Below are 57671 nucleotides of genomic sequence, written 5' to 3'. Positions count from 1 at the left end.
TTCCCCCTACCCATTCATACACAATCGGCTCCTTTTTTATATAAACAGTCAGCTTTTCTCTTTCTGATTTTGCCAGATAATCAGGAGTGGTATAGGCAATACTTAAAACTGCACTGTCCGGTGAGAGTGTAGCTTTCAGAAGTTCCATATCAGCCTTCTCACGCAACAAAAGAAAATCTTCCTTCAAAGAATCAACAGGAAGATAAAATGCTTCAACCGATGGCAGCTTCATATAATCCTGCTTAGGGAGTTCCTGCCACTGAGTGGAAAAGAAGCGTATCTCACTATCACAAGCGGATGCACACACTGTATTCACCATACATACGATTTTCACCGAATCATTCAATGGTAGCAATTTCATTTCCATACTGCTTTTTGAAGTCGTTTGCAGGTACAGATAATCATCTGTCAGCTTCTTCAGTTCTGTCGGCTGACCGAACCGGTTTTTTACTTCCGCTTTCATGTTACTGGCAAGAAAATCAATACAATCTTCCCGGTTCACCTTTGTGAGCAATGGTGCAATAGAATCCGGCATCGACACAAACAACGCCTTCATATCCTGTGCCTGCACACCAACCACACTTGCTATACCAATCAATATACTTATCAGTTTTTTCATATTATCATCTTTCATTAAGCGCCCAAAGATACATATTTTCTCTCCTATTTGTCAACCATATAAGATTTTTTTCTACTTTTGTGCAATTGATAACCAACTAAACATGAAAGATACTATGTATTTACATCCGGAAATGGAGACGTTGACACGTCCCGAAATCGAGAAGCTGCAACTGGAACGCCTACAAAAAACCGTCCGTCATTGCATGAACTCTCCTTTTTATAAAAAACGTTTTGAAGATAACCACCTGAAACCCGAAGATATCCGCTCATTAAATGATTTACGCAAAATCCCTTTTACCACCAAACAAGACTTACGCGATACTTATCCCTTCGGAATGGCTGCCGTTCCTTTGGAGAAGGCAGTCCGTTTGCATTCATCCAGTGGCACAACCGGTAATCCGACTGTGATTCTTCACACACAGAAAGACCTTGACGAATGGGCCAACGCCGTTGCACGATGCCTCTACATGGTAGGCTTGCGCCCCGGTGATATCTTCCAAAACTCTTCCGGCTACGGAATGTTTACCGGCGGACTCGGTTTTCAATACGGAGCGGAACGCATGGGAATGCTTACCGTTCCCGCTGCTGCCGGAAACACCAAAAGACAATTGAAGTTCATCACCGATTTCGGAACCACCGCCTTGCATGCCATCCCCAGTTATGCTGCCCGCCTCTATGAAGTAATGGAAGAAATGGGCATTGATCCTCGTCGGGACACTAAGCTCAAAACATTAATCATCGGAGCAGAGCCTCATTCGGAAGAACAACGCCGCCGCATCGAAGATATGTTGGGAGTCAAAGCATATAATTCCTTCGGAATGTCTGAAATGTGTGGTCCCGGCGTAGCTTTTGAATGCCGGGAGCAAAATGGCCTGCACATTTGGGAAGATTACTATATCGTTGAAATCATCAATCCCGACACGCTGGAGCCTGTGCCCGACGGCGAAGTAGGCGAACTGGTGCTGACCACCATCAACCGCGAAGCGATGCCGATGTTGAGATACCGCACCCGCGACCTCACCCGCATTCTTCCGGGGGAATGTCCGTGCGGACGCCATCATAAACGCCTGGACAGAATGAAAGGCCGCAGTGATGACATGATTATCCTGAAAGGGGTAAATATCTTCCCGATACAAATCGAAACTGTATTGTTGCAGTTTAAAGAGTTGGGCAGCGACTACCTGATTACACTCGAAACAATGGAGTCGAACGATGAGATGACCATCGAAGTGGAACTCAGCCAATTATTTACCGATGACTATGCCCGCCTGCAAGCCCTTACCCGCGAGATTACACGACAGCTGAAAGACGAGATACTGGTTACTCCGCGAGTAAAACTTGTTCCAAAAGGCTCTTTACCCAAGTCGGAAGGCAAGGCTGTGAGAGTGAAAGACTTACGTAAAACTTTTTAAAAGATAAAATTATGACCGTCCAACAATTATCTGTCTTCATTGAAAACAAAGCGGGGACATTACTTAAAGTTCTGGAGTTATTGAAAGAAGCCAAGATTCAACTGATAGCTTCGACTATTGCAGATACGGTAGAATATGGAATTTATCGTATTATTTGTTCCGAACCGATGCGAGCTTATAACACGCTAAAAGAAGCCAATATATCGGTTGCCCTTTCGGATGTATTTGCCCTGACACTGGACAACCAGGTAGGCCGTGCTGCGGATGCAATTAAGATTTTCAGTGATGCCAAAATCGGTATTACCTATATGTATTCTTTCTTGTTGGGAGATAAAGGCATCCTGATTTTCCGAACAGATAATCCCGACCGCGCCAGAGAAGTAATTATCCTGAATAACCTCTCTTTCGTGGCAGACAAGGATTTATCGTCGCTGATTTAACAAGAGCTCGCGCAAGAAACGTGACAATCCTCTCATTTTGTCATCACCGGTGAAGAATCTGAATACATCTGCTTTGTGTTATCAGATTCTTCACTGATGTTCAGAATGGCAACGGTCCGGAATAAACAATGGCCCGGAGTAATGAAAAGCTTATCCTCTGCGCTTTAAAAAATCGGTAGGACTTTCACCAAAATATTCCTTATAACATTTTGTAAAATAGGAAGGCGAAGTAAAACCAACCTCATACGTTATTTCTGAAATAGTTTTTTCCGAAGAAGCAAGTAAAGAAGCAGCCTTCTTTAAACGGGCGATGCGCAACAGCTCCACCGGAGAATAATTAGTCAACGCTTTTATCTTGCGATAGAGTTGCACGCGGCTCATACCCATTTTGCTGCCCAACTCCTCCACGCTCAACTCCGAATCCGACATATTCTCTTCAATCAACCGACGGAAACGGTCTGCAAATCCTTTATCAATCTCACTGACCGGTTCTTTTGACAGAGTCGTTTTATCGCCAAAGAACTGCTGTAAACGATGGTGGTTTGCTATCAGATTACGGAGACGTGCCAATAACAACTTGGAATTGAACGGCTTGGCAATATATGAATCCGCCCCACATTCAAATCCGGCTATCCGCTGCTCGTCCAAAGAACAAGCCGTAAGTAACATCACCGGAATATGGGAAGTCTGCAATTCCGACTTCAATTGTCTGCAACACTCCAGTCCATCCATCACCGGCATCATCACATCACAGATAATAACATCCGGTACATACTTCATGGCCATTTTTACTCCCGTATGACCGTCCGGAGCCTCTATCACTACGTACTCATCTCTAAGCAACGACTTCACATAACTACGCACATCGGCATTGTCGTCAATCACCAAGACACACGCCTTGCTTTCATCCGGTTTCACCTCTTCCGTTTCTGCCTCCGACAGTTCTTCCACTACCGACCGGGACGGAATACCAATGCCTTCCGACTCTTTTCTTTCTATCTCTGTGGCAGACCACCTGTTGACAGGGATATCTATTGTAAACACCGTTCCCTTTCCCTCCATGCTATCCACGGCAATCGTTCCTCCGTGCAATTCCACAAAAGCCTTTGTCAACGCCAGTCCGATGCCCGAGCCGGCATGATTCACATCAATCTGATAGAACCGGTCAAAGATATGCCGGATATGTTGGACTGAGATACCCGAACCACTGTCACTGACCACCAGCCGCGCATACTCTTTTCCATCGGCTTGAGCAATAGCAGACAATGTCACCACAATGCTCCCATTTTCGGGAGTAAATTTAAAGGCATTGGAAAGCACATTAAAATAAATACGTTCCATCTTCTCGGCATCAAGCGCCATCTTATAATCCGCCTGTCCATTTTCCACATCCAATATAAAATGAATATGCTTCTTGAGCGCCAACGCACGAAATGCCCCACTCCACTCCTGCAACTGAGCACGCAAATCAATATTGGATAGAACCAATTCCAATTTTCCATTCTCATACTTGCGGAAATCCAATATCTGATTGACCAGCCTCAACAATATAGTCACATTTTTATGCACCATCTGCAACAAAGACCGTTGCCGGGATGTCAGCGCTTCATCTTCCAATAACTGTTCCACCGGAGCAGCAACCAATGTAAGCGGGGTGCGAAAATCATGAGATACATTCGTAAAGAACACCAATTTGGCATGAGTAGCTTCTTCCAATTGTTTAGAAAGGCTGATGAGTTGGTCACGCTGCTCTTCCAACTTTTTCTTTTGGGAAGAAAGCTCAGCATTCATCCGGTTCTTCATCCAATAAGCACGTACAATAATGCCCAACAATGCCGCAAACAGAATCAGAATAACCAGACAAGCATACAAAAACATAGTCTGCGCCGAATAACGCGACCAGAATTCATCAATCTGCCCGTTCAGTTTCTCTATCTTGCCGTCTTGTTCCAAAATATGGTCGGTCTGCAACTGCATCACGCGGGCATTGGTTTTATCCACCAATGCCGTAGAAAGTATATTTTCTTTTTCAAAAGGTCTTTTCTCCAAAATGTTCATCGCAATCTGCATCACCTTATCGCCACCGGTAGGATAAATAAAAGTAGCATCCAACACACCGCTTATCACCTGCTCCAGTCCATAATCTTTTCCGGGCAGTGCATCCACTCCCACAAAAAGCATTTCTTTTTCTCTTCCCTGCTGTCTGGCAGCCAGATAAGCACCGATAGCCATACGGTCATTCTGTGCAAACAGCAAATCAATATCTTTGTGAACACGTAAAACAGAATCCACCTTTTCGCCGGCCTGACTCTGTAACCAGCCGCCATCCACACTTCCAACTCTCTTTATATTCGGAATCCCGGCCAATGCATCCATCAATCCCCTATGCCTCTCCATGGCAGGTGTAGAGCCTTGCAGTCCTGTCACCTCAAAAATATTCCCCTTTCCATTCAAACGGCTGACAATGTAATGTCCCACATCACTGCCGATCTTATAATTATCCGCCCCGACAAAAGCCGTATAGTTGTCCGATAATATCTTACGGTCTACCACTACTACCGGAATTCCTTTCTTTATCGCCTTTTCGACCGATGGAGTAATAGCCGCCGCCTCATTGGGAGCGACGATTAACAAATCAACCTTCCGGTCAATAAAATAATTGATATCATTTATCTGATATTGGTTATTGTCTTTTGCCGTACGAAATTCCACCTGCACACCGTCGTAGAAAAGTGCTTCACGCTGCATTTCTTTATTCATCTTATGCCGCCATTCATCATCGCTGCATTGGGACACGCCGATGTGATAACGTGTATTCGTTCCGTCACACGAGGAAACAAGCGCTGCCAGGCAAAGCAGGAAATAGAGAAGACCGTTTTTCATATTCACAGATGTATTATGGAAACAAAGATAAAAGGAGAAGAGAAATAATACAAGAATTTGGAAAGAAAAGAAAAAGAGAATGTGTCAAAACCCAAATGACCTATCACTTCGTTCAGAATGATAGCATTATCTACGTTTTGACACATTTACATTTGCAATACCCAACAGCAGCTTTGGCCCTCGGGCAACTGCCGGCAAATAGTCGGGCAAGTGTATTTTTACATCAGCCGTTCCTTCAGGCGGACAGGCAATTCCGGCATAGCCCCATTCTGCGTACACACGTATGCAGAAACCTCTACCGCCAACTTATGTGCTTCCGCCACCGGCTTGCCTTTCAAGATAGCAGCCACAAAGGTAGCAGTGAACGAGTCTCCCGCACCCACCGTGTCTGCCACCTCCACCTTGGGTGTCTCCACAAAGGAAATCTCACCCGGAGTAAACACATAACTTCCATTCACCCCACAAGTCAGAATCAACATCTTCAAGTTGTACTTGGCGAGCAAAATCCAGCACTTGTCCTGCAAGTCGATGCCTGGATAACCAAACATACGGCTCACTGTCACCAGCTCTTCATCGTTAATTTTCAATATATTGCATCTTTTCATCGAATTGCAAAGAATTTCCTTCGTATAAAAGCCCTGACGCAGGTTCACATCAAAAATCTTGCACTGTCCCTCCCCGTCGGGCATAGCGTTCAGAAAGCTATTGATAGTCTCACGAGAAACCACACTGCGCTGTGCCAGCGAACCGAAACATACCGAACGGGTCTTCTTTGCCAGTTCCTCCAATGCAGAAGTGAAAGGAATATTGTCCCATGCCACGTTCTCCTTTATATCATACATCGGCACGCCGTTCGGGTCCAATTCCACTTGTACTGTCCCTGTAGGATAAGGTACTTTCTCAATCAGATAATTCAATTTCTTTGCATCAAAGTTCTTCAGTATCTCATTACCCAACTTGTCCTCTCCTACCGCACTGACTACGCGGCTGTCGAAACCGAATTGCGATACATGGTAAGCAAAGTTTGCCGGAGCACCTCCTATTTTCTTTCCTTCGGGCAGCACATCCCATAGTGCCTCGCCCATTCCTACGATAATATCATTCATGGTTATTTCTTTATTTTTAAGGTATATATTAACAAATAAATCACGCCTACGGTCATTACCGCTACAGCTCCCGTCTGTCCCACCGCATCAGCGGCAACTCCCATTGCCAATGGGAATACCGTGCCGCCGAACAAGCCCATTATCATCAGACCGGACACTTCATTCTTCTTGTCGGGGGCGGCAAACAGGGCCTGCGAGAAGATAATGGAAAACACATTGGAGTTTCCAAAACCAATCATGGCGATGCAAATATAAATAATTGTTTCGGTATGGAACATAAACAATCCCGCCATAGCCAACAACATTAACACCACGCTGAAGGCAAAAAACAGTTTGGCAGAAGCTTTCCTCAAGATAAAAGCACCCAAGAAACAGCCAATCGTGCGGAATATAAAGTATAGGCTGGTGGCAAAGCCCGCCTCGGCAAGTGTCATGCCCAAACGCTCTATCAATATCTTCGGGGCAGTGGTATTGGTACCGACATCGATACCCACATGGCACATGATACCGATAAAAGAGAGCAAAATGAACGGTTTTCCCAGCAAAGCCAGACAAGCCTTGAAACCGGAAGCCTTGTCAGGCTGTTCCTCCTCAATGGGAGTAGAGCCCAATAAAACGATGGCAAGCACTGCAATCACCATATACATAGGAAACAACACTCTCCAACCCAGTCCGAAAGTGGGAATAGTCTGGGTGGCTCCCCACATGGCAATATAAGGAGCCAGAAAAGAAGCGATTGCTTTGACAAATTGACCGAAAGTAAGGGTACTTGCCAATTTATCCCCCGTTATAATATTGCTCAACAAAGGATTCAGAGAGGTCTGCATCAGTGCATTGCCAATGCCCAGCAAAGAGAAAGACAACAGCATGATGACATAACCATCGCCGAACACGGGAATCAGCAAAGAGGCAAAAGTCACAGCAAGGCTCAGAAGCACTGTCTTCTTACGGCCTATCTTATTCATCAATATTCCTGTGGGAACCGAGAAGATAAGGAACCAAAAGAAAACCAGCGACGGAAAGATATTGGCCTGCGCATCCGTCAGGTTCAAGTCGACCTTGACATAATTGGAAGCAATACCCACCAAGTCTACAAACCCCATGGCGAAGAAACAGAGCATCACCGGGATTAATTTGGCATATAGATTTTTATTGTTGTTCATGGTTTTATTATCTATTGTTTTTTCTGTACGTTGTTCTTATTCATTCACCGTAGGGGAAGATACATGGGTCCGCCCCTACGGGAACACCCGACCTAAAATCACAAGCCTAACTTATACACTGTGAAATCCGAAACTTTCATTTCCCCTCCTTCACTATAAAAACGAAGCGTGTCATAAGGTTCATTCGGAAAGACCAAATTAGTCATGGCTATGCGTCCGCCATCCACAAATATCTCGATAGAGCATTTATCCACAAAGACATTCAGATGATAAGTTTTGCCTTCGCACAAAGAGAGTGGAGCCCAAGTGCCCAGGGCAAAATCATTCTTATAGTTCACTGAAAGTTTCATGCGATGATTATCTGTCTCCTTCTCGTGCACATTAAATTTACTCGGTTCACCCAAGTCAGTAATTCCACTCTCTGTACGGTCCATCACCAGCCTGTTTTCTTTCATATCCAGATAAATATTCACTTTCTCACCCTTGCCGTTCAGCAACTCGAAGCCTGCCAACTGCGATGCCCCCGGAGTAATATCCATCGAAAGTTCATACGCTCCATCTGTGTTGGGAACCAATTCCTCCAACCGGCTCTCCCCATTCACAACCAGACTGCCCACCTCATGCTCATCTTTGCGCAAAGCCTCCGTTTCTTTCACCGCATCGGCAGCCATGTATATCTCTCCGTCCTTTGTATAAAGGCTCAATTCGCGAGGCAACGAATTGGCGCTGCGATATTGTTTGGTGGGAAGGATATTGGCATACTGCCAATTGCTCATCCAGGGCACGGCAATCGTGCGCTCTCCCGTATTCGAGAAGCAAACGGTAGCATAATGGTCCTTGCCATAGTCCAGCCATTTAGTCACTTCGGGTTTTGTGTCACATTTAAATTCCTTTCCGTCAAAGTCACCGATAAAATACTGTGTAGCGCTACCGCCAAACATGCATCCCGGATTGATATTGACAATCAATGCCCACTTCATGCGGTTCTTATCACCGTCCACAGGCAACTGAATAAAATCGGGACACTCAAATTGGCTGGGCTGTACTCCGTAACCTTCACCGAAACCGCTCATAAACTCCCAGTCTTTCAAGTTCCGAGAAGAATAGAAACGCATCTCTTTGTCGGCAGATACCACCATCACCCATTTTTGGTCGGGTTCATACCAAAAGACCTTCGGGTCACGGAAGTCTTTCAATCCGTCAAAAGGAGTCAGAATGGGATTGTTCTCGTATTTGGTATAGGTACGTCCATTGTCGGTGCTGTATGCCATGCACTGAATCTGACCATTCTTGTCACTGGCCGAAGTATAGAAAGCAACCATTGTATTTTCACCGTAGCCTGCGCTGTTCTTTGTATCCACCACTGCACTCCCCGAGAAGATATGTCCCAGAGTATCCCTTGCAATGGCAGGGTCAAGATGCTCCCAATGCACCAAGTCCTTGCTCACGGAATGTCCCCAATGCATATTCCCCCATACCGATCCGTAAGGATTATACTGGAAATAAAGGTGATATTCACCGTCTTTATAAACCAGCCCGTTGGCGTCATTCATCCAGCCATAAAGCGGAGTGTGATGATAAACGGGACGGAATTTGTCTCTGTTGGTTGTATCAAAGGTATCTGCAACCTTAATGCTGTCCCAACAAAGGGCATCGGCTGCCACATTCTTCACAACAACGACAGCTTCAGCGGCTCCCTGCGGTAAAGCAAACGGAACATAATATTCAACACTGTCTGTAGCCAGACGAACATCCATATAAGTATCCGCCGGACTGCCGGTATCCAGTTTTACCTGTCCTTCATTGCTGCTTTCCTGAACGGGAAGCAACAGATACTTGGCGGGAGAAGCAATGCGTACAACGGTCATTGTATCTCCTTGATGCTCGAACACCGGATTATTTTTCTGTGACTGACAAGAAACCGTGCCTGCTGTAAAGGCTAAACCCAATGCAAGGTTCACTAAATTTGTTTTCATGGAATATATGGTATTAAAAGTTTTATTATTAAAATCAGAATGTAATTTTTGCTGCAAACTCTACGGTAAACGGACGGATGTAGCTTCCTGCCATCCATGCCCCGTTATAAGCGGCAGCATTTTCCTTATCCACCAGTTCCGCACCCGAGATGCTTCCTTTTGCCCCCGTCTGGTTGAGGAAGTTAATGACAGTTCCGCTGAGTGACAAGTGTTTGTTCACGTTCCAGTTGACACCGCCAAAGGTTTCCCAACGTCCGTTAAAGTAATAAGCGTTCTTAATATTGGCATACGTCTTGCTAAAATAACGAAAACTGGCCCATACCTTCAAATCTTTTGTAATATTATAACTCGGATCGAGTTCAATCAGCACCTTGGGTATTTCGGTCACAATATTGCCTGTAGCATTGATGCCCGAGGTGGTTCCGTCACCAAAAGTCACCTCCGTTTCATATTTCTTGTACTTCGGACTTTGGTAAGTAAACAGAAAATGAAAATCAAACCCTTTGAAAGGTTTTACTACCGCATCCGTTGTCCATCCGATGGTTTCAATATCATAGCTCAATGCTGCGGCTTTGATATCCTTATCGTTATGGGGGTTTATCAGATTCAGCGTAGAGTTGTTATTCGTTTTGGCAATATAAGTAAACAAAGAAGTCAGGCTAATCCAATCGTTATTAAAATAAATACCCGCACGTCCCAACGGAATGGTTATCTTATCTACATTCGGCATCTCGGCAGGCGCAAAATTCGACATGTTCGGGCGCTGGGTATTGTAAGTGAAATCGGCAGTAAAACCAAACTGTTGTGTCATCTTATAGGTAGCCGCCGCCGTGAAAGCCATATTGAGCCAATCATAACCATAGCCGCGAGGAGCAATCTTAGTGCCGTCGGCTGCCACTGCCCCGATGTGGTAATTGGCAAAACGGCCTACCGCTTTTCCGTCTGCATTGTAAACAGCCAGATTCTTTCCCGTCAAACGCTGGTATTCAAAACGGGCGCCATAATACACATTCCATTTATCAGTAATATCCCAATCGTGAGTAGCATAAAGAGCCAGCTTGTTTTCATGACCTTTATAGTATTCCGAAGCATTCTGGTTCAGGTTATAATAAGGAGTATCACCATAATGATGAATGTCTTTGGTATCGGCGCTGTAAAGAATCTGAGGATATTCTTCCACCGTATGGTCGTACATCGTAGTGTTTGAAGCATAGTCTACATCGTAATACCATTCGTTCAAGCCCACACGCCAAGTCATGTTGTCATACTTCCGTGACAGTTCGGTGGTAAAGAAGAACTCGTCGATACTGCCGCGATTGAAACATGACATACGGCTCTGCACATATCCTTCGTAAGGGGTCAATGTCCCGTCCGATACTTTCCGGCTATAGCCGTCCGCCAAGGTTTTCTTTTCCATCGACATGGGAGTCTGGTAGAGATAAGAACCCAATGCGTGGTCATACTTCATATTCACAGTCCACTCCAACCCGTTATCCCATTTGTAACGGTTCAACAATGTGAATTGATTACCTTTGCTGGCAGTGGCGTCATAAAGACTTGTCTTTTTCATCTCGCCCGTACGTATATCCATATAGACAATGTCAGAAACATCGGGAAGATAAGACGAAGTACCGAGACTGAATCCGGGAATTTCTTTCACACTGCCGTCGCCCACATAAATAAACGGTGCGCCGGTAGTGGCATTTGACAACCAGTGACTATTGCTGTAATGGTAGATAGCCGACAATTGTCCGCGACCTTCATGGTAGAACTTTGTCAAAGCAAACTTATAGATTTGTGTGCGGTCCTGATATTGGGCGAAACGGAGTTTGAACGAACCCGGGTCAAAGTTCTGATAAACGCTTCCGCTGTAGAACCAGTCCTTGCCGATGCTTCCGTTTAAATTGAAATCAAACTGCTGTTTGCCGAAGTGATTGGTATTATAATTCAGCACACCATTAAACCGCTTCTCTTTATTCAGGCCCAATTCGGTGAAAGAGTTCACAGCATAACCGATGTTTCCGGTAGTAATGGCCGTTTCGGATATTTTAAGCAGTCCGGTATGTCCCAAACTGCTGTCTCCGCGCCAATGAGTATTTACATTATGAGGATTTGAGTTATAGACCACGGGCAAACCGTTTTCGAGTACATTGACATCGCCGCCGGGCAATCCGATGGAAATTTCACGGGGACCATTGGCACTGGCTGCATTCAGCATGACATTTCGATTACCTTCTTCCTTAGAATTAGAAAGGACTTTGGCTGAGTCTTGTTGTGCGTGGCTGTTCAAGCAAGCGGCTGCCCATATCATAAGGAGCACGCCCATTCTGTTCATTCGCTGATTCTTGTTCATAGCATTAAATATTTTTAGAAGTTTTTCTGAGGCAAAGGTATGGGTTGTCTCACAACACTTCTAAAACATTTGTTGCATGAGATAGCTCTTTTGTTTCATCGTAACAAAAGTGCTCAATTATGTAACATTCTCAGCATACAGAAGTAATTCCGAAAGTCCTTTCACACCTCACGCATCCAAAAACCGCCATTCCATCGAAGAAAATTGTGAAAGGACTATCATTATGGTAATAATTTGTAATTTCATACTGCTACTATTTTGGTCTTCTCATATTTCAAGTGTTTTTCTAATTTATTTGACTTCAATATTCTTAATAAAACGAACCGGATTACCTGCTGCTACAGCCACAGGCGGCACATCTTTGGTTACAACTCATTCCACCAAAAGATGTCCGAATAACGTAATGTATTGATTCTGCCCGTCATTTCTTTATTTAATTATAACTACTATTTCTTTTACAAAGAGAATTCTTTTCTAAAGAAATCATTTTGCTGTATCGCTCAAAATTATATCTTGCCCCTAAACTCTTTTTTCCGGCAGATTAATAGGTTTTTACGGTATGATTAAGTACTTTTGTACTGAATACTAAGACAGACTCCGCCAACAGACTGTACAGTCCGTTACAGTAGACCGTACAGTCCATTACCGCAGACTATACAATCCATTGCAGCAGATTATAAAAGCCCATAGGAAGAAAGCCCTTAGCCTTCAGGAAGAAATGACTTAATTCTCTTATCAAAAAGCATTAACATGACAGCAAAGTATGATTTCAAAACGTCACCCGACATACAGGGGGACAAGGAGCAGGCTACTCTGTATCCGCAACTTGTAGTATCGGGCACAAAAGACCTGACAGATTTGGCTAAGGAGATAGCCCGACGTTCCACCATCAAGGAAGGAACGGTTATGGGACTGTTCTGTGACCTGGAAAACATTATCGCCAATTATCTGGCAGACGGTTATAACGTAAAATTGGGAGAGCTGGGCACTTTGTCCGCCACCCTGACCTGTCGCAAGGTGGCGGACAAACGCGAGATACGCGCCGCATCGGTACACTTTGACAACGTGAAATTCAAACCTACCCGGCAATTCCGCAAGGAGATACGTGCCAAAGGTGAATTGGAACGCGCAGAATATGGCTTCCGGGTTTCTTCCTCCCAATATTCGGAAGAAGAACGCTTTGCATTACTGACGGTCTATCTGAAGGAACATTCCGTCATTAACTGCAAAGAGTATTGCAAACTTACGGGACTGCTGAAGACAAAAGCGGGCATGGAACTGCGCCGGTGGGACAACGAAAAAAAGATAGTAAGAGAGGGACGGACCCCTCACGTGATATACAGGGCGGTGCCGGAGGCTTAATTCAATGCTTGTTCGCATTCCGCCGGAAAGAGTGCAAGTTATCATGAGTTTCTCTTTCCGCACGTTTGATTCTTATGAAAACAAGAGGCTGCTCCCAAAGATATATTGCGTTATCTTTTTGAACAGCCTCTTGCAAGAAGGTTATTCGCCCCTCTTATTTGGTTGGCTTTTTATACCATTCTTGATGTGAATTTCTATCTTCACCCCACGCACCAAAACCTTCATATTTCTCATTAATCATCTGGCGTTCTGCCGGATATGCCCAATCTGTAGGAATACATAAAGCAAAAGGTACACCGCCCAGTTGAAACTCAGGGTCGTCTTGTGAGATATAAACTCTTAGATTCGGGTTATTCTTTTCATGAATATAAAAGGCTATGTCTCCAAGACTTGTTATATTTTTGATAGTTTGCTTGGGCATATCTGCCAGCGTAGAAGGACCGGGATTTACTATGGTACCGGCCGATACACCTAAAGCTTCGTGCACACTGCTCCATAAAATATTGTCCCGACCGTTAACCTTATAGCCGGCAGATAGTTCTTTGGTTGCTCCGGCAGCTGCCAATGCGATTGTGACCTGTCCATTGTTTACAGCCGTCACTTTCAACACGACATCATTAAAATCATAGTCACCGGTCGTAGTAGTAATATCCTCAAAGACATAAGTAAAGATAGCCAAAGGCGGAGTTGTCGAAGGTTCCTCTTTATCATAATCGGGATTACAACCCTGCGCATGGTCTCCAATGGTTACATTCACCAATAATACATGACCGGAGACAGCCCAAGAGTCAAAAAAGTCATTTCCACATGTCACATAAGTAACTCCGCTCATTGTAAGTTCTCCTTTATCATCATCATACAAGGCTTTGTTAACACACAGCAGCAAAGGCTTATCCTTATCCTGTACGCCTGCATCACTGTTCAGCCGAACACTCTTCTCAAATTCCAGACTTTGGGTCTTAAAGATACTTTTACCGGCCATATTTAAAATTGCATTTTCCAATTCAGCCTTTCCCCCACAATGAATGAATCCGCTATTATTAAAGATTACATCCTTACCATCAGAGCCATCTAATTTAAAATCTTCACCAAGATGTAAATTGCAATTATTCTGTAACCGGTAGCCCGAACTTACTTTAAATCCATCACAAGCATAATAACCATCATTTACCCAGGTAGCACTTGATTTGTTCTCATTGGCACCATCAGTGCTGTTACTATCTATCGATGTTTCATAAGATACACACTGTCCACTTTCTCCATTATAGAATTCCCCTGCACTCAACTCAAAATCAGCTTCTATATATATTATTCCATAATTAACAAGTTCGGCTTCTTTATTCTGCATGTAAAAATCATCTCCATTAATAGTAACTGTTCCTTCATTGTAAATAGAACCTTTCAAAGTAAAATCTTTATCGTCCTTTCCGGTTCCGTTAATACGTAACGTCCCCCCTTTACATACAACGATTGTTCCTTTGTCAATCTTATCAACATTGAGAGTCAAGGTAATACCGGACTTAATGTACAGTTTAGTATCTTCCGAAAGATTTATCTTATCAGCTTTTAGGTTCTTTGAAATGTAGTAAGCCCCATTCCTCACATTTCCGGTAATGTCTTTCTCGGCCAATTCTTCAGCATCACTCGGACAAACAAAACCGGGAGCCGGCAAATTATCAATCGTAATATTAGCAGCCCGTTCAGAAACCGCACGCTGAGTTGCAGAACGTCCGAAAGCAGCAACAAACTTATCATCTTTAAGGGCAGCAACAGTCACTTCGCAATCCTTAGTTCCCACTTGGCGCATCACGTATGCATATTCCATGGCCGACGGTGCATCAAACTTCAAGGTGGCAGTAGTTCCATCTTTCACATCTGCCACAGCAAGCACATGCGCATCATTCTCTACCTTAAAAGGATTGTCTGTCAATACTTTGACAGTATAAACAGCCCCGGTTCCCGCATTTATCGTTATATCCAGAGTACGTACAGCCATCATATTCCAATCCTGATCAGGGTCAATATCCTTTATCGGAAAATTTTCTTTTGCTTCTTCTTTCACTCGCCCTGAATCGAACAAATCTTTACGGTCTGTGCACGAAGCAAATGCAACTAGTACCATCCATAGAATTAATAGTTTCTTCATATCATAATAAGTGTTAGCGTAAACAAAAGTAAATCTCTACCAAGGGTTTGACAACCTCTTTTCTCCGATGAAACCGGTAACTTATGATAAATTACTTATCAGCATAAGGGTATTCACCATTGGCTGTATCCCATTTTTCTTTAAACTCAGGCATGTGTTCTTCATACCACCTTGTATAAATTGTATGGTTCTGTGCCCAGTTTGCAAAGTAACGATAAAGAGCGGTTATCTGATTACGCTCTCTCGGAAATACCCAATCTCCGGGAATGCAAAGTCCATAAGGAGGATAAGTAGAAGCGGGAGTTACTTGGGACGCAACATGTATTGTTATATTGTTCGCATTATCGGCCTCATATATATAAAAGTCTCCATTGTCTTTCAATGTACCGGTTATAGTGATTTCCTTTTCTACAGAAGTACCGTTAGGACCACTACCGGTATTTATCAACGTACCGGGATCACAGTTCATAGCCGCATGAACCTCTCCAAATAAATCTGATTGAGAATTTGCCCCGTTCGATGTATCCGTAAATCCCACCTTCAAATTCTTAGCAGCACCGGCGGCAAACAAAGTCACAGTTGCCTTTCCGGATTCATCGGGGACTGTAACTTTTAACACCACATCATTAAAGTCAAAGTCACCGGCTTCACGGGTCATGTCTTCAAAAACGTATGTATACACTTGAGGAATATCTGTAGCATCCGAGTTCGTTCCGCCACCGTTCGTCGTATAATTATAGCCACATCCGACCGGTTCTCCTAATCGTACTTGTTCTACTTTTACAAGCTGTGCACCATCCGAAAAATTTGTATTACCGGTATACCCTTTCAATGCGACCTCTAACTCACCGGAATAAGTAATACTCTCATCGGGAGTTTTAATACAAACCCCACTTACCCAAAACAGAGCCTTTTCATCTGAACCGACTCCGGTCACATCAACCTTTCCATTCTGGTATTCCACGTTGTCTTTTACATGGAATACACTCTTGGAACCTAACCTCAAAGGTATATTCCCATTTGTTTTCAGCGTATTTGTTTCAAAAGAAGAGCCACCATCTTGTTCAAATGCAAAGCCCTCCCCATTTTGGAAATAAGTAGAACTAAGGATTTCCATCCTGCACCGGTTATAAATATAAGAACTACGGGTATCTAAAGAATTAGCTTTGACAGTTCCTTCTTCATTTATTAATTCAGAACCTCCGGTCATGGTCACATCCTGCAATGAAGCAGATTGAAGATTTACAAAAGTTGCCTTTCCGGACATGGCGAATGTTGTCTTCCCGGTTATTTCAAAACTACCGTCATTATATATATATCCACCCGAAGAGTTAGATGCCCCCGCAACAGTAATTTTCCCCTTATTGTATAAAGAACAATTAATGCTTATTCTATTAAGCTTCATCGTTGAATTTTGCGCGATATAGAAAACCGTATTAGGGTTAAATGTTTCAGCAGCAGTGGCATCCAAAGTGCTACCCTCCAATAAGTAAACCACTAATCCGTCAGGATAAGCACCTGTTATTGTAACATTTCCTTTAATATATAGCGTATAGTTGCCATAACGTAGTTCATAAGAGCCGTCATTCATATAATATCCACCACGCATTTCAGCCCATTGTATCGGATACTGTTTAGCATCTGCAGGCACCTCTTTCAAGAAATTCTTCTCATCAGGCACCTTGTAATCCCAACTGCTTCTTGCCATAGCGCTTCTCTTTCCTGCCTCACTTCCTTGCTCTTCCCAAGAAACCGAAGGACGACCGACCTTCATATCTGCCACCTTTACCCAGCCATTGTACATTTTATCTTCAAAAAGTACATAAACAGATTCAATGGCTTTGGGTACATCAAAAGTAAATAATACTGTTTCTCCGTCTCTTACCCCCGTTTTCTTAGCCAACAACCGAGCATTGCCTTCAGAGTTCAAAGGATTATCCGTATATACTTTCACAGTATAAACCTCGCCTGTCTTTTGATTGATAGAAACAGACAACGTTCCTACCGCAGCCATATTCCAATCCTGACTCGGGTCAATGTCTTTCACCGGAAAATTCTCTTTTGCTTCTTCATCGATATGATGGGGGTCAAAGAAGTCTTCTTTCTTCGTACAAGAGAACAAGACAGAGATACACAATAATAAAAAGATGCTTTTCTTCATAATAAGCTTGTTTCAAGTTAATCACATTTTATACAAAGATATGAAATATAAAAATGATTAAGCAAAGAAAAAGCCTTCAAATTAGTTCATAAGCATCTAGTTTTCAAATATTTATTCTCGCTTGAATAATATACCTATACTTTTGATTAATTTACCGATATCTATACTTTGGCCGTTTTACTTTTATAGATAAGATATCCTCCCAATAATATCAAAGGTACACTCAACCATTGTCCGATATTCAGGGTCATATTCGTTTCTTCCACCACTTGCGGATTCTTCATAAACTCCAATGCGAAACGCGAGCCAAAGAAAATGAGCAGGCTCACTCCGGTAATTAATCCCACACGATTCTGCAAATGGTATTTATGATACATCACCCATGCAGTTACGCCCGCCACCAAACAATAGAGCATTTCATAAATCTGGGTAGGGTGACAAGGTAAACCTTCATATAACTGATGCCATTCACGCGAACGCACAAACTCAAAGCCCCACGGTAAGGTAGTGGGATAACCATAAATCTCGGAATTCATCAAGTTGCCGAAACGGATACAGAAGCACACCACCGCAACTGCCGGAATCATTCGGTCAAACAACCACCAGACACTCTTCTTCGTCACTTTCTTAGAATACCAGACAAGGGCGAGAATAATGGCAAAGACTCCTCCGTGACTTGCCAGTCCGCCTTTCCAAATCTTTAATATCTCAGCCGGATGCACCGAATAATAATCCCATTCATAGAATAAGCAATGTCCCAACCGGGCCCCTATCACCGTACTGACAATGCAATAAACAAAAAGCTTGTCTACCCAGTCTTCAGGATATTTTTCTTTTTTGAAAAGGCGACCGACCATCTCATAAGCCAAGATAAATCCCAGTCCCCACATCAAACCATACCAACGCACTTCCCAACTGCCAACCTTAAACCATACGGGATCTACATCCCACAGAATACTAGCTATCATTGTTTTATTTCTTTGTTTATTTATATAAGCACAAAGGAAATAAAAAAATCCCTTCCCCGAAATAAATCAGAGAAGAGATTTCCCTATTCCTTATATATTATGATATTTTACACCAAATGTGCAATCAATTCCTCGCGGTCTCCATACATCAAATCGATAACCGGAACTTCAATCATTGTATAGCATCCCGGTTGCTGTTTCATTGTAGCGCGTGCTACACATACCAACACCTGAGCTGTCAGAGCCGGATTATTAATCTTCATATCAAACTCAAACAACTGATTGTGAGTCTTGCCCGACACTCCTTTACGAACCAGATTAACACCATGTCCCACATCATTCAAGTCGTCTACACAAGGCACCTGAATAACATGTGTCTCATCATTGACAAAATAAGGATCGTTCTTAACAGCCGCTTCAACAGTCTTGAAATCCGCTCCTTCTTCCAGTTCCACATAAACCATACGACGGTGAATACCTGTACCTACAGGAATAGTCATAGACAGAGCATCTTTCACCCCTGCAATAGCACGAACGGCTACAGAGTGTCCCATACTGCGACCCGGACCAAAATTGGTATAAGTAATGCCTTTCGGAGCAATTGCTTCCAAGAGGGTACGTACTACCGAGTCACTTCCCGGATCCCATCCTGCCGAAATAATGGCAACAGCATTGCCTGCTTTGGCCGATTCGTCCAGCGAACGGCGCAGTGCGGTAATCTGTGTATGGATATCAAAACTATCTACCGTATTGATGCCCATAGCCAGAATTTCTTTCGCATATTTTTCTACACTGCGAGTCGGAGTAGCCAAAATAGCAACATCTACATCTTTCAGTTCCTTTATATCTTTAACAACAGCGTATGGTTCCAGTTCTGCCGGTTTGTTTTCGGCTCCATTACGGCGAACAATACCTGCGATTTCAAAATCGGGAGCTGCTTCCAGAGCTTCCACTACATACTTACCAATGTTACCGTATCCAACGACGGCTGCTCTAATTTTATTCATCTTTATTGGTTTTAGTTTACTATTATCTTTTATTTAGCTGCAAAAATAAACATTTTGCCTCATTCTTTTGTTCTTCCAAACCTAATATTTTAAAAATATTCTTGCCTAACTTATAATTTGAAAGATAGATATCCTATTTTTGCAAAGAACTGTAAATTACAAACTAGAAGAATCATGATAGAATATATTAAAGGAGACATTGCAGAGATTACTCCGGCAATGGCGGTGATAGATTGCAACGGAGTGGGCTATGGAATCAATATCTCGCTGAATACTTACTCGGCCATTCAAAATCAAACACGTACCAAACTCTATATTTATGAAGCCATCCGTGAAGACGCATACGTGCTCTACGGATTCTCTACCAAGCAGGAAAGAGAACTGTTTTTACTGTTAATCTCGGTATCGGGTATTGGAGGAAATACCGCAAGAATGATTTTATCGGCCCTTTCTCCTTCCGAATTATGCGGGGTAATCAGTTCGGGAAACGACAAACTGCTGAAAACAGTTAAGGGTATCGGACTGAAAACAGCCCAACGCATCATTGTCGATTTAAAAGACAAGATAGCCTCTTCCGGCATGGAAACGGTCAACAGTGAAATGTTTGCAAGCGCTGCCAACTCGGAAATTCACGATGAAGCTGTAGCTGCACTGACTATGCTGGGATTTGCACAGGCTGCTTCACAAAAGGTAGTGGCAGCCATATTGAAAGAAGAACCAAGCGCCCCTGTTGAAAAAGTCATTAAGCTGGCTCTGAAAAGATTATAAAAAGAGAAGTGTGGCAAAGCATTTTGTTGTAGTGGCATTCCACGTGTTGGCTGCTACAACAAAATGCTTTAATATCTATTTATCTTCTTCCGGTTTGTCTTCCTGCATCTTACGGGTAACAAATTCTATTTTCAGCATAGCTTCCTTTTTATCTTTCCGAATCTGCTCCATACCCGATAAGATACGCGCCAACCCGGTCAACTCGGCAATTGCTTTACGGTCATTGGGATGCATAACTGTTCTATAAGTTTTATCCCCTATAAATTGAAGTTGGATATTCTTATCTTTATTGGCAACAATGAACCCGATAACGCCACCGTCATCGCCCATTTTATAATCAGCTTTCTCAATGGCACGCCCCAAATCCGTCGTCTCATAACTGTCTTTGGACGCGGGAGTTTCGGCAAAAGTATCGCCCACACTGACTTTCACTGCTGCATGATGAAGCTTCCCACCGGCACAATAAATAGAGGTAATAGACATCTCGCCCTGCTCATTCACTTGTCCGCGAAGAAAAGAACGACCGATATTCTTTTCCACTGTCTGAGTAGGATAGAAATAATTACCTACTTCCTGATAGGCTGTATCTTTTTCCAATACAAAATTGCCTTTGATTGAATCCAACTGAGCCTGCTTCACCTGCATCATACTGTCCAAATAAACCAAACTCTTCTGCTGTTCCTTCAAGTCAACTTGTTGCATCAACCTAATTCCCTGCTTCCTGGCCTCAAAAGCCTTTGGATATAAAATACGGATACTATCTATCTGCAACTTGGCTTCATTAAAGTTCTCTTGCTTCAATGCCGTTTCCGCTTTTTGCAAATGCAGTTGAGCCTTCTTTTCGCCGCCATCGTCACAAGCCGCCAGTAATAAGGCAAATAATGCCACTAATCCTATCTTTTTCATGTATTTAAACGTTTTATATGAGGACAAAAATACAATTAAATTGCTTTACTTCCCCTATTCACAAGCAAAAAAACATAAAACCCAGTTATTCTTTAAATATATAAGCGATAACAATGAAGAAAAATAACCTGCACACAAACAAAGGAGTGCTTAAAAAAATATTTATTTCTACAAACATTCGTTTATATATTTGGCTCATACCTCCATTATTAATAACTTAGTTTCCGATATTCCTTTGTCTATACTTATTATTTAAATTTACGGGTATATACCAACAAAAGAATATGATAGGTTCTTTCTGTTTCTATATATCAAACAAACATCTTAATTTAACCATTATGAAAAAAATATTTTTATCGCTTGCTTTTCTTTTTGGTATCGGAATGTCTGTTATGGCCGATAATACTATGCAAATTAAAAATGATACTATTGCCGTTGAAGACGGATTTAAAACAATAGACTTGAAAGAAGTCCCTCAATCCATCAAAGACGCTATAGCTAAAAAAGCCCCTGGTTCCACCCTCAAAAGCGCTTCTCTTTCTCTAAAGCAAGAAGGTGTAAAATCGTACAGAGTAGTGTATGTAACCAAAGAAGGAGTAGAAAATAGTATTCTCATAAATCTGAAAACAGCCCCTAAAAAACAATAGTCTATTCAATGATATCAAAGGAATATTTGTTAATATCAAAAAAGGTCATTGTGCTACACAGTGACCTTTTTTAGTCTCACTAACAGTTCTTCAGCAGTTCATTTTCTCATTGTCATTCCGCTTTTGCCAAGCATGCTCCCTCAACAATCAAACGGTTCTTTTCCAATGTTCCCATACCCCAATACTTATTTTGACATCCTCTTTATCCTTTCAATAGGTATCTATGGAAACGTTTGGTATAGTGCTGCAAAAAATGTAATTTTGCATCTCATTAAGATGAGTATGGAATTGAAAGAACATTTTAATAGCAAAATATTTGCCCTAATTTCCGAGACAGCTGATGAATTGGGATTGGAATGTTATGTGGTAGGTGGCTATGTACGAGATATATTTTTAAATCGCCCTTCTAAAGATATAGATGTAGTAGTGGTGGGCAGTGGCATAGAAATAGCTCAAGCTTTCGGCAAAAAACTGGGACGTGGTGCGCATGTCTCTGTTTTCAAGAATTTCGGAACAGCACAAGTGAAGTTCAAAGACACGGAAGTGGAGTTTGTCGGTGCCAGAAAAGAGTCGTATAGCCACGACAGCCGCAAGCCGATAGTGGAAGACGGAACACTGGAAGACGACCAAAACCGACGTGATTTCACCATCAATGCAATGGCGGTATGCCTCAACAAAAAACGTTTCGGCGAACTGGTAGACCCATTCGGCGGGATGGATGATTTGAAAGAGCGTACAATCCGTACACCACTTGACCCGGACATCACCTTCAGCGATGACCCACTTCGCATGATGAGGTGTATCCGTTTTGCCACCCAACTCAATTTTTATATTGATGACGAAACGTTTGAGGCGCTGTCGCGTAACAAAGAACGTATCCATATCATTTCAAAAGAACGCATTGCTGACGAACTGAACAAGATACTGCTTGCCCCCATCCCCTCTAAAGGTTTCATAGAGCTAGACCGTTGCGGATTATTGCCACTCATATTCCCTGAGTTTTCGGCATTGCAAGGAGTAGATGTCAAAAACGGCCGCGCGCACAAAGACAATTTCTATCATACACTGGAAGTGGTGGATAATATATCCAAACATACCGACAATTTATGGCTGCGCTGGGCTACCCTGCTGCACGATATCGGCAAACCCAAGACCAAGCGATGGGAACCCCGCATCGGATGGACTTTCCATAATCATAACTTCATCGGCGAAAAGATGATTCCTGATATTTTCCGCAAAATGAAATTGCCGATGAACGAGAAGATGAAATATGTACAGAAACTGGTCGGCCTGCACATGCGTCCCATCGTAATTGCCGATGATGTGGTAACCGACTCGGCCGTACGCCGTCTGCTGTTCGAAGCCGGAGATGACATTGATGATCTTATGATGCTCTGCGAAGCGGATATCACCTCAAAAAATGAAGCGCGAAAGCAGAAATTCCTGGATAACTTCAAACTGGTACGTCAGAAACTGAAAGATCTGGAAGAGAAAGACCGCATACGGAATTTTCAGCCACCGGTAGACGGAGAAGAAATCATGCGTGTATTTGATATGAAGCCTTGCCGTGAAATCGGTAGCCTGAAAAGCGCCATCAAAGACGCTATTCTAGACGGGGTAATCCCAAACGAGCACGATGCCGCTTTTGAATACATGCTGAAAAAAGCAAAACAAATGAAATTAACACCCAAAAACCTATAAACAAATTGGCAATACACTACACAAAAGGGGAAGAATGGGCAAACGCCCTGTCACACGGCATTGGTATATTAATAGGTATCATTGGCGGAGGGTATTTGCTACATATTGCCATGAAAAGTGGAGATGTGTGGGCAGTGAGAGGAATGTGGCTCTACCTGTTCGGTATGCTTGCCTCATATATTACTTCCACTTGGTACCATTCCAGCCGGCCGGACACCCGGCACAGGGAAGTATTGCGCAAATTCGACCATGCCGCCATCTATCTGCACATTGCAGGCAGTTATTCTCCCATCATGCTGGTCAGCCTACGCGAAGCGGGTTATTGGGGTTGGGGAATATTCAGTTTTGTATGGCTGTGTGCATTCATCGGAACCACTCTCTGCTTTTGCAGACTGAAAGAACACAGTTATCTGGAAACAATCTGTTACATAGCGATGGGATGCAGCATCTTTGTTGCCTTCAAACCTTTATGCAATCATGTACCTTCCTTATTTATCTATTGGCTCATTGCCGAAGGTGTCTCATACATCACCGGCGCCGTATTTTACTCCTTCCATAAATTACCCTATATGCATTCTGTTTTCCACCTCTTTGTATTAGGTGGGACAATCTGCCACATGATAGCATTGTGGTACATTTTATAACATCCCTATCATCAACAAGTTATCCGTTTTGGAAAACTTATTTTTATTTTTTAATAGAGAAGTTTTCCGAAATGTTATATCTTTGCAGCTGTTCAATGAAGGTGAAGTTAACCGTTCTAAAAAGGGAATGCTGTGAAAATCGGCGACAGTACCCGCTGCTGTAATTCTCGAAGAGCCGAAACAAGATGCCACTGCAAATCATTGTGGGAAGGCGTTTCCGGGGAGAGATAAGTCAGAAAACCTGCCTCATAGAACAAACAAGTTCTTTAACTCAAAACATTTAAATTTTCAAACAATGAATTACGCTGAGATTTGTATCATCAAAAGAGATGGGAAGCGGGAAGACTTCTCTATCAGTAAAATTAAAAATGCAATCGGTAAAGCATTCCATGCAACCGGAATAAACAATGAAGAGAAACTTATTGCTGATATCACCATGCGGGTAATCAGTAATTTCACCTCGTCTACCATCAGTGTTGAAGAGATTCAGGACCTGGTGGAAAATGAGTTGATGAAGGTGCGTCCTGAAGTTGCTAAAAAATATATCATTTACCGTGAGTGGAGAAATACGGAACGTGACCGTAAAACTCAAATGAAACATATAATGGACGGTATTGTAGCTATTGATAAAAACGATGTCAATCTCAGCAATGCCAATATGTCCAGTCATACTCCTGCAGGACAGATGATGACCTTTGCATCGGAAGTAACCAAAGATTATACATATAAGTATTTATTGCCTAAAAAATTTGCCGAAGCGCACCAATTGGGTGACATACACATTCATGATTTGGATTACTATCCGACCAAGACCACCACTTGCATCCAATATGATTTGGACGACTTGTTCGAACGCGGATTCCGCACCAAAAACGGAAGTATTCGCACTCCCCAATCCATTCAAAGCTATGCAACATTAGCCACTATCATATTCCAAACCAACCAAAACGAACAGCATGGAGGACAGGCTATACCGGCTTTCGATTTTTTTATGGCAAAAGGTGTACGTAAGACTCATCTTAAACATCTGCAAACCTTGACGGATTTTTACCGTGAAGTAGAGGGGAAAGAGCCCAACGAAGATGCGCTAAAAAAAATAGAAGAAAAAGCATTGGCCATGACTCGCAAAGATACTCATCAGGCAATGGAAGGTTTTATTCATAACTTGAATACAATGCACTCTCGTGGCGGAAATCAAGTAGTATTCAGTTCTATTAATTATGGAACAGATACTTCGGCAGAAGGGCGCATGGTAATAGAAGAACTGCTGAAAGCTACAATTGAAGGTCTTGGCAGCCGTGGAGAAGTACCGGTATTCCCCATCCAGATTTTTAAGATTAAAGACGGCGTCTCTTATTCGGAGGAAGATTATAAAAAAGCAATGGCTAACTTTGATGATGCCGTGGCCGGCAAAATCCAATTCAAGGCGCCTAACTTCGACTTATTTCTAAAAGCTTGCCGTACTACAGCAAAAGCGCTCTTCCCGAACTTTATGTTTTTGGATGCCCCCTATAATCAGAATGAGAAATGGAATGCCAATGATCCGAAACGCTATCGTTATGAGCTCGCAACCATGGGATGTCGTACACGTGTATATGAAAATGTAGCCGGAGAGAAAACATCTTTGGGGCGTGGCAATCTGTCGTTTACCACTATGAATATGCCCCGGTTGGCTATCGAAGCACGCATTAAAGCAGAAAGCATGGAAGAATCCGGAAAGAAAGAAGCCATCGAACGTACAGCTAAAGAGCTGTTTATACAAAGCGTGCACCAAACGGCCGAGCTTATCGCCGAGCAACTCTACAGCCGTTATCAATACCAGCGTACCGCCTTGGCACGCCAGTTTCCATTCATGATGGGCAACGATGTGTGGAAAGGAGGAGGAAAACTCGCTCCCAACGACCAGGTGGGAGATGTATTACGACAAGGAACATTAGGCATTGGATTTATCGGCGGGCACAATGCTATGATGGCACTTTACGGTGAAAGCCACGGACACAGCCGGAAAGCATGGGACACATTATATGAGGCAGTGTTGGAAATGAACAAAGTAGCCGATGATTATAAAGCAAAATATCAACTGAACTTTTCCGTTCTTGCAACTCCGGCAGAAGGACTTTCCGGTCGCTTTACCCGTATGGACCGACGAAAATATGGTACTATTCCGGGCGTAACAGACAATGATTATTACGTAAACTCTTTCCATGTAGATGTAAAAGAGTCGATTACCATTGTTGATAAAATCAAGCGGGAAGCTCCGTTCCATGCCATCACACGTGGTGGTCATATCACTTATGTAGAATTGGATGGAGAAGCACAGAAAAATATCAAAGCCATTGCCAAGATAGTAAAAGTGATGCATGATGAAGGAATAGGCTACGGTTCGATCAACCATCCGGTGGATACTTGCCATAACTGTGGCTATAAAGGAGTAATTTATGACAAATGCCCGGTTTGCCAAAGTGAAAACATTCTGCGTATGCGCCGCATTACCGGATATCTGACCGGTGATCTCAGCACTTGGAACTCAGCTAAACGCGCCGAAGAACGTGACCGCGTGAAACACGGATAACCCCCGATATGAACTTGTTATTTACTTATCCCGAAACCATAGTTGATGGTGAAGGCATCCGCTACTCTATTTATCTGGCCGGATGCCACCACCATTGTGCCGGTTGCCAGAACCCGGAATCGTGGTCTCCGCAAGCAGGTACTCCACTGACTCAGGAAAAAATAGAAGCAATCATCAGCGAGATTAAAGCCAATCCGTTATTAGACGGTGTTACTTTTTCAGGAGGCGATCCTCTCTATTTCCCAAAAGAGTTTCGTGCTCTGTCTCAACAAATAAAAAAAGCTACCGGATTAAACATTTGGTGCTACACAGGCTACACAATTGAACAAATAAAAGCCTCGCCTTTGTTAAAATCGGCAATAGACTTCATTGATGTTTTGGTAGACGGGCGTTTTGAACAGGATTTATACTCTCCCTATCTGGAATTCAGGGGCAGCAGCAACCAACGTATCATCCGCATACGATAATACAAAAGAAATCTAAATGACCCATTTTCTTGATTTATATCATGAAAACGGGTCATTTCATGTTTTTCAGCATATATACGCTTGCTATTTTCAAGAAAAGCCGTACCTTTGCAATGTGGTTGTGAAACTACTAATTAAGTTAATAATAATTTTTTTAAGGTATTAAGTAATAAGGTAAAATTAGAAAAGGTATTAGATTTAGGTAAATAAAAAAGAGATTGTTTTCAACAAGGACAACAAGCAAGGTATTAGAGATTAATTTAAGGTTTGAAAGAATTGCAAGTTTTCAGGAATTTAGTTTTATAGGTATTAAAAAAGTTGTTTTTTAAGTAGAAGAACAGAGGGATAACAACAACGACGACGAGAAAGATGAAAAGAACCCCATATTTTATGAGGGGGGTTCTTCAAGGCGTGGGCGGGTTCGAAATAAAGAACTATCGCTCTTTTTTTATTTTATCCCCCTTTATTTTATCTGCTTTTCCATATCACTATCCATCATATGAGGTCACTTATTATTCTTGGGGATTTAAATATCATATCACAAACAAAGGAAAGAATAAGCCGTTTCCTAAGGTCGGTCAAGGTCTTTTAAACGGAAGATTATTACAGTCTGCTACAGTGGACCGTACAGTCCACTGTAGCAGACCGTACGGTCCACTGCAACGGATTATACAGTCCGCTGCCGCAGACTGTAGTAATCCGACGGACAGACGGGCATAATCGAAAGGACGAAAACGCTTGGTCCGACTAATGAAACGACGTAGGAAGCCCAAAAACGCATGAGGGGATTGAAGACCGGAGAAGACAACATCAGGGGACAGATGTTTGATTGATATATTAAATTCCCAAGAAATAACCGACCCATCATATGGTCATTACCAGGATAAAAAATTCCCCCGGCTGCCAGGTTAACCCCGGCAACCAGAGGATATATAAAAAAGCCTTTGCCCTATTTAAAACACGAAACGCATTATGTCATTGAAGTTAGCCCAAATAAGTAATGCAAATAACAAGAACATACCTACCATTTGTGCATATTCCATAAACTTATCACTCGGCTTGCGACGTGCTACTATTTCATAAAGCAAGAACAAGACATGCCCACCGTCCAAAGCCGGAATAGGAAGAATGTTCATAAACGCCAGAATGATAGATAAGAAAGCTGTCATTTCCCAAAAACGATGCCAATCCCATACCTTTGGGAAGATACTTCCAATGGTTCCGAAACCACCCACACTCTTCGCTCCTTCTTTAGTGAACACATATTTCATATCGTTCACATAGCCTTTCAACGTATTCACACCCAGTTTAACTCCCGCCGGGAAAGACTCAAAGAAATTAAAATGGCGGGTAGTGACTTTATAATCAAGCATAGAAGTTGCTCTTACCATAAACAAAGAGTCAGTACGAACTGCAACAGTATCGCGCATCCCTTGGTGCGAATAAACCAATGAAAACTCGGCATATTCCGCTCCGTTGGTTTCAGCATCCGAACGGAAGCCTTCCAATTTTTCAGTAAATTCATTCCAGCTACCGACAGGCATATTATTAACAGCTAAAATGCTGTCCCCTTTCTGCACTCCGGCTATCGCCAACGGACCGCCGGCAATCACAGAATCCACCACATTCGGCCGCAAGATATCAAGAAACATCGGTTCTTCTTTAGCGATATCCAAAAGACTGATTTCAGGCATATAGATTTCTGTTTCCTTTCCGTCACGAAGCACAGTAACCGTACGTGCTTCAGCCACATTACGCAGCATATCCATGCCAAAACGTTCCAAAGGCTGTTCATCAGCACGAAGTAGAATATCCCCATCCCGGAAACCGATTTCCTGAGCACGTTCGTTAAACTTCATACCATAAGTCATATCCTGTAATGAGATATAAGAGTCCCCCCAATGGAATAGAATCATAGAATAAATAAAGATAGCCAACAAGAAGTTCATCAACACTCCTCCAATCATAATAAGCAAACGTTGCCATGCCGGTTTGGAACGGAACTCCCACGGCTGTGCCGGTTGCTTCATCTGTTCGGTATCCATGGACTCATCTATCATACCTGAAATTTTCACATAGCCACCCAAAGGCACCCATCCGACCCCATATTCAGTATCACTGTTCTTAGGCTTAAACTTAAACAAAGAGAACCACGGGTCAAAGAATATGTAGAACTTCTCTACTCTTACTTTAAAAAGGCGCGAAAAAAGAAAATGTCCCCCCTCATGGATAATGACCAGTAATGACAAACTCATTATCAGTTGGAGAGCACGAATCAAAAATGTTTCCATCTAGTTATTATTGTTTTATTATTTACTATTTATAATCAGTTCTTCTGCTATGCAGCGTGCCTCTGCATCGGTTGCCACATAGTCCTCATAAGAAGGTTCCTTGATATAAGCCACTCTTCCCATTGTCTTCTCAATGACATCACTCATGCCCAAGAAAGAAATATTATCTTTCAAGAATGCAGCCACCACCACTTCATTTGCCGCATTAACGATGCAAGGCATATTTCCTGCCTGATGCAAAGCTTCATACGCCAAGGCCAAATTGCGGAAACGCTTGGTATCAGGCTGCTCAAAGGTCAAGTCGGTCACTTTGGCAAAGTCCAGACGTTCAAAAGAAGACTTCACACGCTCAGGATATGAAAAGGCATACTGAATGGGCAGGCGCATATCGGGCATACCCAATTGGGCTTTCACCGCGCCGTCTTCAAACTGTACCATAGAGTGAATGACCGACTGTGGATGAACCACTACCTCTATTTGTTCCGGTCTTACCCCAAAGAGCCATTTAGCTTCAATCACTTCAAAACCTTTGTTCATCATCGAAGCTGAATCAATGGTAATTTTCGCCCCCATCTCCCAATTAGGATGCTTCAAAGCCTGTGCCTTAGTCACCTGTTGCAACTGCTCCATCGTATAAGTACGGAATGGCCCTCCGGAAGCAGTCAATATCACTTTTTCTACAGGAGTATTCATTTCCAGACACTGGAAAATGGCCGAATGTTCCGAATCGACAGGAAGAATCGGTGTCCTGTATTGATTGGCCAACGCATTTATCAATTCACCGGCCACTACCAAAGTTTCCTTATTGGCCAAAGCAATGGTCTTTCCCGCTTTAATAGCATTCATGGTAGGACGCAATCCGGCATACCCTACCATCGAGGCTAAAACGATATCAATGGGTTGCGATTCCACTATCTGGCAGAGTGCATCTGCACCGGCATATACCTTAATAGGCAAATCGCTCAATGCCTCTTTCAGTTGGAGATACTTTTCTTCATTGGCTATCACTACCGCCTCAGGCAAAAACTTACGAGCTTGTTCAATAAGCAAATCTACCCGGTTATTGGCTGTCAATGCGTATGCTTCGTATAAATCGGGATGTTCCTCTATCACCTGCAAAGCCTGCGTACCGATAGATCCCGTCGAGCCTAATATAGCTATTTGTTTTTTCATAATTTGTTAAAATACAATGTATTTCGAAGGGTTGATGGCACGCCCTTTATTCCACAATTCGAAATGAAGATGAGAACCGGTTGTTTTTTCGCCCGTATTGCCAACCAACGCAATGGCTTCACCACCTTTCACCGTATCTCCCTCTTTCTTCAGTAACGAACCGCAATGTTTATACACGGATACAAAATCTTGCCCGTGCTGTATCTGTATCACATACCCCGTCTCTGCCGTATAAGTTGAGAGAATCACTGTTCCATCCAATGTAGCAAGTATACTTTCATTAGGATTGGCAGCTATATCTACCCCATAATGTTTGTTATCGGGATCAAAGTTAGAAGACATCATACCGCGCGTGGGACGATAGAATATCAAGCCCGAAGCTGTGGGAGTATTATTGACAGCAGTCAAATTATAACGTTCCGATTCTTCATATTGCTTACGGAATTCTTCTTCCTTACGAGTACGTTCCATCAATGAAGCCGAACGGATAGCCGTCAGTGAATCAATGGACTGCACTGTATCCACCTGTATCTTTCCACTAAAGATATCTTGGATATTCATAATATACAACTTTTGCCGTTCCAACATTTTCTGTAAAGAATCGGCACGCAGGGCATTGCTTACTATTTGGGCACGCACTTCACTGTTCATATATCCGGGCAGATAATTGCGCAGCGGCGTGAAAGCAATAATAATAGCAGCAACCAAAAAAATAACCGTCACGGCAGAAAGCAACCACGACAAACCGTTCAGCTTGGAAACGTGGATACCCACCACTTCCTCCAACGTATTTTCATTGGTAACAGTCAGTTTATACTTAAACTTAATATTATGCCAAAATGCTTTTCTTCTCTTTTTCTTCATTACTGCACGCGCGTACCTTAATATAATATATATTATAAAAGTCCATCGGGTACATCCACCGTCAGGAGTCTTTTCTTCTTATCCAGCTTGCAAATAAATTCTTCGTGGGCAGGAAGCAGAAGTTCTTCTCCGTCCTTCTCTATCGCAAAAAGCACATTCATTGTACTGTCATCCACTGCCACAATCTCACCTAAATCACCATGACGAACATCTTTCACCTTAAACCCTATAAAAAAGTTCCAAGTAGGAATATCTTCTGTCTCATCATCCTGCTCTACATATTTCTTTGGAAAATAAACTTCCACATTCGTAAACATACGAGCTTTTTCTGCCGTATCCACTCCCTCCAGCTTCACCAAAGCAGTAGTGTCGGAACGAAAACGATATTCTTCAATAAAAAACGGAACGAAAATACCATCCAGCAGACATACCAAGTATTCACAATCCACACGATCGAAAATATCATCCGTAAAGGTAAAAGAGACCTCTCCCTTTACTCCGTGAGGCTTATTGAAGATACCTATCTTAAAAATTTCGTCTTTCTTAATCATAACCTTAAATTCTTGTAATCCGTGCTCCCAGGGCATTCAATCGCTGTTCTATATTCTGATACCCCCGGTCTATCTGCTCGATATTGTGAATGCGGCTGATGCCGTCGGCACTCATTGCCGCAATAAGTAACGCGATGCCGGCACGGATATCGGGTGAAGTCATGTTCCCGCCACGCAACTGAAAACTGCGGTCGTGACCGATAACCACTGCACGGTGAGGGTCGCACAATATAATCTGAGCACCCATATCTATCAGTTTATCTACAAAAAACAATCGACTTTCAAACATCTTCTGATGAATAAGCACACTACCTTTGGCCTGCGTAGCCACCACCAGCATCACACTCAACAAGTCAGGCGTCAATCCGGGCCAGGTGGCATCGGCAATGGTCATGATGGAACCATCGATAAACGACTCTATCTGATAATGTTCCTGCTCGGGAATAAATAAATCATCACCACGCTGTACTACCTTAATGCCCAAACGACGGAAACTTTCGGGAATGATACCCAGATTTTCATGAGATACATTCTTGATGGTAAGCTCACTGCCTGTCATGGCCGCCATACCAATAAAACTGCCCACCTCAATCATATCAGGCAATACCGTATGACTGCACCCGTGCAATGATTCCACTCCCTCGATGGTGAGCAAATTAGAAGCAATGCCCGTTATCTTTGCCCCCATGCAGTTCAGCATACGGCAAAGTTGTTGCACATAAGGCTCGCAAGCAGCATTATAGATAGTAGTCTTACCTTTTGCCAAAACCGCTGCCATCACGATATTGGCAGTGCCGGTCACCGAAGCCTCATCCAACAGCATAAATGCCCCTTTCAGTTCTTTAGCTCCGATAGTGAAAATGCTGCGTTCGTCATCATAATCAAAGCAAGCTCCCAACTTCTGAATACCGATAAAGTGAGTGTCCAAACGACGGCGTCCTATCTTATCGCCTCCGGGTTTTGAAATCAGTGCTTTGCCGAAACGCGCCACCAGCGGACCGACCAACATGACCGAGCCACGCAAGCTGGAACACTTTTTCAGGAAGTCATCACTCTCCAGATAGTTCAAGTCAACCGAGTCGGCCTTGAAAGTATAAGAGTCAATTCCTGTTTTCGATACCTTGACCCCCATTTCACGCAATAACTGAATCAAGTTATTCACGTCCAGAATGTCAGGAATATTATTCACTGTTACTTCTTCCGAAGTCAATAAAGTGGCACAAAGAATTTGCAGAGCCTCATTCTTAGCACCTTGCGGATGAATTTCGCCGTGTAACTTATGTCCACCTTCTATTACAAACGAAGCCATGATATCGAAGTTTTTAAGAATTAATATTTTCTTCTCTGATTATTATTCTGTTGCATTCTGCGCTGCCCGTTGTTTTGCTGCGGTCTGCGCTGAACATACGTGCGCTGTCCGCACAGTTGCAAATCTTCGGGAGACAAACTGATAGCCCCCTGGGAATATTCGCGAAGGTCATCCAGTATCTTCTGGTCTTCCACACTGTCTTTATTCCAGTTGATAAAGCATTTTTTCATTTGATTGGCAATCAATGAAATCAGATGTTTTCTGTCTTCTCCTTCAGGATATTCCACCGCCTTCTTCACCATGTTTTCCAATATATGTCCATAGTGACGATAACGAATGCGTTTTTGCGGATAAGCCAATACCTCCGGTTTCACTTCAAGGCTTTCTTTCTTCACTATTTCATAAGGATAATCAATATCCAGTTTAAAATCGGCCATGATAGCCAAATGGTCCCACAGTTTATGTTTAAAGTCGGGCACATCGCGCAGATGCGGAAACATACCGCCCATAATATTAATAATCGTATTGGCACAACGCTGGCGTTCAGCTCTATCTTCAATGGTAAGAGCATGGTCTACCATGTTCTGCACACTTCTTCCATACTCAGGAAGGGGTAATCTTCGTTGTTGGGTATTATACTCCATGTATATAAATAATATGATTTTGTTTATAAATTATAAAAGCTTCTTAGGTTTAGAAGCAACGAACTCTTTCAAATAGAAAGGTTCAAAATATGCCACATCCTTAAAATCCTGTTTCACAATAGCTTTCTCAGCCAATGGAAACATCCATTTTGCCAGCGGACAAATTTCATCAATAAAATGTGCATTGGGATGTGTAATCTTCTCACGGCACTTGGCAGCTCCGTTGCCGAAGAAATAAACAGGATGTTCATCCAGAAACTCCAAGTAAGAGTTTTCATCTACTATGTCGGCTGCTATTTCACGCTTCACTTCCAACGCACGGTCATAAACAGCTGCATACACCTCCATGCGGCGTGCATCTATCATCGGACAAAGCAGTGCATCTTCGGGCAAGTCATGATACAATAAAACCGGTACACACAGCACCTCCAACGTATGAAGCCCTATGAGTGGCAAATTACGTCCATAACAAACACCCTTCGCCATTGAAACGCCAATGCGCAAACCGGTATAGGAACCGGGACCACAGCTGACAGCCACCGCATCCAACGGCAGACCGCGGCTGTCCACAAATGACAACGCTTCATCTACAAACACGCCCAACTGAACAGCATGCGAAGGTCCCTTCAAGTCCTCTTTGGAGAACACCGCCAGCCCATCTTCGCTAACGGCAACAGAGCAAGCCTCTGTTGATGTTTCAATATGCAAAATACACGACATAATGCTATACTTATATAATATAATGTGCAAATATACACTTTTATTTATACTTCATTTCCATAAAAACACTACTTTTGCAAAAAAACACATTAGTTATGATACAATCAATGACCGGATACGGCAAAGCAAGTGCTACATTCGGAGATAAAAAAATTAACGTAGAGATAAAGTCACTGAATAGCAAGGCTATGGATTTATCTACACGCATTGCACCCTTATACCGCGAAAAAGAAATAGAAATCCGTAATATGGTTTCCAAATCATTGGAACGTGGAAAAGTGGATTTCAGCCTGTGGATAGAAAAAGAAGCAAGTACTTCTGCCGCACAAATCAATATAGCCTTGGCACAAAGCTATGACCAACAAATGCAAAAACTGTCCGAAGCATTAGGCTGGGGAAATTACCCTAATGAATATTCCATGGCAACATTACTTCGCATGCCGGATATCATGAGTAAAGATGAAATCATAGAGCTATCGGAAGAAGAATGGGAAGTGGTACGTCAAGTAGTGGAAGAAGCAATTGCTCACTTGGTGGATTTCCGTAAACAAGAGGGAGCGGCGCTCGAAAAGAAATTCAATGAGAAAATCGACAACATCGAACGTTTGTTGAAATCCATCGAACCGTATGAGACCGAACGTGTGACAAAAATCCGTGAACGCATTACAGATGCACTTGAAAAAACCATCAGCGTGGATTATGACAAGAACCGCCTGGAACAAGAGTTGATTTACTATATTGAGAAACTTGATATCAACGAAGAGAAACAGCGTCTGTCCAATCACCTGAATTATTTCCGCGAAACAATGGCAAGCGGCCACGGACAGGGTAAAAAACTGGGGTTCATTGCTCAGGAAATGGGACGTGAAATAAATACTACCGGCAGCAAGTCCAACCATGCAGAGATGCAGAACATCGTAGTGCAGATGAAGGACGAGTTGGAACAAATCAAAGAACAAGTATTAAACGTTATGTAGATGAAAAAAGGTAAGCTTATCATATTTTCAGCCCCTTCAGGTTCCGGCAAATCGACGATTATCAATTATCTGCTGACACAGAACCTGAATCTGGCATTCTCTATCTCTGCCACCAGCCGCCCGCCCCGCGGCACAGAGAAGCACGGAGTGGAGTATTTCTTCCTCACCCCTGAAGAATTCAAACAACGCATTGCCAACAATGAATTCCTGGAATACGAAGAAGTGTACGAAAACCGTTTTTACGGAACACTGAAAGCGCAGGTGGAGAAGCAGTTGGAAGCCGGACAGAATGTGGTTTTCGATGTAGATGTAGTAGGTGGCTGTAACATCAAAAAGTTTTATGGCGAACAGGCTTTGTCACTTTTCATCCAGCCCCCGGGCATAGAAGAGCTTCGCAACAGACTGGTAGGGCGGGGAACAGATGCACCTGAGGTAATCGAAAGCCGCATTGCCAAAGCAGAGTTTGAATTGAGTTTTGCCGACAAGTTTGATGTGGTAATCGTAAACGACGAGTTGGAGAAAGCCGAAGCGGAAACATTGAAAATAATTCAGGACTTTATTGCAAAATAAACAGATGATAATCAAAGACCCCAAAAGATTAGCCCTGCGGATGATGATACTCTGTGTCATTATCGGACTGACAGCCTTGGCGGTAGCTGTTATGGCTATCTCCATGCAGAAATATATCATTGCCGGCATTATGGTCATCGTTGCCATCATGCAGATTTGGAACTTTAAAGTATGGCAAAAGAGAACAAAATAAGAACAGGAATATTCGGTGGTTCATTCAATCCTATTCACATCGGGCATTTAGCTTTGGCCAATTACCTTTGTGAGTACAGCGAATTGGACGAAATATGGTTTTTGGTTTCTCCGCATAATCCTTTAAAGAAGCAAACGGATTTATGGGATGACAGTCTGCGACTGGAGTTAGTGCAACTTGCCATCGCAGATTATCCCAAATTCCGTGCTTCTGATTTTGAGTTCCATCTTCCCCGCCCTTCTTACATGATACATACGCTCGATGCTTTACAGTCCGCCTATCCCGAACGTGAGTTTACGCTTATTATCGGGGCGGACAATTGGGCTATCTTCCCGCGTTGGTATCATTCCGATGAAATAATACAACGCCATCGGATAATGATATATCCACGTCCCGGATACACGATTGACCCGGCCGCACTTCCTCCCTCTGTGCAACAGGTCGATACTCCTTTATTGGAAATAAGTTCTACTTTTATCCGCCGGGCTTTGGCGGAAGGGAAAGACGTAAGGTATTTCCTGCATCCGGCGGTCAATGAACGGCTGACGAGATAAAGTCTAAATAATTAAAACTGTTCTATTCACTCTCTTCTATTAATTGCTCGAGTTTATTTATAAGTTTTCGGGTTGGTTCCAACAATTCAACAGCATCCTCTTCTGTAAAGTCAAAGAAATCATTATAATCACCGGTTATTCTATTTTGCAACAAACGTGAATATAATCGCCCTTCACTTTTATCCAACTTTCCTGTGGTCACAAAATGGAAACCTAATTGGCTAACCACGCCATTATGACTCTAGGCTGAAATCTTATTTTTCAGTAATAAAGCAGATGCCATATAAAATGATGCATAATACAATCGTTGGATAGCTAAATTCCAATGAGAACTATCTATCATATCTTCTGCTTCTTTCAGTGTCGTACGAGACTTCTGCTTACGATAAAAGACAATCGCTTCTATGTCATCCATGTTCATACTCATAGTAATATTATTCCTTCATTGGTTACATTGTGATAAAAAGGCGAGAAACTATACTTCATCCAGTCTTTAAGAGTATACATCACCGGATTAATGCATTCCTTTAATTTCCACCCCAATTCTCTGAGTGGATATGAAATATTATCATAGTCGTCCGCCTCCAATTTTGTCTTGTCGAGTATGATTAAAATATCCCAATCTGAATCATCGCGAGCATCTCCGCGAGCCCGCGAACCAAAAAGAACAACTTTTGTTCCGGCAGGAGCTATCTGGCTCAAAGTACTTCTAATTGCATTCAGCACTATTTCCCTGTTCTTTTTCATAATTCAGCTTTTATCTCTTTTACAAAGAAACAAAATATCTACCATTTTTCCTAATAAATGAATGCCATTTCATCTGTTCCACTTTTATCCGCCGGGCTCTGGCGGAAGGGAAAGACGTAAGGTATTTCCTGCATCCGGCGGTCAATGAACGACTGACGAGATAAAAACAACGGTAGCAAAAAAGGAGCACTCCGAAGAATGCTCCTTTATATTTAGTAAATGATTAAATTAGTCACTAAGTCCGGTTACTTTCAAAGTAACTTCTTTTGGATGGACAAAAGCTGAATGCAGATTGTGAAGGGACTTGGGAAGCACGGCTGAAGGGAGGATGAGAGGAGGTTCTGTCATTCTTAGCCGATTGATTATCTGTATATTATAATTAAAATGTAAGGATGAACGGAAAAGAAGGAATGACCGGATTAGAGAGGGGGGATGCAATTTGTCCCTACATGAAAAACACACCGAGCTTTTCAAAAAAGCCCAAAGAGTTTCCGAAAAAGAATTAAGTCTTTTTCAAAAAGATGAAGGAATGTTTCCAAAAGGTTCCTTTTTGAGATGATTATAAATGCAAAAGTAAACCTTCCTTCGGTTTCTTCCAGATGAGCCGCTTTGAACCGGACAATTCACCGGTAAAACCGGCTGTTTAACCGATAAAATAGAAAAACCCGCAAGGATATTACACTGTAATACCTTACGGGGAAACACACAATTCTCGGTATAATAACTAATTTAAAATACGGTATAACATACTTATCTGTCGCTTTCCGCGTTCTACTTTGTGTTTGTGTTCACATTTTATCTTGTGTTCTTTTACTATTAGACGCAAACATTCCTCCAAACGTTGCACCGAAAGCCGTTTTTTTCAGATTATTTTTTCTCTACCCGATGAAGTACCACCAAAACCACCTCACTGGGAGTAAACAGACGGACATTCATTCTCGAAGTACCCAGTCCGTTCGTTATAATAATAGGAACACCGGCACTATTCTCTTTCCGACCGGTCAGAAAACGGTTACCATAAATGGAATGCTTTACAGGAGAGTACTTCTTGAACAAACTCACCTGCCCGCCATGCGTATGCCCGGCCAAAACCAGATTGGCATTAGACACGTCCGTATCTTCGGCATAGTCGGGCGTATGGGTCAGCAGGAGAATAAAATCATCGGCAGGGAAATGTTGTGAAGGCGAATCACCATTCTTTTTCAGGTCAAAAGGATTACGCACGCCACTGATGATAATGTGTTGCCCGTCCTTCATCAATTTATAGCTCTTGTGTTCCATCAAATGCACATTATTCTTCTTCATGGCTTCCGCCACCTTCGTATAGCAATAACTGTAATCATGGTTCCCCATCACACCATAGATACCATACGGTGTAAGCACCTTTCCCAATGCGGTGAACAATGTGTCCATATCCCCTCCTTTCGGACTGCCGTAGTCTCCCCCCAACAATAATACATCGGCATTTAAAGATTGTAATGCACGTATCGCATTGTCAAGACGCTTGCGCGTGAAACGACTTTCATAATGAAAATCCGATGCAAAGCCGATACGGAATCCGTCGAATGCCGACGGAACGTCATAACTGTAAAAATCATACTGCTTGATGCGTCCCACTCCGCGATACTTCGACAGAGAAGCAGTGGCACAGGAAGTAAACAGCACTGCGGCAAGCAACAAATAAAGAACAGGTTTCTTCATGTCTTTTTCTTTTAAATGAGGAGTAAAGATAGAGAATTAATTGTTTATCTTTGCACATCTTTAATATGAAATGGATGGAAACTGTTAAAACAAATTCTATAAAGGCATGGCTATTGGCTGCACGCCCCAAGACATTGGCAGGTGCCGCTGTTCCCGTCATGCTGGGATGTGCCTTGGCAGCAGCAGACGGATGGTTTCAAATCGTACCCGCCATACTCTGTTTTCTTTTTGCTTTTCTGATGCAGATAGATGCCAACTTTATCAATGATTTTTTTGACTACCTGAAAGGAAGTGACCGCGAAGACCGGTTGGGTCCCGAACGGGCATGTGCACAAGGATGGATTACATTGGAAGCCATGAAACGGGGTATCGCCCTGACCACCATGTTGGCCTGTGTGGTTGGAACCCTTCTGCTTTTTTACAGTGGAGCAGAGATGATTCCGGTCGGACTGCTGTGTATTCTGTTTGCTTTTTTATATACTGCCGGTCCCTATCCTTTGGCTTATCATGGCTGGGGAGACGTACTGGTCATCATCTTCTTCGGTTTTGTGCCCGTGGGATGTACCTATTATGTGATGTGCCATGACTGGACATGGAATGTCACTATCGCCTCTGTGGTATGTGGCATGATTATCGACACCTTGTTAATGGTAAACAATTATCGCGACCGGGAACAGGATGCGTTAAGCGGCAAGAAAACACTGGTCGTAAGATGGGGTGCGGCAACAGGGCGTATGCTTTATCTGTTTTTAGGATTGGCAGCCGCATGGTTATGCCTCTTGTTTGCCGTCAGCGGACATATATGGGCAGCAATACTACCACAAATCTATATTCTTCCCCATTTCCTGACTTGGCAACGAATGGTGAAAATCAACAAAGGCAAGGAGCTGAACATCATATTGGGAGAAACCTCGCGCAACATGCTGTTATTCGGGATATTACTGACCTTGGGATTGATTTTATGAGATGGAGAAAAACACGTTAGTATGCATCGCCTCACACGTACGTCAGTATAGGCTCATACGTACGTGTAAAATTACCCTTCTATCAATACAGTGGCATACGCCGAAATACCCTCTTCACGTCCCGTAAAGCCCAGCTTCTCCGTGGTAGTCGCCTTGATGGAGACATCATCGAGTTCTATTTTCATCAGATGGGCCAAGACTTCCTGCATCTCGGGTATACGTGCTTTCAGTTTCGGGCGTTCGGCACAGACTGTCGCATCTATATTGCCCACCTTATAGCCTTTGGTTGCAATCAGATCAACTGTTTTGGCCAACAGAATCTTACTATCTATATTCTTAAACTCACCTGCCGTATCGGGAAAATGATAGCCGATATCACGCATGTTGGCAGCTCCAAGCAAAGCATCGCAAATGGCATGAATCAGTACGTCGGCATCCGAATGGCCCAATAGCCCCAATTCATGTTCAAACTTTATCCCTCCCAGCCACAGTTCACGCCCCGGCACCAACTGATGTACGTCAAATCCAAATCCTACTCTTATTTTCATCTTACATAGAAATCTAATAGTTTTTCTTCTTCCAGATAACCTTGTAAATGCTGGCCGACACTGACCGGTCCTACTCCTACCGGTGTACCGGTAAACAACAGGTCTCCTATCTTTAATGTGAAGAAACGGCTGACGTACGCAATGATTTCGTCCACCTTAAAAAGCATATCTGCCGTATTACCCTGCTGCACCGTATTGCCGTCAATGTCCAAATGGAACTTCAAATTCTGAATATCCTTGAACTTATTCACCGATACAAAATCTCCGATAACAGCCGAATTATCAAAGCCCTTGCATAACTCCCACGGTTTTCCCTCTTCGCGAAACCGACGCTGAAGGTCACGTGCCGTAAAGTCAATCCCCACCGTCACCGCATCATAATAACGATGCGCAAATCGTTCGGCTATGTTTTTTCCCAAACGGTTGATACGAACCACCAGTTCTGTTTCATAATCTACCTGCCGAGAGAAATCCGGGATAAAAAAAGGCTTGCTGTCTTTAAGCAACGCAGAATCGGGCTTCATAAAAATGACCGGTTCCTTCGGTAAGTTTTCATTGGCATGCAACTCTTGGCAATGAGCCACATAATTCATACCTACGGCTAATATCTTCATATAATTTTAGTCCTGATTTACATTTAAACGGTTAAACATCACAGCCAGATGAGCATACAGTGAAGTATTCTGCACTACAATATCTTCGGGAACACGAATACGGAACGGAGTAAAATTCCAAACAGCTTTAATTCCGCCCGATACCATCTTATCCGTTATCTCCTGTGCTATATTGATAGGTACAGTCAGAACTCCTATATTGACATTATATTTTTTCATCATCTGTTCAAAGTCATCGGAATGATAAATAGGGATACCATTAATTTCAGTTCCCACAATGTCAGGGTTCACATCAAAAGCACCTGCTATCTCCAACCCGAAATGGTGAAGACCCGAATCGCGCAGCAACGCTCCTCCCAGGCTACCTACCCCGAACAAAAATGCTTTATGCATGTGCGTAAAGCCCAAAAAACGTTCCAACACTTCTATCAGAGCATCTATTTCATAGCCCACACGAGTACGGCCGGATATATTGACATACGAAAGATCTTTCGCTATCTGAGACGCATCTATATTAATCTGCTTGGATATCTGGGTAGAAGACACATACGTTTCTCCTCTCTCTTTCATCAGCTTGACATTAGAAAGATACCAAGGAAGTCTGCGCAAAGTAGGCTCAGGCACTTTATCTGAGAATTTATGCATACGTATATCCATCTGTTTCTATTGGCATTATCATTAGGTAATGTGCAAAAGTACACTTTTATTTGTTACCACTGCCTTTTGAGAATAAAAAATGTAGTATCTTTGACCACTCATTTAAGCAAAATTCACATGAAAAATAACGATTGGAAAGAGCGTCTGAATGTGGTGTATTCAACAAATCCTGATTTCAACTATGAGCACGGTGAAGAAGAAGAGACAGCCACTCCGGATAAGAAGCAGCAGAAATTGCGTGTCAGCATCGAGAAGAAAGGCCGGGGAGGCAAAACTGTTACCCTTGTCAATGGATTTATAGGGACTGAAAATGACCTGAAAGAATTGGGCAAGTTGCTCAAGACCAAATGTGGTGTGGGAGGTTCTGTGAAAGATGGAGAAATCATCATTCAAGGAGAGTTCAAACAGCGGATTATCGAGCTGCTGAAAGCAGAAGGATATACACAGACAAAATAAAAAAGGAAAGAGGGTGCGCACCCTCTTTCCTACCATATAACCCTCGTAACAGAGAACTGCGCCAAGGGCTTTCTCATGAATATTATTCAGCACGCAAAGTGAAACGTTTGAAAGCAACGATCTGCAATTCAGGATCGATTTCTTTCAGCACTTCTCTTACAGTTTTCTTGCCGTCCATAATGTCTTCCTGGTTCAACAAGCAAACTTCTTTCAAGAACTTGCCCAAACGACCTTTAGCAATGTTCTGAATCATAGCTTCGGGTAAGTTAGCAGATTTCTCTGCAGAAACAGTGGCAATGATTTCCTTAGCCTTAGCAATGTCTTCATCGGTAATCCATCCCTTAGCCTTATTGCTTTCCATGTGTTCTTCACTGTCTACATGCGCAGGGTTGATACCGGCTTTCTTCAAAGCAGCTTCAACAGCCTTGTCCACTTGTTCTTTCTTAGTCTTATCGATGGCAACCTGAATTTCAGCTTCCTTCACTGATTCGGGAACACCTGCTTCGTCAATTGCAATAGGGTTCATAGCTGCAATCTGCATAGCTACTCCGTGAGCAGCTGCTTCTGCTTCCTTATTCATAGCCACGATAGTACAAAGCTGGTTGTTTCCTTGGTGGTTATAGATAGAAGTATAAGCTCCTTCAACTACATTGTAGCCGTCCAACTCCATCTTTTCACCGGTAATACCGCTACGGTCAGTTACAGCATCCTGTACAGTACCGTTGCCCAACGGCAATGCCTTTACTTCATCCAAAGTCTTACATTTGTTGGCCACAGCAGCGTCCAGAATAGCCTGAGTCAAAGCAACGAAATCAGCATTCTTGGCAACAAAGTCTGTTTCGCACTTCAATGCAATGATTGCAGCGAATTGACCTGTTGATTTAGCCAATACACAACCTTCTGATGCTTCACGGTCAGAACGTTTTGCAGCAACAGCCTGTCCTTTTTTACGGATAATTTCCATTGCTTTATCGATATCGCCATTAGCTTCAGTCAAAGCGTTTTTGCAGTCCATCATACCAGCTCCACTAATTTTACGAAGCTTGGTAATTTCAGCCATAGTTACAGCCATAATATTCCTTTATTTTAATTTGTTAATAATATCTTTAAAAGCAGTTGAGAGTTGAGAACAGAGAGTTGAGAATTGCATATCGTAACTCTCAACTTTCAACTCTCAACTCTCAACTATAGTATATTAAGCTTCTTCTTCGTCTTTCATGAAAGCGGCAGCCTTAGCAGCGTTGATAGCTTCTTCTTCGGCTTTGTCCATGCGAGCTTTAGTAGCTTTCTTCTTACCGGCACCACCCTTAGGAGCGTTTTCACCGGCAGCTTCCATATCTACCTTTTCTGCTTTTCTTTCTTCCAATCCTTCTGCCATAGCAGCGCAACAAGCATCCAAGATAACTTCGATAGACTTAGTAGCATCATCATTAGCAGGGATTACGAAATCTACATTTGAAGGATCTGAGTTTGTATCAACGATAGCAAATACAGGAATACCCAAACGGTTAGCTTCGCGGATTGCAATATTTTCTTTCAAAACATCGATAACGAACAATGCAGACGGCAGACGAGTAAGATCAGAAATAGAACCTAAGTTCTTTTCCAGTTTAGCACGCTGACGCGAAATCTGCAAAACTTCTCTCTTTGAAAGATTTGAATAGGTACCATCGTTAGTCAACTTATCGATAGTAGCCATTTTCTTCACAGCCTTACGGATAGTCGGGAAGTTGGTCAACATACCACCCGGCCAGCGCTCGATTACATAAGGCATATTTACAGAAGCAGCTTTCTCAGCCACTACCTGCTTAGCTTGTTTCTTAGTAGCAACGAACAGGACTTTCTTTCCTGATTTTGCAATTTGCTTCAGTGCATCAGCAGCTTCATCTACTTTAGCAACTGTTTTGTGGAGGTCAATGATATGAATACCATTGCGTTCCATGAAAATATAAGGAGCCATTGCAGGATTCCACTTTCTCTTAAGGTGTCCGAAGTGGCAACCGGCTTCCAATAATGTATCGAAATTAGTTCTAGACATTTTGTTATTCTTTAAAATCGTTTACTTTCTTTTTTGTTTATCTCAACCAACCATCGGGTAGTCTGCTACAAAGTAGAGTCCCGGCAGTTTAGATACTAAACGCTTCTTAACCAGTTCTAAGTAAAACCGGATATTAACGTTTACTGAACTGGAATCTGCGACGTGCTTTCGGTTGACCCGGTTTCTTACGTTCAACAGAACGGGGATCACGTGTCATGAAGCCTTCTGCACGGAGCGCTTTCTTATCTTCAGGATTGATTTTCACCAAAGCACGAGCGATAGCTAAACGCAGAGCCTGTGACTGACCGGTGAAACCACCACCACAAAGATTTACTTTAATATCATATTTTTCAGCAGCTTCGACCTTAGTCAGAGGCTGTTTTACAACATACTGAAGAATAGTTGATGGAAAGTACTCTGCAAGGTCTCTCTTGTTAATAGTAATCTTTCCAGTACCTTCGCTTACGAATACGCGTGCGATTGCGCGTTTACGTCTGCCTAATGCATTTACTACTTCCATTCTTTATTATTTAAGTGAATTTATATCAATTGTTTTCGGGCTCTGAGCTTCATGCTTGTGTTCGCTTCCGGCGTAAACATACAAGTTGCCCAGCAATTTAGCTCCCAGACGGTTTTTGGGAAGCATACCTTTTACTACTCTCTTCAACAGTTTTTCTTCACCGTTAGGTTTCTTCATCAATGCGGCAGGAGTAATTTCTCTCTGACCACCGGGATAACCTGTATAGCTCAAGTAAACTTTATCGTTCCACTTGTTTCCGGTAAATTTAACTTTGTCTGCGTTAATGATAATCACATTATCACCACAGTCAACATGAGGGGTAAAGCTAGCTTTGTACTTTCCTCTCAACAGTTTCGCAACTTTCGAACCGAGACGGCCTACGACCTGATCGGTAGCGTCGATAACAACCCATTCTTTTTGAGCTGTTTCTTTGTTTGCAGAAATGGTCTTGTAACTTAAAGTGTCCACTCTTAAAATCTTTTTAAATGTTAACTACTAAAAAACAATTTCTTCCCAGCGTCTCTAACCGTTCCCGGACAAAGAACTATTAATACGCTAAGAATTAATTCTTTATAAACTTTTGATAATAATCGGCTTGCAAAGGTACGGCTTTTCTTCGAACTGGCAAACAAATTAAGCATTTTTTTGGTTGATTTTCAGGGAGAGAGCTTACATACGGCAGCAAAAAAGGGAAGATTAATCCATCTCCCCAATTTATTTTTATTTAAAATATTCTTTTAATGTCTCCAGCCCGATTCGGATTCACCAACCGGACAAGCATATCCGGCAGACTGGCGAAGCTTCAAAAGTTCCGTTGCAGATACCCGCACCACTTTTCCATCAGGACGACCATAACACAACGTCCCTTCACGACGAGCTGTTTCTTCTATTAATCGCTGTTCGGCCAGTTCCAAACCATAACGCAATTTCTCGCTCAGTTCCTTATATTCTTCTTCAGTTGACATAACTTCTGATTTTATTAAAGAGTTCATGATTATAAATATGTGGCTCTTCCCGCAAACGAAAAGCATCAGCCACAATAACACGCGGTGTAGAGCTATTGTCTGCCAGCATCCAATAGTCCACACATGACATATAAATATGGAAGAAGTTATCCAATCCCGCACGGTAACGACGACGAATGATAGGCGCCGGCACATCATGCCCTCCATTGGCAACACGTTGCTTTACCCGTTCAATAGCCAATTCAGGTGAGTTCAACCAAAAATAAATCAGACTGACACTATAGCCCTGACTTTGCGCCTGATGAATGAGATTAATATAAGAACGGGTAGAGAGCGTTGTTTCAACAGAAAAGCTGACTCCGGCAGAAAGCAATTCGCCAATGCGCTTAAGCATTAGCCGGCCGGCTTCAATGGCTACACTTGAGGGATTAAAAGGAGAAAGACCTTTTGCGATTTCGTCGGCATTGACAAACTCGCGACAGTCCAATATTTCGGGAAGCACTGTGTAGGATGCCGTCGTTTTTCCGGCCCCATTGCAACCTGCTATTATATAAAGCTTAGACATTAATCTCCTTTTCTATTTTATGTTATTGGTGACAAAGTTAACGATTATTTCTAATCTTTGTTCTTCCAAAGCCATAAAAGTGATGAAGAATAGCACATTTTTTGAAGAATTGTGCAAAATACAATATAAGGCGGACTCTCGCCCGCCTTATATTGTATTTTTCCAACTACTTATTATCTTACCAAATCTTTTGGATAAGCAGCCGGCATCTTCACCCGTTTCCAAGTTTCATAATACCATGAATTGATATCATTGCCGTCCTTATCTGTTTTCACAAAGAACTTCAATACCATTACATCACCACCTTTCATCTCGAACTCCAAGATATTGTCTGAACCCACCAATTGAGGTAAATGCAGATTCTTCTCTACATGCTCTGTATATGCATTCTCTGCGGTCTGTTTATAGGTACCCGCACCAATAATAATAGCTCCATGGTTAGGAATTACCGTCATATTGGTAAACTTTCCATCATCAGACAAGATTTTGAATGAATTACTCGGCTTTAACTCTCCGGGAGTATTCGGAACGCCGGATACATAAAAACACATCTGCCAAATACCTTTTAAATCAGCAGGGGCAACAGCAGATTTATTTTGTCCCATTACACGAGAAGTACCGATCAGCATAAATGCTATCAGCAGTAAAAATAAAGAATGTCGTTTCATAGTCGTATAATATTTAGTTAACAAATTGCGTAATGTGGATACACAAAATTAGAAATAATTTTCATATATCCACGTTTTTAAATAACTTTTTTACAGGTAAATGCAAAAAAAATCCTGCTCTATGTTATAGGGCAGGATTTCCATCATTATTTATATCTTTTAGAATTCAGCATTGCGCGGAGTACGCGGGAACGGAATCACGTCGCGGATATTGGTCATGCCTGTTACAAACAATAGCAGACGCTCGAATCCGAGTCCGAAACCGGAGTGAGGACATGAACCAAACTTACGCGTATCCAGATACCACCACATATCTTTCATCGGAATGTTCAATTCCTGAATGCGGGTCATCAGTTTATCATAGTCTGCTTCACGTTCGGAACCACCAATGATTTCACCAATCTTCGGGAACAATACATCCATGGCGCGAACGGTCTTTCCATCTTCATTCTGCTTCATATAGAATGCCTTGATTTCTTTCGGATAGTCAGTCAGAATAACCGGACGTTTGAAGTGTTCTTCCACCAAGAAGCGTTCGTGCTCTGACGCCAAGTCTACCCCCCAATAAACCGGGAATTCAAACTTATGCCCTTTCGCTACCGCTTCTTCCAAGATCTTGATACCTTCTGTATAAGGCAAACGAACGAAAGTTTCTTTCAATACGCCCTGCAAACGCTCTATCAAGCCCTTATCGAACATATCATTCAAGAACTTCACATCGTCATAGCAATTATCCAATGCCCACCGAACACAGTATTTAATGAAATCTTCAGCCAAATCCATGTTGTCGATGATATCATTAAAAGCAACTTCCGGCTCAATCATCCAGAACTCTGCCAAGTGACGCGGAGTATTCGAATTTTCAGCACGGAAAGTCGGACCGAAGGTATAAATAGCGCCCAATGCCGTAGCAGCCAGCTCACCTTCCAACTGACCGGAAACAGTCAGACTTGCCTGTTTGCCAAAGAAATCATCATCATAAATAATAGAGCCGTTTTCATCCTTCTTCAAGTCATAGAGATTCTTGGTAGTAACCTGGAACATCTGACCGGCTCCTTCACAGTCTGATGCTGTAATAATAGGAGTATGGAAGTAGAAAAAGCCACGTTCATGAAAAAACTTATGGATAGCAATTGCCATATTGTGACGAATGCGGAACACTGCGCCGAAAGTATTGGTACGCGGACGCAAGTGAGCAATCTCACGAAGGAATTCCATCGTATGACCTTTTTTCTGCAACGGATAGGTGTTATCGCAAGCACCCAGCACCTCTATTTCACGTGCCTGAATCTCGGCAGCCTGACCGGAACCGATAGATTCGGTCAGTTCACCATTCACACTGATACATGCACCTGTAGTGATGAGTTTCAATATTTCTTCATCGAAATTTGACAAATCAACTACTATCTGCACATTATTTATTGTAGAACCGTCATTCAGGGCGATAAAATTTACCTGTTTGCTACCACGGCGGGTACGAACCCAACCTTTTACATTGACCATTGCGCCAAAATCACGACGCTTCAACAGGTCAACTACCTTTGTTCTACTAATTTTTTCCATTGTTTTGTCTCTTAATTATTATTTTACTTGATTATTCGAATGAGCCCATACGAAGCATATTCACTTCCTGTTCTGTCAGGTAACGCCAGTCACCGCGACGAAGCCCTTTCTTGGTTAGACCCGCAAAATATACACGGTCCAGTTTCACAACCTTATAACCCAGTGATTCAAAAATACGGCGCACGATACGGTTCTTTCCGGAGTGGATTTCAATACCTACCTGCGACTTGTCTGTATCCGATGCATAACTGATGGCATCTGCATGAATATCACCGTCATCCAAAGTAATACCGGCTGCAATTTGATCGAGATCTGCCTTAGCTACATTCTTATCACAATATACATGATAAATCTTCTTCTTCAAGTATTTCGGATGAGTCAGTTTTGAAGCCAAATCACCGTCATTGGTCAATAGCAGAACACCGGTAGTGTTACGGTCCAGACGACCTACAGGATAGATACGCTCCTTACAAGCACCCTTCACAAAATCCATCACTGTCTTACGTTCCTGAGGATCATCGGAAGTAGTCACGCAATCTTTCGGTTTGTTCAGCAAAACATAAGCTTTACGTTCAATGCTCACCGGTTCATCGTGGAACTTCACTTCGTCTGTACGCTTGATTTTAGTACCCAATTCTGTTACTATTACACCATTTACGCTTACCACTCCCGCAGTGATGAATTCATCAGCTTCGCGACGAGAACAAACACCTGCATTTGCCAGGAATTTATTCAAACGAATCGGTTCGTTCGGATCAGTCAGTATATCCTTATATTCTATCTGCTTTTTCAAGCTATATTTAGCATTCGGATTATAATCACTGGTACGCGGACGGTAAGGACGGTTGTATCCTCCACCTTGGTTATACCCCCCGGTACGCGGACGATAAGGACGGTCGCCGCCCTCACGGTTATATCCACCTCCTTGATTATAACCTCCTACGCGAGGACGCGGAGAGTAAGGACGCTGTTCACCACCTTCACCGCTATTGAAACGGGGACGCGGAGTATACGGACGCTGTTCACCACTTTCACGATTATAATTGGTACGCGGACGCGGAGAGTAAGGACGCTGCTCACCACCTTCGCGGTTATAGTTGGTACGAGGACGATACTGACGCTGTTCTCCCCCTTCACGATTATAATTAGTACGAGGACGATACTGGCGTTCACCACCTTCTTCACTGTTAGAATTGAAACGGGGACGTTGCGGACGTTCGCCATTATTATAACGATTGTAAGAAGGACGCTCACCATTATTATACGAAGAGCGATAAGGGCGTTCTCCTCCCTCACGGTTATAGTTAGTGCGGGGACGATACTGACGCTGTTCGCCGTCGTTGTTGTATCTGTTGTAATTATTGTCTCTGTTATAAGACTTATAACCACCATCACGGCTGACATTCTGGTTTTCTTCGTTTACAGAACCTTCTTGTCTGTTTTCATTTTCTGTACTCATGATTTCTCTTTAATTAAATTAATGTATAACGCCCTCTCGGGCTCTGTTTCTTTTTTTACTTTAAATAAATAACATTTTAAATGCCTGTATAGTTGTGCGGCGTAATCTCACGCAGCTCTTTTTTTATTTCTTCACCGACATTTAATGTCTCGATAAATTCTTTGATAGACGATTCGGTAATAGCCTGATTAGTACGTGTTAACGCTTTCAGTGCCTCATACGGGTGCGGATAAGCCTCCCGGCGAAGAATGGTTTGAATAGCTTCTGCCACTACACTCCAGCAGTTATCCAAATCCTCATAAATCTTATGTTCATTCAGCAACAGCTTACGCAATCCCTTCAATGAACTTTGAATGGCAATGATGATATGTCCGAAAGGTACACCTACATTGCGCAACACTGTAGAATCTGTCAAGTCACGCTGCAAGCGCGAAACCGGCAGTTTAGAAGAAAGGTGCTCCAATATAGCATTGGCCATTCCCAAGTTTCCTTCCGCATTTTCAAAGTCGATAGGGTTCACTTTGTGCGGCATGGCACTCGAACCGACTTCACCCGCCTTGATTTTCTGCTTAAAATATTCCATAGAGATATACTGCCAGAAATCGCGGTTCATGTCAATCATTATGGTATTAATGCGTTTCATGGCATCAAAGATAGCTCCCAGATTGTCATAGTTTGAAATCTGAGTGGTATATTCCTCGCGTTCCAGACCGAGTTTCTCTGCCACAAACTTATTGCCGAATGCTTTCCAGTCATATTGCGGATATGCCACATGATGCGCATTATAATTACCTGTGGCTCCACCAAATTTAGCAGTAATGGGACAAGCCTTCAGCACAGCCAACTGACGGTTAAGGCGATAAACGAACACCATGATTTCCTTGCCCAAACGAGTGGGAGACGCAGGCTGTCCGTGAGTCTTTGCCAACATCGGGATATTCGCCCATTCTTCTGCGTAAGCAGTCAGCTGCGCAATCAGTTCTTCAATCTGCGGATAATATACTTGTTCCAGCGCTTCTTTGACAGACAAAGGCACTGACGTATTATTAATGTCCTGAGAAGTAAGGCCGAAGTGGATAAACTCCTTGTATTCTTCCATTCCGCCCAACTTATCAAATTGTTCCTTAATGAAATATTCTACAGCTTTAACGTCGTGGTTTGTAACACTCTCTATTTCCTTAATGCGTCCGGCATCGGCTTCCGAGAAGTTTTGGTAGATAGCACGAAGCGATGCAAAACGTGCATGATCAAAGCTTGTCAGCTGCGGTAACGGTAGCTCACATAAAGTGATGAAATATTCTATTTCTACCTGCACACGGTACTTAATGAGTGCAAATTCAGAAAAATAAGAGGCCAAAGCTCCCGCTTTTCCTCTGTATCGACCGTCAATAGGTGATATTGCCGTGAGTAAATCGAGCTCCATAATGTATTTTAGATAATTATCAGATTGCAAAATTAATTCTTTTTATTGAGTTTAACCGCCTCAATCACTATAAAGTTTGCGAAAATCACATTTATTATTTCACAAATCCTTTCTTTGCCCACTTCATACTATTCCAACGCCGCACAAAAATGATGCCGCGAATGTTCTCGTCCAGCAAGAAAGCACACCACATACCGACCAGTCCCCACCCCCAATAGAGCCCGAACAGATAGCCGCAGCCTACTGCTATGCTCCATTGTACAACTACCCCTACATAAAAAGGATAGTTCACATCTCCGGTTGCACGAAGGGCATTGGTGGCATAAATGTTAATGGCACGCCCCACTTCAAGTATCACATCGACAAAAAGGATGACAGTACCCAAACGGACAATCTCCGCATTGTCTGTCAACCAACTAAAGAGCGTGTGCCCCATCAAAGCCCAAATACAGGAAAGTACCAGCGACACTAAAATAGAAATACGCATTACATACTTGCCCAACAAATAGGCAGCTCTTATTTTCTTCTCCCCCACCAAATGCCCGATGCAGATAGCCCCGCCTTGTGCCATGGCTATCGCAAACAGATAGACAAACATCACCATATTAACCACGTATGTTCGCGTAGTAAGAGCTTCATTTCCAAGCATATTGATAAAATAAGTCAGTAACACCTGCGATAAGCTATAAGACATGTTCTCCCCTGCCGACGGAAGACCGATTTTCAACAGATTCTTCAGTTCCACAAAGGGAAAAGGTCGGAAGTAGTCAATCGGGAACTTGGGTATATATTTACGAAACAGAATAATAAAAAGGATAATCATCGACACTCCTCTGGCAAAAGCCGTCGAAATAGCCGCTCCTTCCACCCCCAATGCCGGCATGCCGAACTTACCGAAGATTAAGGAGTAATTACCTATGATATTCAGGATATTCACCACCACAATGACCATCATAGGATAGACAGCCTTGTTAGCACTACGCAAAGACGCAGAAACCGTCAGTGAAAGTGCCTGAAAGAAGGCGAACGCCCCCACTATCTCCATATACCCCACTCCATAGACCATCAATTCAGGACGCAGTCCCATCAGTGTCAATAACAACGGCGCACCATAATGCAAAATAGCACTTACCACTAATCCGAGCACAAGATTGAGCAGAATAGCCACGCCTACCACCTGAACCACATTCTTCTGTTTCTTTGCCCCCAAATATTGCGAACAAAGTACAGAGGTACCCAGGTTTATCACCTCAAAGATAAGAAAGGCAAACATAATCAACTGGTTCACCACTCCGACGGCGGCAACTGCATTGTCTGAATACTGGCTCAGCATGATAGTGTCAACTGCCCCCAGCATCATAATCAATAAAGTTTCTATAAAGATAGGTACGACCAGTTTAGACAAATTCCGGCGTACACTTCTCGGTTCTTTTATTTCATTCACTTGTTACCCTGTTTTTTGAGGTGCAAAGTTACTGAGTTTTCGGATGGTAACTGTTTGACTTATATCAAGAAATAAAGAAATTCAGACAATCATTCAACAAAAGGTTTTGATAAAATCACTTTCCGTACCTAATAATATCAACAAAGATTAATGAACTCCTATCCACAGCCGCATATTCATTTTGATACGCTTCTTCAGAGCATAAAAGTCCTATGCTCTTAAATCATAGATATCGAATCACATAGCATACTAACTAACCCCATCCTTAATCACGTAAAGTAAGTTTGGTTCTAATAACATTCAAATACAGAAGCAAGCTAATTTTACACAAAGATTATTATAAGAACAATCATCCTATATTATGTGATGTCGGTGATCTATTCTTTGGAGCTTGTACGGTTACAGGTGCACTAACAAGCGCTATTAGTTGCGCATTCTAAAGCCACATAAATAAACATATAAAGACTATATTACTTCTGTCTATTCTACTTACATTCATGTGCCCTATTTTAGGCATAATATTACAGCATGGCAGAAATATAAAAAGAAGACTTCCCATGAAAGCAGTTTAAGGAAATTTTACCAATGGATAAAAATATGTTTTATAGCCATGCTGATAATATGGATTATCGCTGTAGTCTTTTTATATACATTATACTATCAATCAAAATAAATAATTGAACTGTTTCTAAACGTTGATTATGCTGTCATTTTATTAGTAGGGGCGAGATTGCTCTCCCCAAATAGCTTGTTTGCGTATTCGGGCAGGCAAACCCTGCCCCTACAGTTGATGGTTTGATAGACCATCTGAGTTTTGATACCCCACTGAAAAATGTGTTTGTGTTACTATTGTTGTTCCAAATATTTTTTATACATCTTGTCTATCTCATCCATGGAAATCTCCAATGTCTTCAGTTGTCTGAAAAACTCCGGTAAGTCCTCATGCAAGAAGGTATCTTTGCGAAGAGTGATAATTCGCTCTTTAGCTCCTGTCGATACAAAATAGCCAATACCGCGTTTATTGTATATGATTTCCAACCCTTGCAAATAATCATAAGTGCGGACTACCGTATTGGCATTCACTTCCACTGTGCCGGCATATTCCCTGACCGAAGGGATTCGCTCTTCTTCGGGATATTGCCCTTGCAGAATCTCGTCACATATCCGGTCGGCTATCTGCAAATAAATAGATTTACTTTCTTTAAATTTCATAGCAAACGAAATTTAGGTTTAATAACTTGCGAACGGGTAAAGAGCTTATAGCCCAACCACCAGTTGAACATTGTGAAGGCACTAAAGAAAGCACCGCCAAATGAAAGCAGTTTGTTCAGCGTCATCCACCGGAAGTTTTCTTCCAACCAGTCGTGAAGACCCATCATGCCTTCTTCTCCTATCCACTCCACAATCTGTACCGTGATAATAGAGCCAAGGATAGAAATCACAATCAGTGTCCCCAAAGTCTTGAGAAAAGCTCTCTTGTACCAAAAACTTCCTCCTAAAACATAGAGTGAGTGTGACCAAATCAAAAAGCTCCATCCACAAGCCTCACCCAACCAAGGCATATACTCCATATTAAATGCATAGGAACCTCTAAATGCCTGCTCACCATCTATAGTAAGCATAGAAAATACTTTAAACAATGCGGAGCTATGAAACACATCAGGCAAGTCAAACAAAGGAAGCAGAATATAACGAGTAACCTCTGCCAAAAGCATTCCAACAATGGCAGCTATTATAAATCCCAGCGTAGCCATCAGGAAGCGTGCCACATACTTCTCCAACATTGTTGCAGGAAGCATCAAGAAAGATATGCGCATCTCTTTATTTCTCATATTATCTAAAATGCCGGAAGCATAAATCAAACTGCCCAACAGACATATAAAGATAAAAGCCCCCAGTATATTCGTACAATACCTAACAAAGAAGATATCAGGACTAGCAAATGCATTTTCAGCATTCATACTCATTCCCCACATATTACCCACCACGACCAGCGCAAAGGCTGCATAAAGTCCGATGAAAGCATAAAGGTTCTTTTTCCAGTTTTCTATAATCTCGCGTTTCATGACCATGGCAATACGCGAAAAGCTAAAGAAATGATTAGTATCCATAATGTATCTGTGTCTTTACTTGTTAAATATTGATTGCATTTTTTCTCTTTCTGCCAACATAGCATTGAACAGTACTTCCAGATTCAGCTTGGTTTCTTCGTTATAAACATTAGAAAGAATCACGCTGTTTCCCTGAACCGAAGGCTGCACATACAATGCATCTCCTGTGGGTTCATTCATTCCTTGTTCGGCAAAATATAGTTTCGCGCAAATGTCCTTAACCGATTCATTCAGCAGCACATGAGTACCGTCGATTATCACCACATGGTCCAACAGGCTGTCGATATCCCTTACCTGATGGGTAGAAATAATCACTGATTTGTCATCTGTCATGCCCGATGCAATCACCTTGCGGAACTGACTTTTGGAAGGAATATCCAGTCCGTTACTAGGCTCATCCATGAGCAGTAAAGAAGTGTTGGCGGCCAGCGCGAAACACATGAAAGCCTTTTTCTTCTGCCCCATGGACAATTCCCCCAAATGAATGTCCTCATTCATGTCAAAGTCGTGGAGACAGGCTCTTAGCTGTTCATTGCTGAAAGCCGGATAAAAGGGAGCATTCAGCTTTACATATTGTTTCAGGCTGACGGATGGTAATGCAAATTCCTCGGGCACCAAAAACATATCCTGCAATGTCAAAGGATAACGCAACGAAACGCCTATTCCTTTATAGAGCACTTTACCTCCTTGCGGACGGAGTAACCCAGTCATTAAATAGAGCAAAGTAGATTTACCGGTACCATTCTTACCCAAAAGACCATAAACTGAACCTTTATCCAGTGTCAGCGAAAAATCATTAAAGACTTTTTGTTTCCTCTTTCCATAACTGAAAGATAAGTTCTTCACTTCAATCATCATTGTGTTTATGTATTTAATTAATTATTTAGTGTATTAGTTTATTAGTACACTACAAATGTATGAATATTATTGGAATAAGCAAGAAGGAAAGAGATAATTTAATATCTGTTAACTGCATAAGTCTATATAAACGAATCAACAGAGCAATACTCAGCACTGTCCGCTCAAAGCCAGAATAAATAAATGAGAAAAGAAAGACAACAAGCCGGAAGGAATCCTCTTTTGAGGTCATTGAACAATGATATAAACAAGCGGAGTAACAATATTGGGTCAAATAGCCTTTTTCACCCCTTCCAAGTCGGGAACTCAGTATAAACACAAAAAAAGCCTCCGAATCATTTGACTGACTCGGAGGCTTTCATCAAAAACGGCGGCTACCTACTCTCCCACTGTTACGCAGTACCATCGGCGTGACAAGGCTTAACTTCTCTGTTCGGAATGGGAAGAGGTGGAACCCTTGTGCTATAGCCACCTGAAGAAGGTTGACATATTGATAAGCTGTGATCGTAATTTCATTTCATAGCAACCGCTAAACGTATACAACATCCGGCATATAAAGAAAGTGAACGGGCAATTAGTAATGCTCGGCTTTGATGTCTCCATCTTTACACCTGCATCCTATCAACGTTGTAGTCTACAACGACCCTGAGAAATCTAATCTTGTGGCCGGCTTCGTACTTAGATGCTTTCAGCACTTATCCGATCCAGACTTAGATACCCGGCAATGCACCTGGCGGCACAACCGGTAAACCAGAGGTCTGTCCAACACGGTCCTCTCGTACTAGTGTCAGAGCCACGCAAATTTCATACGCCCACGATAGATAGAGACCGAACTGTCTCACGACGTTCTGAACCCAGCTCGCGTGCCACTTTAATGGGCGAACAGCCCAACCCTTGGGACCTTCTCCAGCCCCAGGATGTGACGAGCCGACATCGAGGTGCCAAACCACTCCGTCGATATGAGCTCTTGGGAGGGATCAGCCTGTTATCCCCGGAGTACCTTTTATCCTTTGAGCGATGTCCCTTCCATGCGGAAACACCGGATCACTATGCTCTAGTTTCCTACCTGCTCGACTTGTTAGTCTCCCAGTCAAGCGCCCTTATGCCATTACACTCTGAGACCGGTTACCAATCGGTCTGAGGGCACCTTTAGAAGCCTCCGTTACACTTTTGGAGGCGACCACCCCAGTCAAACTACCCACCAATCAGTGTCCTCGTAT

General features: G+C 42.6%; 52 protein-coding genes, 1 rRNA gene, 2 pseudogenes, 1 riboswitch and 3 other annotated features (1 of these 59 running past the window's edge). Of the genes and pseudogenes, 16 read left to right on the top strand and 39 right to left on the bottom strand.

Annotated elements, in window-relative coordinates:
* Window positions 1–619: the 5' portion of a DUF3256 family protein gene (locus tag HMPREF1534_RS04300; protein ID WP_005943007.1), read on the bottom strand. Its footprint begins 20 nt before the window's first position; 619 of the gene's 639 nt are visible here — the first part of the coding sequence; its start codon is at window positions 617–619; the stop codon falls past the left edge of the window.
* Window positions 620–734: 115 nt separating this feature from the next.
* On the opposite strand from HMPREF1534_RS04300, the gene HMPREF1534_RS04305 reads away from it, so the two are divergent.
* Together HMPREF1534_RS04305 and HMPREF1534_RS04310 are read left to right on the top strand one after the other, a co-directional pair.
* On the top strand, window positions 735–2033 hold the full coding sequence (locus HMPREF1534_RS04305; RefSeq protein ID WP_005943005.1) for a phenylacetate--CoA ligase family protein: 1299 nt from the start codon (window positions 735–737) through the stop codon (window positions 2031–2033).
* Between the two features lie 11 nt (window positions 2034–2044).
* Window positions 2045–2473 (top strand): hypothetical protein, encoded by a 429-nt coding sequence (locus HMPREF1534_RS04310; RefSeq protein ID WP_005943003.1) that lies wholly within the window; start codon window positions 2045–2047, stop codon window positions 2471–2473.
* A 150-nt stretch (window positions 2474–2623) separates the two neighbouring features.
* Here the strand turns inward: HMPREF1534_RS04310 and HMPREF1534_RS04315 are convergent, their stop codons facing one another.
* From HMPREF1534_RS04315 to HMPREF1534_RS04335, 5 genes are all read right to left on the bottom strand, one after another.
* Window positions 2624–5356, bottom strand: coding sequence for a hybrid sensor histidine kinase/response regulator transcription factor (locus HMPREF1534_RS04315; protein WP_005943001.1), 2733 nt, complete (start codon window positions 5354–5356; stop codon window positions 2624–2626).
* Between the two features lie 218 nt (window positions 5357–5574).
* On the bottom strand, window positions 5575–6462 hold the full coding sequence (locus tag HMPREF1534_RS04320; protein ID WP_005942999.1) for a carbohydrate kinase family protein: 888 nt from the start codon (window positions 6460–6462) through the stop codon (window positions 5575–5577).
* A 2-nt stretch (window positions 6463–6464) separates the two neighbouring features.
* Window positions 6465–7625, bottom strand: coding sequence for an MFS transporter (locus HMPREF1534_RS04325; protein ID WP_005942998.1), 1161 nt, complete (start codon window positions 7623–7625; stop codon window positions 6465–6467).
* Window positions 7626–7723: 98 nt separating this feature from the next.
* Window positions 7724–9601: a GH32 C-terminal domain-containing protein gene (locus tag HMPREF1534_RS04330; RefSeq protein WP_005942996.1), complete on the bottom strand. Its 1878-nt coding sequence runs from the start codon at window positions 9599–9601 to the stop codon at window positions 7724–7726.
* Between the two features lie 34 nt (window positions 9602–9635).
* Window positions 9636–11954, bottom strand: coding sequence for a TonB-dependent receptor (locus HMPREF1534_RS04335; RefSeq protein ID WP_005942994.1), 2319 nt, complete (start codon window positions 11952–11954; stop codon window positions 9636–9638).
* Window positions 11955–12704: 750 nt separating this feature from the next.
* On the opposite strand from HMPREF1534_RS04335, the gene HMPREF1534_RS04340 reads away from it, so the two are divergent.
* The gene (locus HMPREF1534_RS04340; protein ID WP_005942992.1) at window positions 12705–13316 is read left to right on the top strand and encodes an HU family DNA-binding protein; all 612 of its coding nucleotides are present in this window, start codon (window positions 12705–12707) and stop codon (window positions 13314–13316) included.
* A 154-nt stretch (window positions 13317–13470) separates the two neighbouring features.
* On the opposite strand, the gene HMPREF1534_RS04345 is transcribed toward HMPREF1534_RS04340, so the two are convergent.
* From HMPREF1534_RS04345 to HMPREF1534_RS04360, 4 genes are all read right to left on the bottom strand, one after another.
* The gene (locus HMPREF1534_RS04345) at window positions 13471–15462 is read right to left on the bottom strand and encodes a DUF4842 domain-containing protein (protein WP_005942991.1); all 1992 of its coding nucleotides are present in this window, start codon (window positions 15460–15462) and stop codon (window positions 13471–13473) included.
* A gap of 91 nt (window positions 15463–15553) precedes the next feature.
* Window positions 15554–17623, bottom strand: coding sequence for a DUF4842 domain-containing protein (locus HMPREF1534_RS04350; protein WP_005942989.1), 2070 nt, complete (start codon window positions 17621–17623; stop codon window positions 15554–15556).
* 161 nt (window positions 17624–17784) lie between these two features.
* Entirely contained in the window at window positions 17785–18591 is an 807-nt protein-coding gene (gene lgt / locus HMPREF1534_RS04355) for a prolipoprotein diacylglyceryl transferase (RefSeq protein WP_005942987.1), read from the bottom strand.
* Between the two features lie 107 nt (window positions 18592–18698).
* A complete protein-coding gene (locus HMPREF1534_RS04360) occupies window positions 18699–19598 on the bottom strand; it encodes a diaminopimelate dehydrogenase (RefSeq protein ID WP_005942985.1) in 900 nt (299 codons plus the stop codon).
* A 174-nt stretch (window positions 19599–19772) separates the two neighbouring features.
* Here HMPREF1534_RS04360 and ruvA point away from each other — a divergent pair, with 174 nt between their 5' ends.
* Window positions 19773–20366 carry a Holliday junction branch migration protein RuvA gene (gene ruvA, locus HMPREF1534_RS04365; protein WP_005942983.1) on the top strand — a complete coding sequence of 198 codons (594 nt, stop codon included), beginning with the start codon at window positions 19773–19775 and terminating at the stop codon, window positions 20364–20366.
* Between the two features lie 75 nt (window positions 20367–20441).
* Here ruvA and HMPREF1534_RS04370 read toward each other — a convergent pair whose 3' ends face one another.
* Window positions 20442–21272 (bottom strand): hypothetical protein, encoded by an 831-nt coding sequence (locus tag HMPREF1534_RS04370; protein WP_005942981.1) that lies wholly within the window; start codon window positions 21270–21272, stop codon window positions 20442–20444.
* A gap of 338 nt (window positions 21273–21610) precedes the next feature.
* Between HMPREF1534_RS04370 and HMPREF1534_RS04375 the strand changes: the two genes are divergently transcribed.
* The 5 genes from HMPREF1534_RS04375 to nrdG all read left to right on the top strand — a co-directional run bounded on the left by HMPREF1534_RS04375 (window position 21611) and on the right by nrdG (window position 27303).
* Window positions 21611–21919, top strand: coding sequence for a hypothetical protein (locus HMPREF1534_RS04375; protein WP_005942977.1), 309 nt, complete (start codon window positions 21611–21613; stop codon window positions 21917–21919).
* Window positions 21920–22201: 282 nt separating this feature from the next.
* Window positions 22202–23620, top strand: coding sequence for a CCA tRNA nucleotidyltransferase (locus HMPREF1534_RS04380; protein WP_025066828.1), 1419 nt, complete (start codon window positions 22202–22204; stop codon window positions 23618–23620).
* Between the two features lie 5 nt (window positions 23621–23625).
* On the top strand, window positions 23626–24264 hold the full coding sequence (gene trhA, locus HMPREF1534_RS04385) for a PAQR family membrane homeostasis protein TrhA (protein WP_005942973.1): 639 nt from the start codon (window positions 23626–23628) through the stop codon (window positions 24262–24264).
* Window positions 24265–24346: 82 nt separating this feature from the next.
* Window positions 24347–24526, top strand: a riboswitch (cobalamin riboswitch).
* A gap of 33 nt (window positions 24527–24559) precedes the next feature.
* Window positions 24560–26836, top strand: a complete 2277-nt coding sequence (locus tag HMPREF1534_RS04390; protein WP_005942969.1) for an anaerobic ribonucleoside triphosphate reductase — start codon at window positions 24560–24562, stop codon at window positions 26834–26836.
* An 8-nt stretch (window positions 26837–26844) separates the two neighbouring features.
* Window positions 26845–27303, top strand: a complete 459-nt coding sequence (gene nrdG / locus HMPREF1534_RS04395; protein ID WP_005942966.1) for an anaerobic ribonucleoside-triphosphate reductase activating protein — start codon at window positions 26845–26847, stop codon at window positions 27301–27303.
* Window positions 27304–28256: 953 nt separating this feature from the next.
* Here nrdG and rseP read toward each other — a convergent pair.
* From rseP to tsaB, 7 genes are read right to left on the bottom strand one after another with little or no spacing between them, the layout of a single operon-like run.
* Window positions 28257–29594 (bottom strand): RIP metalloprotease RseP, encoded by a 1338-nt coding sequence (gene rseP, locus HMPREF1534_RS04400; protein ID WP_005942964.1) that lies wholly within the window; start codon window positions 29592–29594, stop codon window positions 28257–28259.
* An 18-nt stretch (window positions 29595–29612) separates the two neighbouring features.
* Window positions 29613–30767, bottom strand: a complete 1155-nt coding sequence (locus HMPREF1534_RS04405) for a 1-deoxy-D-xylulose-5-phosphate reductoisomerase (protein WP_005942962.1) — start codon at window positions 30765–30767, stop codon at window positions 29613–29615.
* A gap of 6 nt (window positions 30768–30773) precedes the next feature.
* Complete coding sequence (locus HMPREF1534_RS04410; protein WP_005942959.1) at window positions 30774–31631, bottom strand: M23 family metallopeptidase; 858 nt, start codon at window positions 31629–31631, stop codon at window positions 30774–30776.
* Window positions 31632–31663: 32 nt separating this feature from the next.
* Window positions 31664–32182, bottom strand: coding sequence for a ribosome maturation factor RimM (gene rimM / locus HMPREF1534_RS04415; RefSeq protein ID WP_018452129.1), 519 nt, complete (start codon window positions 32180–32182; stop codon window positions 31664–31666).
* A 4-nt stretch (window positions 32183–32186) separates the two neighbouring features.
* Window positions 32187–33491 (bottom strand): UDP-N-acetylglucosamine 1-carboxyvinyltransferase, encoded by a 1305-nt coding sequence (gene murA, locus HMPREF1534_RS04420; RefSeq protein WP_005942953.1) that lies wholly within the window; start codon window positions 33489–33491, stop codon window positions 32187–32189.
* A gap of 20 nt (window positions 33492–33511) precedes the next feature.
* Entirely contained in the window at window positions 33512–34135 is a 624-nt protein-coding gene (locus HMPREF1534_RS04425; protein ID WP_005942950.1) for a DUF4290 domain-containing protein, read from the bottom strand.
* 30 nt (window positions 34136–34165) lie between these two features.
* Complete coding sequence (tsaB, locus tag HMPREF1534_RS04430; RefSeq protein ID WP_018452128.1) at window positions 34166–34855, bottom strand: tRNA (adenosine(37)-N6)-threonylcarbamoyltransferase complex dimerization subunit type 1 TsaB; 690 nt, start codon at window positions 34853–34855, stop codon at window positions 34166–34168.
* A gap of 95 nt (window positions 34856–34950) precedes the next feature.
* On the opposite strand from tsaB, the gene HMPREF1534_RS04435 reads away from it, so the two are divergent.
* Genes HMPREF1534_RS04435 through nadD form a run of 4 tightly spaced genes read left to right on the top strand, consistent with a single transcriptional unit; the run spans window position 34951 to window position 37149 of the window.
* Window positions 34951–35832: a YicC/YloC family endoribonuclease gene (locus HMPREF1534_RS04435; protein WP_025066826.1), complete on the top strand. Its 882-nt coding sequence runs from the start codon at window positions 34951–34953 to the stop codon at window positions 35830–35832.
* Window positions 35833–36402 (top strand): guanylate kinase, encoded by a 570-nt coding sequence (gmk, locus tag HMPREF1534_RS04440; RefSeq protein ID WP_005942944.1) that lies wholly within the window; start codon window positions 35833–35835, stop codon window positions 36400–36402.
* Window positions 36403–36406: 4 nt separating this feature from the next.
* Window positions 36407–36595 carry a hypothetical protein gene (locus tag HMPREF1534_RS04445; RefSeq protein WP_005942943.1) on the top strand — a complete coding sequence of 63 codons (189 nt, stop codon included), beginning with the start codon at window positions 36407–36409 and terminating at the stop codon, window positions 36593–36595.
* Window positions 36574–37149 carry a nicotinate (nicotinamide) nucleotide adenylyltransferase gene (gene nadD, locus HMPREF1534_RS04450; RefSeq protein ID WP_005942941.1) on the top strand — a complete coding sequence of 192 codons (576 nt, stop codon included), beginning with the start codon at window positions 36574–36576 and terminating at the stop codon, window positions 37147–37149. Before HMPREF1534_RS04445 ends, nadD begins: the two co-directional genes overlap by 22 nt.
* A 22-nt stretch (window positions 37150–37171) precedes the next feature.
* On the opposite strand, the pseudogene HMPREF1534_RS21050 reads toward nadD, so the two are convergent.
* Window positions 37172–37564, bottom strand: a pseudogene (locus HMPREF1534_RS21050) (HEPN domain-containing protein).
* Between the two features lie 8 nt (window positions 37565–37572).
* A complete protein-coding gene (locus HMPREF1534_RS04460; RefSeq protein ID WP_005942938.1) occupies window positions 37573–37896 on the bottom strand; it encodes a nucleotidyltransferase domain-containing protein in 324 nt (107 codons plus the stop codon).
* Between the two features lie 71 nt (window positions 37897–37967).
* Between HMPREF1534_RS04460 and HMPREF1534_RS20460 the strand changes: the two are divergent.
* Window positions 37968–38060 (top strand): annotated as a pseudogene (locus tag HMPREF1534_RS20460) (nicotinate (nicotinamide) nucleotide adenylyltransferase); the annotation flags it as partial.
* Window positions 38061–38763: 703 nt separating this feature from the next.
* Here the strand turns inward: HMPREF1534_RS20460 and HMPREF1534_RS04465 are convergent.
* Window positions 38764–39597, bottom strand: a complete 834-nt coding sequence (locus tag HMPREF1534_RS04465; RefSeq protein WP_005942933.1) for a metallophosphoesterase — start codon at window positions 39595–39597, stop codon at window positions 38764–38766.
* Window positions 39598–39671: 74 nt separating this feature from the next.
* On the opposite strand from HMPREF1534_RS04465, the gene HMPREF1534_RS04470 reads away from it, so the two are divergent.
* Window positions 39672–40562 (top strand): 1,4-dihydroxy-2-naphthoate polyprenyltransferase, encoded by an 891-nt coding sequence (locus HMPREF1534_RS04470; RefSeq protein ID WP_005942930.1) that lies wholly within the window; start codon window positions 39672–39674, stop codon window positions 40560–40562.
* 71 nt (window positions 40563–40633) lie between these two features.
* Here HMPREF1534_RS04470 and ispF read toward each other — a convergent pair whose 3' ends face one another.
* The 3 genes from ispF to HMPREF1534_RS04485 are packed head-to-tail and all read right to left on the bottom strand — an operon-like array spanning window position 40634 to window position 42381.
* A complete protein-coding gene (gene ispF / locus HMPREF1534_RS04475) occupies window positions 40634–41110 on the bottom strand; it encodes a 2-C-methyl-D-erythritol 2,4-cyclodiphosphate synthase (RefSeq protein WP_005942927.1) in 477 nt (158 codons plus the stop codon).
* Entirely contained in the window at window positions 41107–41724 is a 618-nt protein-coding gene (locus tag HMPREF1534_RS04480; protein WP_005942924.1) for a fumarylacetoacetate hydrolase family protein, read from the bottom strand. Before HMPREF1534_RS04480 ends, ispF begins: the two co-directional genes overlap by 4 nt.
* Before the next feature lie 6 nt (window positions 41725–41730).
* A complete protein-coding gene (locus HMPREF1534_RS04485) occupies window positions 41731–42381 on the bottom strand; it encodes a redox-sensing transcriptional repressor Rex (RefSeq protein ID WP_005942922.1) in 651 nt (216 codons plus the stop codon).
* A gap of 117 nt (window positions 42382–42498) precedes the next feature.
* Here HMPREF1534_RS04485 and HMPREF1534_RS04490 point away from each other — a divergent pair, with 117 nt between their 5' ends.
* Complete coding sequence (locus tag HMPREF1534_RS04490; protein ID WP_018452124.1) at window positions 42499–42837, top strand: translation initiation factor; 339 nt, start codon at window positions 42499–42501, stop codon at window positions 42835–42837.
* Window positions 42838–42919: 82 nt separating this feature from the next.
* Here the strand turns inward: HMPREF1534_RS04490 and tsf are convergent, their stop codons facing one another.
* The 15 genes from tsf to rrf form a co-directional block, all read right to left on the bottom strand.
* Window positions 42920–43909 carry a translation elongation factor Ts gene (gene tsf / locus HMPREF1534_RS04495; protein ID WP_005942915.1) on the bottom strand — a complete coding sequence of 330 codons (990 nt, stop codon included), beginning with the start codon at window positions 43907–43909 and terminating at the stop codon, window positions 42920–42922.
* A 123-nt stretch (window positions 43910–44032) separates the two neighbouring features.
* Window positions 44033–44875: a 30S ribosomal protein S2 gene (rpsB, locus tag HMPREF1534_RS04500; RefSeq protein WP_005942912.1), complete on the bottom strand. Its 843-nt coding sequence runs from the start codon at window positions 44873–44875 to the stop codon at window positions 44033–44035.
* 133 nt (window positions 44876–45008) lie between these two features.
* On the bottom strand, window positions 45009–45395 hold the full coding sequence (gene rpsI / locus HMPREF1534_RS04505) for a 30S ribosomal protein S9 (RefSeq protein WP_005942910.1): 387 nt from the start codon (window positions 45393–45395) through the stop codon (window positions 45009–45011).
* A gap of 6 nt (window positions 45396–45401) precedes the next feature.
* On the bottom strand, window positions 45402–45863 hold the full coding sequence (rplM, locus tag HMPREF1534_RS04510; RefSeq protein ID WP_005942907.1) for a 50S ribosomal protein L13: 462 nt from the start codon (window positions 45861–45863) through the stop codon (window positions 45402–45404).
* A gap of 269 nt (window positions 45864–46132) precedes the next feature.
* On the bottom strand, window positions 46133–46360 hold the full coding sequence (locus tag HMPREF1534_RS04515; protein ID WP_005942904.1) for a hypothetical protein: 228 nt from the start codon (window positions 46358–46360) through the stop codon (window positions 46133–46135).
* The gene (locus tag HMPREF1534_RS04520; RefSeq protein WP_005942901.1) at window positions 46350–46925 is read right to left on the bottom strand and encodes a zeta toxin family protein; all 576 of its coding nucleotides are present in this window, start codon (window positions 46923–46925) and stop codon (window positions 46350–46352) included. Before HMPREF1534_RS04520 ends, HMPREF1534_RS04515 begins: the two co-directional genes overlap by 11 nt.
* Window positions 46926–47098: 173 nt before the next feature.
* Window positions 47099–47593, bottom strand: a complete 495-nt coding sequence (locus HMPREF1534_RS04525; RefSeq protein ID WP_005942899.1) for a DUF4488 domain-containing protein — start codon at window positions 47591–47593, stop codon at window positions 47099–47101.
* Between the two features lie 159 nt (window positions 47594–47752).
* The gene (gene asnS / locus HMPREF1534_RS04530) at window positions 47753–49156 is read right to left on the bottom strand and encodes an asparagine--tRNA ligase (protein ID WP_005942896.1); all 1404 of its coding nucleotides are present in this window, start codon (window positions 49154–49156) and stop codon (window positions 47753–47755) included.
* Between the two features lie 31 nt (window positions 49157–49187).
* Window positions 49188–50615 carry a pseudouridine synthase gene (locus HMPREF1534_RS04535; RefSeq protein ID WP_005942894.1) on the bottom strand — a complete coding sequence of 476 codons (1428 nt, stop codon included), beginning with the start codon at window positions 50613–50615 and terminating at the stop codon, window positions 49188–49190.
* A 76-nt stretch (window positions 50616–50691) separates the two neighbouring features.
* Complete coding sequence (gene purB, locus HMPREF1534_RS04540) at window positions 50692–52038, bottom strand: adenylosuccinate lyase (RefSeq protein WP_005942891.1); 1347 nt, start codon at window positions 52036–52038, stop codon at window positions 50692–50694.
* A 94-nt stretch (window positions 52039–52132) separates the two neighbouring features.
* The gene (locus tag HMPREF1534_RS04545; protein WP_005942889.1) at window positions 52133–53482 is read right to left on the bottom strand and encodes an MATE family efflux transporter; all 1350 of its coding nucleotides are present in this window, start codon (window positions 53480–53482) and stop codon (window positions 52133–52135) included.
* 846 nt (window positions 53483–54328) lie between these two features.
* Window positions 54329–54694, bottom strand: coding sequence for a GntR family transcriptional regulator (locus tag HMPREF1534_RS04550; RefSeq protein WP_005942886.1), 366 nt, complete (start codon window positions 54692–54694; stop codon window positions 54329–54331).
* The gene (locus HMPREF1534_RS04555; protein WP_005942883.1) at window positions 54691–55593 is read right to left on the bottom strand and encodes a hypothetical protein; all 903 of its coding nucleotides are present in this window, start codon (window positions 55591–55593) and stop codon (window positions 54691–54693) included. Before HMPREF1534_RS04555 ends, HMPREF1534_RS04550 begins: the two co-directional genes overlap by 4 nt.
* A 15-nt stretch (window positions 55594–55608) precedes the next feature.
* Window positions 55609–56451, bottom strand: coding sequence for an ABC transporter ATP-binding protein (locus HMPREF1534_RS04560; protein WP_005942880.1), 843 nt, complete (start codon window positions 56449–56451; stop codon window positions 55609–55611).
* A gap of 365 nt (window positions 56452–56816) precedes the next feature.
* Window positions 56817–56927, bottom strand: a 5S ribosomal RNA gene (gene rrf, locus HMPREF1534_RS04565).
* A gap of 91 nt (window positions 56928–57018) precedes the next feature.
* Window positions 57019–57262 (bottom strand) — a sequence feature (23S ribosomal RNA rRNA prediction is too short).
* Window positions 57263–57281: 19 nt separating this feature from the next.
* Window positions 57282–57441: a sequence feature (23S ribosomal RNA rRNA prediction is too short), on the bottom strand.
* A gap of 19 nt (window positions 57442–57460) precedes the next feature.
* Window positions 57461–57629 (bottom strand) — a sequence feature (23S ribosomal RNA rRNA prediction is too short).
* Window positions 57630–57671: the final 42 nt, after the last annotated feature.

Source organism: Phocaeicola massiliensis B84634 = Timone 84634 = DSM 17679 = JCM 13223 (assembly GCF_000382445.1).
GTDB classification, from domain to species: domain Bacteria; phylum Bacteroidota; class Bacteroidia; order Bacteroidales; family Bacteroidaceae; genus Phocaeicola; species Phocaeicola massiliensis.
Note: the sequence above shows the minus strand (reverse complement) of the source record. Positions and strands in the feature narration are given on the sequence as shown.

Bases quoted from the DNA above. Each gene is read 5' to 3' on its own strand.
- HMPREF1534_RS04550 (WP_005942886.1), bottom strand. From the start codon at position 54,694: ATGAAATTTAAAGAAAGTAAATCTATTTATTTGCAGATAGCCGACCGG.
- rimM (WP_018452129.1), bottom strand. From the start codon at position 32,182: ATGATTAAGAAAGACGAAATTTTTAAGATAGGTATCTTCAATAAGCCT.
- tsf (WP_005942915.1), bottom strand. From the start codon at position 43,909: ATGGCTGTAACTATGGCTGAAATTACCAAGCTTCGTAAAATTAGTGGA.
- HMPREF1534_RS04555 (WP_005942883.1), bottom strand. From the start codon at position 55,593: ATGGATACTAATCATTTCTTTAGCTTTTCGCGTATTGCCATGGTCATG.
- HMPREF1534_RS04375 (WP_005942977.1), top strand. From the start codon at position 21,611: ATGAAAAAAATATTTTTATCGCTTGCTTTTCTTTTTGGTATCGGAATG.
- HMPREF1534_RS04370 (WP_005942981.1), bottom strand. From the start codon at position 21,272: ATGAAAAAGATAGGATTAGTGGCATTATTTGCCTTATTACTGGCGGCT.
- HMPREF1534_RS04535 (WP_005942894.1), bottom strand. From the start codon at position 50,615: ATGAGTACAGAAAATGAAAACAGACAAGAAGGTTCTGTAAACGAAGAA.
- lgt (WP_005942987.1), bottom strand. From the start codon at position 18,591: ATGATAGCTAGTATTCTGTGGGATGTAGATCCCGTATGGTTTAAGGTT.
- HMPREF1534_RS04380 (WP_025066828.1), top strand. From the start codon at position 22,202: ATGGAATTGAAAGAACATTTTAATAGCAAAATATTTGCCCTAATTTCC.
- HMPREF1534_RS04305 (WP_005943005.1), top strand. From the start codon at position 735: ATGTATTTACATCCGGAAATGGAGACGTTGACACGTCCCGAAATCGAG.
- ispF (WP_005942927.1), bottom strand. From the start codon at position 41,110: ATGAAAATAAGAGTAGGATTTGGATTTGACGTACATCAGTTGGTGCCG.
- HMPREF1534_RS04515 (WP_005942904.1), bottom strand. From the start codon at position 46,360: ATGTCAACTGAAGAAGAATATAAGGAACTGAGCGAGAAATTGCGTTAT.
- HMPREF1534_RS04445 (WP_005942943.1), top strand. From the start codon at position 36,407: ATGATAATCAAAGACCCCAAAAGATTAGCCCTGCGGATGATGATACTC.
- rpsI (WP_005942910.1), bottom strand. From the start codon at position 45,395: ATGGAAGTAGTAAATGCATTAGGCAGACGTAAACGCGCAATCGCACGC.
- HMPREF1534_RS04390 (WP_005942969.1), top strand. From the start codon at position 24,560: ATGAATTACGCTGAGATTTGTATCATCAAAAGAGATGGGAAGCGGGAA.
- purB (WP_005942891.1), bottom strand. From the start codon at position 52,038: ATGGAGCTCGATTTACTCACGGCAATATCACCTATTGACGGTCGATAC.
- HMPREF1534_RS04360 (WP_005942985.1), bottom strand. From the start codon at position 19,598: ATGAATAAAATTAGAGCAGCCGTCGTTGGATACGGTAACATTGGTAAG.
- HMPREF1534_RS04520 (WP_005942901.1), bottom strand. From the start codon at position 46,925: ATGTCTAAGCTTTATATAATAGCAGGTTGCAATGGGGCCGGAAAAACG.
- HMPREF1534_RS04465 (WP_005942933.1), bottom strand. From the start codon at position 39,597: ATGAAGAAACCTGTTCTTTATTTGTTGCTTGCCGCAGTGCTGTTTACT.
- rpsB (WP_005942912.1), bottom strand. From the start codon at position 44,875: ATGTCTAGAACTAATTTCGATACATTATTGGAAGCCGGTTGCCACTTC.
- HMPREF1534_RS04525 (WP_005942899.1), bottom strand. From the start codon at position 47,593: ATGAAACGACATTCTTTATTTTTACTGCTGATAGCATTTATGCTGATC.
- gmk (WP_005942944.1), top strand. From the start codon at position 35,833: ATGAAAAAAGGTAAGCTTATCATATTTTCAGCCCCTTCAGGTTCCGGC.
- HMPREF1534_RS04405 (WP_005942962.1), bottom strand. From the start codon at position 30,767: ATGAAAAAACAAATAGCTATATTAGGCTCGACGGGATCTATCGGTACG.
- tsaB (WP_018452128.1), bottom strand. From the start codon at position 34,855: ATGTCGTGTATTTTGCATATTGAAACATCAACAGAGGCTTGCTCTGTT.
- HMPREF1534_RS04325 (WP_005942998.1), bottom strand. From the start codon at position 7,625: ATGAACAACAATAAAAATCTATATGCCAAATTAATCCCGGTGATGCTC.
- HMPREF1534_RS04345 (WP_005942991.1), bottom strand. From the start codon at position 15,462: ATGAAGAAACTATTAATTCTATGGATGGTACTAGTTGCATTTGCTTCG.
- HMPREF1534_RS04410 (WP_005942959.1), bottom strand. From the start codon at position 31,631: ATGAAGAAAAAGAGAAGAAAAGCATTTTGGCATAATATTAAGTTTAAG.
- asnS (WP_005942896.1), bottom strand. From the start codon at position 49,156: ATGGAAAAAATTAGTAGAACAAAGGTAGTTGACCTGTTGAAGCGTCGT.
- HMPREF1534_RS04460 (WP_005942938.1), bottom strand. From the start codon at position 37,896: ATGAAAAAGAACAGGGAAATAGTGCTGAATGCAATTAGAAGTACTTTG.
- HMPREF1534_RS04350 (WP_005942989.1), bottom strand. From the start codon at position 17,623: ATGAAGAAAAGCATCTTTTTATTATTGTGTATCTCTGTCTTGTTCTCT.
- HMPREF1534_RS04485 (WP_005942922.1), bottom strand. From the start codon at position 42,381: ATGGATATACGTATGCATAAATTCTCAGATAAAGTGCCTGAGCCTACT.
- HMPREF1534_RS04335 (WP_005942994.1), bottom strand. From the start codon at position 11,954: ATGAACAAGAATCAGCGAATGAACAGAATGGGCGTGCTCCTTATGATA.
- HMPREF1534_RS04425 (WP_005942950.1), bottom strand. From the start codon at position 34,135: ATGGAGTATAATACCCAACAACGAAGATTACCCCTTCCTGAGTATGGA.
- HMPREF1534_RS04340 (WP_005942992.1), top strand. From the start codon at position 12,705: ATGACAGCAAAGTATGATTTCAAAACGTCACCCGACATACAGGGGGAC.
- HMPREF1534_RS04330 (WP_005942996.1), bottom strand. From the start codon at position 9,601: ATGAAAACAAATTTAGTGAACCTTGCATTGGGTTTAGCCTTTACAGCA.
- HMPREF1534_RS04470 (WP_005942930.1), top strand. From the start codon at position 39,672: ATGGAAACTGTTAAAACAAATTCTATAAAGGCATGGCTATTGGCTGCA.
- HMPREF1534_RS04320 (WP_005942999.1), bottom strand. From the start codon at position 6,462: ATGAATGATATTATCGTAGGAATGGGCGAGGCACTATGGGATGTGCTG.
- HMPREF1534_RS04310 (WP_005943003.1), top strand. From the start codon at position 2,045: ATGACCGTCCAACAATTATCTGTCTTCATTGAAAACAAAGCGGGGACA.
- nrdG (WP_005942966.1), top strand. From the start codon at position 26,845: ATGAACTTGTTATTTACTTATCCCGAAACCATAGTTGATGGTGAAGGC.
- nadD (WP_005942941.1), top strand. From the start codon at position 36,574: ATGGCAAAAGAGAACAAAATAAGAACAGGAATATTCGGTGGTTCATTC.
- HMPREF1534_RS04315 (WP_005943001.1), bottom strand. From the start codon at position 5,356: ATGAAAAACGGTCTTCTCTATTTCCTGCTTTGCCTGGCAGCGCTTGTT.
- rseP (WP_005942964.1), bottom strand. From the start codon at position 29,594: ATGGAAACATTTTTGATTCGTGCTCTCCAACTGATAATGAGTTTGTCA.
- HMPREF1534_RS04490 (WP_018452124.1), top strand. From the start codon at position 42,499: ATGAAAAATAACGATTGGAAAGAGCGTCTGAATGTGGTGTATTCAACA.
- HMPREF1534_RS04480 (WP_005942924.1), bottom strand. From the start codon at position 41,724: ATGAAGATATTAGCCGTAGGTATGAATTATGTGGCTCATTGCCAAGAG.
- ruvA (WP_005942983.1), top strand. From the start codon at position 19,773: ATGATAGAATATATTAAAGGAGACATTGCAGAGATTACTCCGGCAATG.
- HMPREF1534_RS04560 (WP_005942880.1), bottom strand. From the start codon at position 56,451: ATGATGATTGAAGTGAAGAACTTATCTTTCAGTTATGGAAAGAGGAAA.
- HMPREF1534_RS04435 (WP_025066826.1), top strand. From the start codon at position 34,951: ATGATACAATCAATGACCGGATACGGCAAAGCAAGTGCTACATTCGGA.
- murA (WP_005942953.1), bottom strand. From the start codon at position 33,491: ATGGCTTCGTTTGTAATAGAAGGTGGACATAAGTTACACGGCGAAATT.